This is a genomic window from Microvirga sp. HBU67558 (assembly GCF_018069605.1).
GTDB lineage: Bacteria > Pseudomonadota > Alphaproteobacteria > Rhizobiales > Beijerinckiaceae > Microvirga > Microvirga terrae.
The window spans coordinates 54834-100990 of record NZ_JAGPUP010000554.1 but is presented as its reverse complement, the minus strand read 5'-3'; the positions used below and the strand labels follow the sequence as shown (position 1 = coordinate 100990).

49 protein-coding genes (1 of these 49 only partly in view) are annotated in these 46157 nt (G+C 67.2%); 36 read left to right on the top strand and 13 right to left on the bottom strand.

The window, feature by feature from the left end; translation table 11 throughout:
* Positions 1–140: 140 nt before the first annotated feature.
* Positions 141–872, bottom strand: a complete 732-nt coding sequence (locus KBI52_RS26100) for a sulfate transporter family protein (RefSeq protein ID WP_210812226.1) — start codon at positions 870–872, stop codon at positions 141–143.
* 117 nt (positions 873–989) lie between these two features.
* On the opposite strand from KBI52_RS26100, the gene KBI52_RS26095 reads away from it, so the two are divergent.
* Positions 990–2219: an NAD(P)/FAD-dependent oxidoreductase gene (locus KBI52_RS26095; RefSeq protein ID WP_247654667.1), complete on the top strand. Its 1230-nt coding sequence runs from the start codon at positions 990–992 to the stop codon at positions 2217–2219.
* Positions 2220–2225: 6 nt separating this feature from the next.
* Here KBI52_RS26095 and KBI52_RS26090 read toward each other — a convergent pair whose 3' ends face one another.
* The 3 genes from KBI52_RS26090 to KBI52_RS26080 form a co-directional block, all read right to left on the bottom strand.
* Complete coding sequence (locus tag KBI52_RS26090; protein WP_247654659.1) at positions 2226–2504, bottom strand: hypothetical protein; 279 nt, start codon at positions 2502–2504, stop codon at positions 2226–2228.
* Between the two features lie 20 nt (positions 2505–2524).
* Positions 2525–3244 (bottom strand): Crp/Fnr family transcriptional regulator, encoded by a 720-nt coding sequence (locus KBI52_RS26085; RefSeq protein WP_210812225.1) that lies wholly within the window; start codon positions 3242–3244, stop codon positions 2525–2527.
* Between the two features lie 177 nt (positions 3245–3421).
* Entirely contained in the window at positions 3422–4414 is a 993-nt protein-coding gene (locus KBI52_RS26080; protein ID WP_210812224.1) for a D-glycerate dehydrogenase, read from the bottom strand.
* 276 nt (positions 4415–4690) lie between these two features.
* On the opposite strand from KBI52_RS26080, the gene KBI52_RS26075 reads away from it, so the two are divergent.
* Positions 4691–5227: an SH3 domain-containing protein gene (locus KBI52_RS26075; RefSeq protein ID WP_173948793.1), complete on the top strand. Its 537-nt coding sequence runs from the start codon at positions 4691–4693 to the stop codon at positions 5225–5227.
* A gap of 73 nt (positions 5228–5300) precedes the next feature.
* The gene (locus KBI52_RS26070; RefSeq protein ID WP_173948792.1) at positions 5301–5447 is read left to right on the top strand and encodes a DUF3096 domain-containing protein; all 147 of its coding nucleotides are present in this window, start codon (positions 5301–5303) and stop codon (positions 5445–5447) included.
* Here KBI52_RS26070 and KBI52_RS26065 read toward each other — a convergent pair.
* The 3 genes from KBI52_RS26065 to irrA are packed head-to-tail and all read right to left on the bottom strand — an operon-like array spanning position 5437 to position 7445.
* A complete protein-coding gene (locus tag KBI52_RS26065; RefSeq protein WP_210812223.1) occupies positions 5437–5886 on the bottom strand; it encodes a GNAT family N-acetyltransferase in 450 nt (149 codons plus the stop codon). The genes KBI52_RS26070 and KBI52_RS26065 overlap by 11 nt on opposite strands.
* Before the next feature lie 26 nt (positions 5887–5912).
* A complete protein-coding gene (locus KBI52_RS33170; protein WP_247654658.1) occupies positions 5913–6926 on the bottom strand; it encodes an EamA family transporter in 1014 nt (337 codons plus the stop codon).
* 48 nt (positions 6927–6974) lie between these two features.
* Positions 6975–7445, bottom strand: a complete 471-nt coding sequence (gene irrA, locus KBI52_RS26050) for an iron response transcriptional regulator IrrA (RefSeq protein ID WP_173948791.1) — start codon at positions 7443–7445, stop codon at positions 6975–6977.
* 238 nt (positions 7446–7683) lie between these two features.
* Between irrA and fabA the strand changes: the two genes are divergently transcribed.
* The 14 genes from fabA to KBI52_RS25980 all read left to right on the top strand — a co-directional run bounded on the left by fabA (position 7684) and on the right by KBI52_RS25980 (position 21732).
* Positions 7684–8205, top strand: coding sequence for a 3-hydroxyacyl-[acyl-carrier-protein] dehydratase FabA (gene fabA / locus KBI52_RS26045; RefSeq protein WP_173948790.1), 522 nt, complete (start codon positions 7684–7686; stop codon positions 8203–8205).
* 217 nt (positions 8206–8422) lie between these two features.
* Positions 8423–9646, top strand: coding sequence for a beta-ketoacyl-ACP synthase I (gene fabB, locus KBI52_RS26040; RefSeq protein WP_173948789.1), 1224 nt, complete (start codon positions 8423–8425; stop codon positions 9644–9646).
* A 265-nt stretch (positions 9647–9911) separates the two neighbouring features.
* Entirely contained in the window at positions 9912–10742 is an 831-nt protein-coding gene (gene fabI / locus KBI52_RS26035) for an enoyl-ACP reductase FabI (RefSeq protein ID WP_285892601.1), read from the top strand.
* 366 nt (positions 10743–11108) lie between these two features.
* A complete protein-coding gene (locus KBI52_RS26030; protein ID WP_210812222.1) occupies positions 11109–13685 on the top strand; it encodes an EAL domain-containing protein in 2577 nt (858 codons plus the stop codon).
* A gap of 108 nt (positions 13686–13793) precedes the next feature.
* The gene (locus KBI52_RS26025; protein WP_173948787.1) at positions 13794–14420 is read left to right on the top strand and encodes a thioredoxin domain-containing protein; all 627 of its coding nucleotides are present in this window, start codon (positions 13794–13796) and stop codon (positions 14418–14420) included.
* 201 nt (positions 14421–14621) lie between these two features.
* Entirely contained in the window at positions 14622–16145 is a 1524-nt protein-coding gene (gene murJ, locus KBI52_RS26020; protein WP_210812221.1) for a murein biosynthesis integral membrane protein MurJ, read from the top strand.
* Between the two features lie 201 nt (positions 16146–16346).
* On the top strand, positions 16347–17387 hold the full coding sequence (gene trpS / locus KBI52_RS26015) for a tryptophan--tRNA ligase (RefSeq protein ID WP_173948785.1): 1041 nt from the start codon (positions 16347–16349) through the stop codon (positions 17385–17387).
* Between the two features lie 82 nt (positions 17388–17469).
* Positions 17470–17967: a universal stress protein gene (locus KBI52_RS26010; protein ID WP_173948784.1), complete on the top strand. Its 498-nt coding sequence runs from the start codon at positions 17470–17472 to the stop codon at positions 17965–17967.
* A 174-nt stretch (positions 17968–18141) separates the two neighbouring features.
* Positions 18142–18702, top strand: a complete 561-nt coding sequence (locus KBI52_RS26005) for a NifU family protein (RefSeq protein ID WP_173948783.1) — start codon at positions 18142–18144, stop codon at positions 18700–18702.
* Between the two features lie 68 nt (positions 18703–18770).
* Positions 18771–18959, top strand: coding sequence for a hypothetical protein (locus KBI52_RS26000; protein WP_210812220.1), 189 nt, complete (start codon positions 18771–18773; stop codon positions 18957–18959).
* Between the two features lie 205 nt (positions 18960–19164).
* Positions 19165–19848, top strand: a complete 684-nt coding sequence (gene tsaB / locus KBI52_RS25995; RefSeq protein WP_210812219.1) for a tRNA (adenosine(37)-N6)-threonylcarbamoyltransferase complex dimerization subunit type 1 TsaB — start codon at positions 19165–19167, stop codon at positions 19846–19848.
* Between the two features lie 11 nt (positions 19849–19859).
* Entirely contained in the window at positions 19860–20345 is a 486-nt protein-coding gene (locus KBI52_RS25990; protein WP_173948780.1) for a GNAT family N-acetyltransferase, read from the top strand.
* A 50-nt stretch (positions 20346–20395) separates the two neighbouring features.
* The gene (locus KBI52_RS25985) at positions 20396–20851 is read left to right on the top strand and encodes a Fur family transcriptional regulator (protein WP_210272225.1); all 456 of its coding nucleotides are present in this window, start codon (positions 20396–20398) and stop codon (positions 20849–20851) included.
* Positions 20848–21732, top strand: a complete 885-nt coding sequence (locus KBI52_RS25980; protein ID WP_210812218.1) for a 1-acyl-sn-glycerol-3-phosphate acyltransferase — start codon at positions 20848–20850, stop codon at positions 21730–21732. Before KBI52_RS25985 ends, KBI52_RS25980 begins: the two co-directional genes overlap by 4 nt.
* Here KBI52_RS25980 and gcvA read toward each other — a convergent pair.
* Positions 21624–22556 carry a transcriptional regulator GcvA gene (gene gcvA, locus KBI52_RS25975; RefSeq protein WP_173948778.1) on the bottom strand — a complete coding sequence of 311 codons (933 nt, stop codon included), beginning with the start codon at positions 22554–22556 and terminating at the stop codon, positions 21624–21626. The genes KBI52_RS25980 and gcvA overlap by 109 nt on opposite strands.
* A 121-nt stretch (positions 22557–22677) precedes the next feature.
* Between gcvA and KBI52_RS25970 the strand changes: the two genes are divergently transcribed.
* Positions 22678–22917 (top strand): DUF1127 domain-containing protein, encoded by a 240-nt coding sequence (locus KBI52_RS25970; RefSeq protein ID WP_173948777.1) that lies wholly within the window; start codon positions 22678–22680, stop codon positions 22915–22917.
* Between the two features lie 19 nt (positions 22918–22936).
* Entirely contained in the window at positions 22937–23620 is a 684-nt protein-coding gene (locus KBI52_RS25965; RefSeq protein ID WP_173948776.1) for a glutathione S-transferase family protein, read from the top strand.
* 31 nt (positions 23621–23651) lie between these two features.
* Here KBI52_RS25965 and KBI52_RS25960 read toward each other — a convergent pair whose 3' ends face one another.
* The gene (locus tag KBI52_RS25960; protein WP_173948775.1) at positions 23652–24821 is read right to left on the bottom strand and encodes an MFS transporter; all 1170 of its coding nucleotides are present in this window, start codon (positions 24819–24821) and stop codon (positions 23652–23654) included.
* Between the two features lie 113 nt (positions 24822–24934).
* Here KBI52_RS25960 and KBI52_RS25955 point away from each other — a divergent pair, with 113 nt between their 5' ends.
* From KBI52_RS25955 to KBI52_RS25915, 9 genes are all read left to right on the top strand, one after another.
* Positions 24935–25270 carry a helix-turn-helix transcriptional regulator gene (locus KBI52_RS25955; protein WP_210812217.1) on the top strand — a complete coding sequence of 112 codons (336 nt, stop codon included), beginning with the start codon at positions 24935–24937 and terminating at the stop codon, positions 25268–25270.
* A gap of 108 nt (positions 25271–25378) precedes the next feature.
* Positions 25379–26737 carry a tRNA (N6-isopentenyl adenosine(37)-C2)-methylthiotransferase MiaB gene (gene miaB / locus KBI52_RS25950; protein WP_210812216.1) on the top strand — a complete coding sequence of 453 codons (1359 nt, stop codon included), beginning with the start codon at positions 25379–25381 and terminating at the stop codon, positions 26735–26737.
* 204 nt (positions 26738–26941) lie between these two features.
* A complete protein-coding gene (locus KBI52_RS25945) occupies positions 26942–28039 on the top strand; it encodes a PhoH family protein (protein WP_371823213.1) in 1098 nt (365 codons plus the stop codon).
* A 14-nt stretch (positions 28040–28053) separates the two neighbouring features.
* Positions 28054–28512, top strand: a complete 459-nt coding sequence (gene ybeY, locus KBI52_RS25940; protein WP_173948801.1) for an rRNA maturation RNase YbeY — start codon at positions 28054–28056, stop codon at positions 28510–28512.
* A gap of 20 nt (positions 28513–28532) precedes the next feature.
* Entirely contained in the window at positions 28533–29564 is a 1032-nt protein-coding gene (locus KBI52_RS25935; RefSeq protein WP_173948772.1) for a hemolysin family protein, read from the top strand.
* Between the two features lie 30 nt (positions 29565–29594).
* Positions 29595–31196, top strand: coding sequence for an apolipoprotein N-acyltransferase (gene lnt / locus KBI52_RS25930; protein ID WP_210812215.1), 1602 nt, complete (start codon positions 29595–29597; stop codon positions 31194–31196).
* Positions 31197–31243: 47 nt separating this feature from the next.
* Positions 31244–31657: a helix-turn-helix domain-containing protein gene (locus KBI52_RS25925; protein WP_173948770.1), complete on the top strand. Its 414-nt coding sequence runs from the start codon at positions 31244–31246 to the stop codon at positions 31655–31657.
* Between the two features lie 106 nt (positions 31658–31763).
* On the top strand, positions 31764–32942 hold the full coding sequence (gene metK, locus KBI52_RS25920) for a methionine adenosyltransferase (RefSeq protein ID WP_173948769.1): 1179 nt from the start codon (positions 31764–31766) through the stop codon (positions 32940–32942).
* Between the two features lie 149 nt (positions 32943–33091).
* Positions 33092–33775, top strand: a complete 684-nt coding sequence (locus tag KBI52_RS25915; protein WP_210812214.1) for a tRNA (guanosine(46)-N(7))-methyltransferase TrmB — start codon at positions 33092–33094, stop codon at positions 33773–33775.
* A gap of 3 nt (positions 33776–33778) precedes the next feature.
* Here the strand turns inward: KBI52_RS25915 and KBI52_RS25910 are convergent, their stop codons facing one another.
* From KBI52_RS25910 to KBI52_RS25900, 3 genes are read right to left on the bottom strand one after another with little or no spacing between them, the layout of a single operon-like run.
* Positions 33779–34480, bottom strand: a complete 702-nt coding sequence (locus KBI52_RS25910; RefSeq protein WP_173948767.1) for an ABC transporter ATP-binding protein — start codon at positions 34478–34480, stop codon at positions 33779–33781.
* Positions 34477–35724 (bottom strand): ABC transporter permease, encoded by a 1248-nt coding sequence (locus tag KBI52_RS25905; RefSeq protein ID WP_173948766.1) that lies wholly within the window; start codon positions 35722–35724, stop codon positions 34477–34479. Before KBI52_RS25905 ends, KBI52_RS25910 begins: the two co-directional genes overlap by 4 nt.
* A gap of 1 nt (position 35725) precedes the next feature.
* Positions 35726–36718, bottom strand: a complete 993-nt coding sequence (locus tag KBI52_RS25900) for an efflux RND transporter periplasmic adaptor subunit (protein WP_210812213.1) — start codon at positions 36716–36718, stop codon at positions 35726–35728.
* 305 nt (positions 36719–37023) lie between these two features.
* Here KBI52_RS25900 and rimP point away from each other — a divergent pair, with 305 nt between their 5' ends.
* From rimP to truB, 6 genes are all read left to right on the top strand, one after another.
* Entirely contained in the window at positions 37024–37653 is a 630-nt protein-coding gene (rimP, locus tag KBI52_RS25895) for a ribosome maturation factor RimP (protein ID WP_210812212.1), read from the top strand.
* A gap of 12 nt (positions 37654–37665) precedes the next feature.
* Positions 37666–39285 (top strand): transcription termination factor NusA, encoded by a 1620-nt coding sequence (gene nusA / locus KBI52_RS25890; protein WP_210812211.1) that lies wholly within the window; start codon positions 37666–37668, stop codon positions 39283–39285.
* Positions 39286–39315: 30 nt separating this feature from the next.
* Entirely contained in the window at positions 39316–39987 is a 672-nt protein-coding gene (locus tag KBI52_RS25885) for an RNA-binding protein (RefSeq protein ID WP_173948762.1), read from the top strand.
* Positions 39984–42875 carry a translation initiation factor IF-2 gene (infB, locus tag KBI52_RS25880; protein ID WP_210812210.1) on the top strand — a complete coding sequence of 964 codons (2892 nt, stop codon included), beginning with the start codon at positions 39984–39986 and terminating at the stop codon, positions 42873–42875. Before KBI52_RS25885 ends, infB begins: the two co-directional genes overlap by 4 nt.
* Positions 42876–42980: 105 nt before the next feature.
* Complete coding sequence (rbfA, locus tag KBI52_RS25875; RefSeq protein ID WP_173948760.1) at positions 42981–43406, top strand: 30S ribosome-binding factor RbfA; 426 nt, start codon at positions 42981–42983, stop codon at positions 43404–43406.
* Between the two features lie 6 nt (positions 43407–43412).
* Complete coding sequence (truB, locus tag KBI52_RS25870; protein WP_210812209.1) at positions 43413–44333, top strand: tRNA pseudouridine(55) synthase TruB; 921 nt, start codon at positions 43413–43415, stop codon at positions 44331–44333.
* A gap of 182 nt (positions 44334–44515) precedes the next feature.
* Here truB and KBI52_RS25865 read toward each other — a convergent pair whose 3' ends face one another.
* A complete protein-coding gene (locus KBI52_RS25865; protein WP_210812208.1) occupies positions 44516–45061 on the bottom strand; it encodes a ferritin-like domain-containing protein in 546 nt (181 codons plus the stop codon).
* Positions 45062–45360: 299 nt separating this feature from the next.
* On the opposite strand from KBI52_RS25865, the gene rpsO reads away from it, so the two are divergent.
* Complete coding sequence (rpsO, locus tag KBI52_RS25860) at positions 45361–45630, top strand: 30S ribosomal protein S15 (RefSeq protein WP_173948757.1); 270 nt, start codon at positions 45361–45363, stop codon at positions 45628–45630.
* A gap of 215 nt (positions 45631–45845) precedes the next feature.
* Positions 45846–46157, top strand: partial view of a polyribonucleotide nucleotidyltransferase gene (gene pnp / locus KBI52_RS25855; protein WP_173948756.1) — the beginning only. Its footprint extends 1863 nt past the window's final position; only the first 312 of its 2175 coding nucleotides appear in the window; it begins with the start codon at positions 45846–45848; the stop codon falls past the right edge of the window.

The following is a 46157-nucleotide window of genomic DNA, read 5'->3' as shown; positions in this document are numbered from 1 at the left end:
GCCGGCGCATCGTTCACCGTGGACCCGAAGGGCCGCGTCAGCGAAAACCGGATCCACTTTTCCACACGATGCGCTAGAGCAGCCTCCTGGAGCCGCGCCGAACGATGCGAGGAAGCGAAGGATCGGACGGGTCCGGTCCTTCAGGTGTTCTCGATCGAGGCAGAGTCCGTCCGGCGGACCTGAGTCCACTGCGCCCGCCCGTGCGTGAGCCTCTTGTGCAGGTGGACCATCAGGACCGCGCCGAAAATCGGCGTGATCAGGTTCACCACCGGCACGAGCACCAGGGCCGCCACGACGGCGCCGGCGGCCAGCACGGTGCCCCGGTGCTCGGTGCGCAGGCGCGCCACGTCCTCGGCCGGCCGGAAGCGGCCGGCGGCGAGCTCGAAATATTCCCGGCCCAGCAGATAGGCGTTGGCGATGAAGAACGCCCCGATATTGATGCCCGGGATGAAGAACAGGAGCAGGGCGACGAGGTTCACCAGCAGGGACAGGCCGGCGAAGCGCATGCCGTAGAGAAGGGACGTGCCGAAGGGCAGGGCCTGGCCGGGCGGATCGGCCGGATAATCCTTGCGCTCCACGATCTCGGCCACGTCGTCCAGGAAATACCCCGCCACGATGGCGGAGATCGCCGGCAGCAGATAGATCAGGGCGACGAAGAGACCGAATCCAGCCAGGAAGAATGCGAAGCTGTCGATGATGGGATAGCTGGCGCTCAGGTCGTGGTTCGTGAGGAAGATGTCGAACAGCTTGGTCAGACCGAGCCACACCAGAACGAGCAGCGCCAGCGTCAATCCAATCGACTTCCAGAGAATGCGGCGCAGCGCGGGCGAGAAAACCTCGCGGGCCGCGGCGAAAACCGATTGGATCAGCATCTGTCGTTCGTCTCCTGACAAGGCATCCCTTGATCGGGACAGCGGACCTTACTTATGAACGACGTCGCCGCAAAGCGAGAGGTGGGGGCCATCGTGTCGTCTGAAACGTCGGGGAGCATGCCGGCCGATCCGGATGTGGCGATCGTCGGTGCGGGTAGCGCCGGGATCGCCGCGGCCCGACGCCTGCTGGCCGCGGGCCTGACCGTCACGGTCCTGGAGGCGCGCGACCGCTCCGGCGGGCGCACGGTCACGCGCCCCTTCAGGGGCCACCCGGTCGATCTCGGGGCCCACTGGCTTCACGCAGGACCGATCAATCCGCTGGTGCGGCTAGGATCCCTGCGTGGAGAGCCCCTGCGCCGGGCGCCGGCCAACGGGCACGTCTTCGTGCGCGGCAGGCCGGGCGGCCGGGCCGAGCGCGCGGCTCTCGACCGGGCCTTCGACAGGGCCGACCGGGCCATGACCCAGGCGGCGAAAGCTCGCGAGGATCAGCCGGCGGCGATGTCTCTGCCTCCCCTGGGACCGTACGGCCGGCGAGTGGCGGCCATCCACGGCCTCGTGTCGGGCCGGCCCCTCGACGAGGTCAGCCTGCACGACTTCCCGAGCATGGAATATGCGGACAACCTGTTCATTGCCGGCGGACTGGGCGCCTATCTGCGCCGCCTCGGCCACGACCTCCCGGTGCGGCTCGCCACCGCCGTCCATGCGATCGACTGGTCGGGACAGGGAGTGAGAATCGACAGTTCGGCGGGAACGCTCCGGGCCAAGGCGGCCATCGTCACGGCACCCATGGCGGTGCTGCAGCAGGGCGCGATCCGGTTCGCGCCGACGCTTCCCGACAGGGTCCGGGAAGCCGTCCACGGCTTCACGCAGGGTGTCTACGAACATGTGATCCTGCATTGGCCCGATGCGCCCTTTCGCGGTGCGGACAGGCTGGCGAGCCTGACGGGAACCCGTCGGCAGCCGCCGGGCCTCCTCACCCGAATCGACGGCACGCCGTTCCATTTCTTCGAGCTCGATCAGCCCACGGCCGCCGCCTTCGACCGGCGCGATCCCCATGGGCCGTTCCGCTATGCGCGCGAGGTGCTGGCCGAGCATTTCGGCCATCGGGCGATCCGGAATCTTGCCGCCGTGCATGTGACGGCCTGGCGGCACGATTCCTGGTCGCGCGCCTCCTGGGCCGTGGTGCCGCCGGGTCTCTACGCCATCCGCGACATCCTGAAGGCACCCGTCGGGGGCCGGATCTGGTTCGCCGGCGAGGCGCTCTCGCGCGCCCAGTGGGGCACGGCCGGGGGAGCCTGGGACGAGGGCGAGCGAGCGGCCGGGGAGGTCATCGCGCAGCTGCGCTGAGCCGGGTCAAGGCTCAGCCAATGCCGAATCCAGGCGTGTGCGCACCCAGGTCACGGCCTCGTCGAGAGAGGCCAGGACCGGGGGCGTCACGCTGAGCAGAGCGCTGCAAGGGCCGAAGCCGGCCTCCAGAAACCAACCTCCGGCCCGTTCCTTCCCGCCGACGGTCTCCTCCGGGGTCACCCAGCTGAAAACCGCCACCAGTTGCCCGTCCGCGAGGACGAGCTGTCCCTCGTGACTGCCGCCATCCGCCATGACGGGCATCGGCTGGAGAGTGATGTCATTCATCGTTCGCCCACCGGTCAGGATCATCGATCTTCGTTCTGAAGGCTGAGATAGGTCGAGGTAAACTCGCCGACCTTCTTGAGCCGGTCCCAATCGAGAATGGTCAACGCGTCACCCTGGAAACGGATCAGGCCTTCCTTGCGCAATTCCTGCAGCACGCGGTTCACGTGAACGGTCGAAAGGCCGAGCGTATCGCCGAGTTCCGCCTGGGTGACGGGGAGCTGGATCGTATCGCCGTCGGCCCGGCCGATGACCTTCAGGCGCAGGTACAGCTCGCAGATCAGATGCGCCATGTGGGCGGTGGCGGAGAGGCGCCCCATGGCGGTCAGCCATTCCCGGTGGATGGCGCCATCGATCAACGTATTGAGCCAGAGCAGCCTCGTGAGATGCGGATGCTCGTCGGTGATTTTCTCGAGGGTCGCATGAGGAACGAGGGCGATGCGGCAATTGGTGAGCGCCACGACCCCATGGTCCATCGTTTTCAGAAGGAAGCTGTGCAGGTCGATGAAGTCGCCCGCGACATGAAGCGCCGAAATCTGCCGGCGGCCGTTCGAGACGATCTTGTAGCGGGCCGCGAAGCCCTCCAGGAGCAGCGAGCTTTCCGCCGGGCGGTCGCCCTCCCGCAGGACGTCGTCGTCGGCCTCGACCACGCGAATGCGCGCAATGGCGTTCTCGAGGACTTTCTTCTCGTCGTCGGAGAGCCGGTCGTATGTCTCGAGCTTCAGAATGAGGGGATTGGTCATCAAGGCCATGCGGATAGGAACATCCCTGTTCTGGCCAATCTCCTTTCTCAGCCGCACTCACATATGTTTATGCTCACGGTGGATTTTGGTCGCACCGGTTCCGAGCCTACATCATCCGATCCGGGACAGAGGCTGGAACCGTCGCCTGGGTCGCGCGGGAGAACCTTCCGGCTCCCGTCAGAGCATGCTGGGCAGGACCCGGTCCGGCGGCTTGTGGCCGTCGACGAAGGCCCGGATGTTGACGATGACCTTCTCGCCCATGGCCACGCGGCCTTCGTGGGTGGCGGAGCCCATATGCGGCAGCAGCACCACCTTGCCCTGTTTGGCGAGCCTCACGAGCCGCGGATTGACGGCCGGCTCCTCCTCGAACACGTCGAGACCCGCTCCCGCAATGGCGCCGGCCTCGATGAGCTTGGTGAGCGCGCCCTCGTCGATGATCTCGCCCCGGGCGGTGTTCACCAGGATGGCGTCGGGCCGCATGAGCTTGAGGCGCCGGGCCGAGAGCAGGTGGTAGGTGGCCGGCGTATGCGGGCAGTTGACCGACACGATGTCCATGCGGGCCAGCATCTGGTCGAGGGATTCCCAGTAGGTCGCCTCGAGCTCGGCCTCGATCCTCGGCGGCACGTGGCGGCGGTTGTGATAATGGATCGACAGCCCGAACGCCTTGGCCCGCCGGGCCAGGGCCTGGCCGATGCGCCCCATGCCGACGATGCCGAGGCGCTTTCCCGTGATGCGCCGGCCGAGCATCCAGGTGGGCGACCAGCCGGCCCAGTTCCCGTCCGGAATCACCCGGGCCCCCTCCGGGATGCGGCGGGCGACCGCCAGGATCAGCGCCATGGTCATGTCGGCCGTGTCCTCGGTGAGGACGCCGGGCGTGTTGGTGACGGTGACGCCCTTGGCCACGGCGGCCGACACGTCGATGTTGTCGACCCCGTTGCCGAAATTGGCGATGAGCTTCAGGTTGGGGCCTGCCTGCTCCAGCACCGCGGCGTCGATCTCGTCCGTGATGGTCGGCACGAGCACGTCGGCGGTTTTCACCGCGTCGGCGAGCTCTTGCGCCGAGAGGGCCCTGTCCTCGAGGTTGAGGCGCGTGTCGAACAATTCGCGCAGGCGCGTCTCGATCACGTCGGGCAGGCGGCGGGTGACAACGACGACCGGTCTCTTTTTCATCGGCTTCAAGCGTCCCCAGCACGAGTGCCTGATCAGCCGAAGTGTGAGCGGTTCGGCGTTAAGATCAGGTACAATTCAATAAGTGAGAGCGTGATCGAACGCAAAACCGGTGGCCACTTTTGCTGATCACGCTCTAAAACCCGCGAAGTTTAAAGAGTTTCACGCTCTCTTAACTCTGCTTCGGCGATCAAAGGTGACGACCCGCCGCGTGGCGGCATCCGTCAAGCTTCTCTACCAGAGCCTCAACCCAAGACAAAGCCACTATCCGGGGGAACCATGCGCAAGATCGTCCTTGCCCTTGCTCTTGTCGGCCTGAGCGCCGCTTCGGCCCTCGGGCAGCAACAGCCGCCGGGCGGGCGTCTGGGCACGGGCCTGCCGGTGCCGCGCTATGTCAGCCTCAAGACCGACCGGGTGAACCTGCGCGAGGGGCCGTCCAAGGACCACAGGACCGCCTGGGTGTTCCAGCGGGCCGGCCTGCCGGTGGAGATCATCGCCGAGTACGAGACCTGGCGGCGCATCCGCGATTCGGAAGGCACGGAAGGATGGGTTCTCCACTCGCTCCTGTCGGGGCGGCGCACCGCGCTGGTGATGCCGTGGGCGAAGGGCAACCAGCCGCCGATCAGCCTGTTCGACAGGTCTGACGACAAGGGCAACCTGGTGGCTCATCTGCAGCCGAGCGTGATCACCAACATCAAGGGCTGCGACGGCAGGTGGTGCCACGTCACCATCGTGATGGACGGCGCCCGCGACGTGGACGGGTTCATCCAGCAGGAGAAGCTCTGGGGCGTCTATCCGAACGAGACCGTGGAATAGGCTCTTTGCGATTTATCAAGCTTTAGGACGCTAGAAGGAAACATCGTTTCCTTTAGCCCGAAAGCCTGCCTCGATGAGTCTCAACCTGAGTTTCAAGCTGCTGCCGATCCTGGCGCTCGTCCTCGGCATCGCGTCGATCGTCGCGCCACGCTTCCTCAATGTCTTCGTGGCGATCTTCCTGATCGCCTACGCGCTCGTGGGCTTCGGCTTCATCCGCTGACCGCATCGAACCGGTAGCGGTAGGAATTCGTCTCGCGCGTCTCGAAGCCCAGCCGCCGGTAGAGGCGGTTCGCGGCCTCGCGGGCGGGACGCGACGTGAGGTCGACGGTCTTGGCCTCCCGGCGACGGGCCTGATCCAGCGCAGAACGGACGAGGGCCTCGCCGATACCCCGGCCCCGGTAGCGCTCGTCCACCACCACGTCGTCGATGAAGGCCCGGGCGCCGGTCGGGGCCAGGAACCATCCGAGCGTCAGCATCCCGGCCACGTGCCCGTCGCAGCGGGCCAGGATGAGCAGGCAGGAGGACGAGGCAAGGATCGCGTCGAGATCCTCCCGGCCGAAGGCCTTCGGCGCTGAGGTCAGCTGGGCAAGCAGCCGGTTGACGGCCTCGACCAGTTCGTCCGTCCCGGCGGAAACGATCTCGATCTGCAACGCGCTCATCCCTGCACGCTCCTCCTTGAGCGAGTCTATTCCAGACGCAGGCGTCGGAGAAGCCTCGCCCCGAAGACGTTCACCGCCAGGCCCATGACGATCACGGCCCCGCCGACGGCCTCGATCGGGTGCATGGCTTCCCCAAGGATGAGAGCCGACCCCAGAATGCCCGCGACGGGCACGAACAGGGCGAAGGGCGTCACCGTGGCGGCCGGGTGGCGGGACAGGAGATAGGCCCAGATGCCGAAGGCGAAGATGGTGGTCGGATAGGCGAGATAGGCCACCGCCGCCAGGGTGCCGCCGTCGATCTGCGCCAGCGCCGCGAGGACCCGGTCGGGCCCGTCGAGCCAGAGCGACAGGCCGAACAGCGGCAACGGCGCCACGAGACTCGACCAGACGATGAGCCCCAGAGCACCGGACCCAAAAGTGGAAGGCACCTTCGGGATCCATCGGGTGCTCTTCTTCCTTGCTGGCGCCTCGTTCGGCGCGGACCCGGAGGGCCGCGTCGGCGAAAACCGGGTCCCCTTTTCCGCACGATGCGCTGGCATGTCGACCCGGCTGGCCCGCTTCGACACGATGTTGGCCACGCCCCAGGAGGCGGCGGCGATCACGGTCATCAGGAACGGGACGGCGCCCCCGCCGGTCATGCGCGGCCAGGCGATGAGCACGAGCCCGAGGCTCGCCACGACTCCGCCGATCACCTGATGCGGGCCGGGCCGTTCGCCCATGACGAGGGCCGCGAAGAGGATCGTGAAGAAAACCTGCGCCTGCATGACCACGGAGGCGAGGCTCGCCGGCATGCCGATGGCGAGCGCCGCGAACAGCAGCCCGAATTGGGCGACGCCGAGGAAGAACCCGTAGGCGACGACGTTGCGCCAGTCGGTCCTGGGCCGCGGGACGAAGAAGACGGCCGGGAGGGCCGCGAAGAGGAAGCGGAGCGCCGCGAGCAGCAGGGGCGGCGTTGTGCCGACCCCGAGCTTGATGACGACGAAGCTCAGACCCCAGATGGCCGTGACGACAAGGGCGGCGAGGCTATGGCTGAGCGGCATGTGTCAAGACCGGGAGCCGCTCACTGGGTGTCAGGCGGTGCGGGACCTTCAGGCGCCCTTGCGGCGCAGGCGAACGATCACCTCGACGCCGGCCACTTCCATGCCGTCCGGCGGTGCCGGCAGGTCAGCGACGCTGAGGCCGGAGGACGGCATGTCGACGAGTTCGCCCTCGTCCTCCAGGAAGAAGTGGTGATGCTCGGTCGGGTTGGTGTCGAAATAGGCCTTGGCGCCGTCGACGGCGAGCTGGCGCAGCAGGCCGGCTTCCGTGAACTGGTGCAGGGTGTTGTAGACGGTCGCCAGCGAGACCGGGACGCGGGCGCGGGACGCCTCGTCGAAGAGCATTTCCGCCGTGATGTGCCGGTCGCCCTTGCCGAACAGGAGCCAGCCCAGCGAAACGCGCTGCCGGGTCGGACGCAAGCCGACGCGACGCAGCTTGTCCCGCAATTCGGACACGGGGCACCCCTTCCGGGAGGCCGGAGCGGTGGTGGACTCGATATAGGCGGACAAAGGATCGGTCATCTGCGGAACTGAATGAGGGATGGGCGCTTCTAACATCACAATCATAAGAAAGCGAGAGGGTTACTGCAAGGCTGCCCTGCGATGACGGCTGAAACGCTCCTCGTACACGACCGAAGAATCCCGGCTCGGGTCCCTTGGATGGATGGCCAAGCCTGTGCTACCAGAGCCGGCAATCAGGTCTCGGGAATCCCCCGAGGCTGCCTTTTGTGACGACGCGATGAAAGGATCGGCATCCGGCATGGCCCGCCAGTCCAGCTTTACCTATGAAGAGCTTCTCGCCTGCGGGCGCGGAGAATTGTTCGGCCCCGGCAACGCGCAGCTGCCGCTTCCGCCCATGCTCATGTTCGACCGGATCACCTCGATCGGCGAGGATGGCGGCGCCTACGGCAAGGGCCACGTGCTGGCGGAGCTCGACGTGCGGCCGGATCTCTGGTTCTTCCCCTGCCATTTCGCCGGGGACCCCGTGATGCCGGGCTGCCTGGGGCTTGACGCCCTCTGGCAGATGACGGGCTTCTTCCTCGGCTGGGGCGGCTCCTCCGGACGGGGCCGGGCGCTGGGCGTCGGCGAGGTGAAGTTCAGCGATCAGGTACTGCCCACCGTCAAGAAGGTCGTCTACGGGGTCGATCTCAAGCGCGTCTTCCGCTCGAAGCTGGTGCTCGGCATCGCGGACGGCTGGCTGGAGGCCGACGGGCGCCGGATCTACGAGGCCAAGGACATGCGCGTCGGCCTCTTCCAGGCCGATGCGGCTGCGGGCGGCTAGGCCTTTTGGCACTGACTGAAGGGCAACCAACGTCCCATCGTATTGACAAAGCGTATTCTTTTTTAAAGAACCGGCCCTGCCGTGCCACGGCAGGGCCTTCGAGCTTGGGACCACGCTTTCATCCCATTCGCATGGCTCAGTGTTGAGAATGCGCATCCTCGGCCTTACGTGTGGAATCGTTAAGGCTGGCAGTGAAGATCCTTTGAAGAGGTAGGCTATGAGGCGGGTCGTCGTCACCGGAATGGGCATCGTGTCGTCCATCGGCAACAACACGCAGGAGGTCCTCGCCTCCCTGCGTGAAGCGAAGTCCGGGATCAGCAAGGCCGAGGATTACACGAAATACGGCTTCCGCTGCCAGGTTCACGGGGCGCCCAGCCTCAACCCCGAGGAGATCGTCGACCGGCGCGCCATGCGCTTCCATGCCAGGGGCACGGCCTGGAACCACGTGGCCATGGACCAGGCGATCCGCGACGCCGGCCTCGAGGAGGGTGAGATCTCCAACGAGCGCACCGGCATCATCATGGGCTCGGGCGGTCCTTCCACCCGCATCATCATGGAAGCCGCCGACATCACCCGCGAGAAGGGCCCCAAGCGCATCGGCCCCTTCGCGGTCCCGAAGGCTATGTCGTCCACCGCGTCGGCCACGCTGGCGACCTGGTTCAAGATCAAGGGCGTGAACTATTCGATCTCATCCGCCTGCGCGACCTCGAACCACTGCGTCGGCAACGCCTACGAGATGATCCAGTACGGCAAGCAGGACGTGATGTTCGCCGGCGGCTGCGAGGATCTCGACTGGACCATGTCGAACCTCTTCGACGCCATGGGGGCCATGTCGACCAAGTACAACGACACCCCGTCCCGCGCCTCCCGGGCCTATGACGCCAACCGCGACGGCTTCGTTATCGCCGGCGGGGCGGGCGTGCTGGTGCTGGAGGAGCTCGAGCACGCCAAGGCGCGCGGCGCGCGAATCTACGGCGAGATCGTCGGCTACGGCATGACCTCGGACGGCTACGACATGGTGGCGCCGTCCGGCGAGGGCGCGATCCGCTGCATGCGCATGGCCCTTAAGGACGTCCACACCCCGGTCGACTACATCAACCCGCACGCCACCTCGACCCCCGTGGGCGACCAGAAGGAGATCGAGGCGATCCGCACCGTCTTCGGCACTGGCGACAAGTGCCCGCCGATCTCCGCGACGAAATCGCTCACCGGCCATTCGCTCGGCGCCACCGGCGTCCAGGAGGCGATCTACTCGCTTCTCATGATGAACAACCGCTTCATCTGCGAGAGCGCTCATATCGACGAGCTCGATCCGGAATTCGCCGACATGAACATCGTCCGCGAGCGGATCGACGACGCCAAGGTCGACACGGTCCTGTCGAACTCCTTCGGCTTCGGCGGCACCAATGCCACACTCGTCTTCAGCCGCTACAACGGGTAGCGCATCGTGCGGAAAAGTGGATCCGGTTTTCCGCGAAAGACAATGCGCTCTTCAATAGCGAGCATCGGGTGGATCCCAAAAGTGGATTCCACTTTTGGGTCCGATGCTCTACCGTCATAAACCTGAGACAGCTCCATGCGATGCCCCGACCGACCCAAGGGGACCTCGCATGGACACGCTGACTCATACCGACATTCCGGCTCGCGATGCACACTTTCATAACAATTGGCGTCGCACCATGGAGCCGATGCATAGGGGGACCCAAGTGACCGGTCTGATGCAAGGAAAGCGCGGCCTCATCATGGGCGTCGCCAACGACCATTCCATCGCCTGGGGCATCGCCAAGACCCTGGCCCAGCATGGGGCGGAGCTCGCCTTCACCTACCAGGGCGAGGCCCTGGGCAAGCGGGTCGCTCCCCTGGCGCAGTCGCTCGGCTCCAGCCTCGTCGTTCCCTGCGACGTGGAGGACATCGCCTCCGTCGATGCGGTGTTCGAGACCCTGGACCGGCAGTGGGAGAACCTCGACTTCGTCGTCCATGCGATCGGGTTCTCCGACAAGTCGCAGCTCAAGGGCTCCTATGTGGACGTCACCACCCGCGAGAACTTCTCGCGCACCATGGTGATCTCCTGCTTCTCCTTCACGGAAATCGCCCAGCGCGCCGCCAAGAGGATGAAGAACGGCGGATCGCTCCTGACCCTGACCTATGGCGGCTCCACCCGGGTCATGCCCAACTACAACGTCATGGGCGTGGCCAAGGCGGCCCTTGAAGCCTCCATGCGCTACATCGCGTCCGATCTCGGCCCCCAGGGCATCCGCTGCAACGCGATTTCGGCCGGTCCCGTGCGCACGCTTGCCGGCGCGGGCATCTCGGACGCCCGCCTCATGTTCACCTACCAGAAGGCCCACGCTCCCTTGCGCCGGACGGTAACCATCGAGGATATCGGCGGCTCGGCCCTGTACCTGCTCTCGGATCTCTCCAACGGCGTGACCGGCGAGATCCACTACGTGGATTCCGGCTACAACATCATCTCGATGCCGCGCCCCGAGGTGCTCAAGGCCCAGGATGCCGCGGGCGTGACCGGGGAAGAGGGCTGAGGCTCTCGAGCGCATCGTGCGGACCCAGAGGGCCGCGTCAGCGAAAAGTGGATCCGGTTTTCCGCCGCAAGCGATGCGCCCGCTAAGAGTGGAGCATCGCTTGTGGCGGAAGGGCTCCCGTTGGCCCTCCCGCCTCCGGCGCCCCTGCCCTCGGACGTCCTCTTAACCTTACCTGTAAAGCATCGGTCGAAACCGGCTCCTCCAGCCCGCTGGAGAGGACGGCTCGCGCCATTCGGCCTGATGGACAGGGCTCACAATATAGGCCAAGAATTTATTCGATATTTGCGGCATCCTGGTTGCCCTATGCATTGGAATGAAGACGTCGGACTCGCCTCGGCACTTGAGACATCTCGGGAAGATTTGCTCATGACGCAGAGGAATAACCCGAGCATCGACGATAATTTGTATCAATATGCCTTCGCCCTGAGCCGGCAGATTCCCTGGCTGGCGGATCGGGACGGGAAGGTCATTCAGGTCGGGCCCGGCTGGGCCGAGTGGATCGGCCTGCCGCCCGAGCAGCTGATCGACAATGGTTGGGTGAAGCTGGTCCACCCGGACGACCTGCCCCGCCTGCTGCAGTCCAGGCGCGAGAGTCTCGCCAGCGGATCGCCCTATCAATGCGAGTATCGGATCAGGACGGCCGACGGCACCTACCGCTGGTGCCGCTCCAGTTCGGCGGCCCAGCGCGACGACACCGGGGCGATCGCCTTCTGGTACGGCACCACGGAAGACATCCACAACCGGAAGGAGGCGGAGCTGGCCCTCCAGGGTCACGCCCGTGTACTGGAGATGGTTGCCGCCGGCCAGGCGCTCGGCGACATCCTGGCCGCACTCTGCCGGCTGGCGGAAGCGCAGCTTCCCGGCGCGAGATGCTCGGTCCTGCTTCACGATCCGGAGCATGGGCGGCTTCGGCATGGCGCCGCCCCCGGCCTGCCGGCCGTCTACAACGCCGCCGTCGACGGCTTGAGGATCGGTCCGGCGGCGGGATCCTGCGGAACGGCCGCTCACACCCGCAGCAGCGTCATCGTGACCGATATCGCGTCGGATCCCCTCTGGGCCCCCTGGCGCGAGCTCGCCCTGTCCCACCACCTCCGCGCCTGCTGGTCGAAGCCGATCGTCTCCCGATCCGGCGACGTGCTCGGCACGTTCGCCTCCTACTACGACGAGCCCCGCACCCCGACCTGCGACGAGATGGAGCGCATGGAAGCCGTGCTGCATCTGGCCGCGCTGGCCCTGGAGCGGCGGCGGGACGACGCGGCCCTGCGTGAAAGCGAGGAACATCACCGCCACTCCGTGGAGCTCAACCCTCAGATTTCCTGGACGGCCGACCCGCAGGGCCATCTCCTCGACGTCTCCTCGCGCTGGTGCGATCGCACCGGCATGGGCATGGGCGACGCGCTCGGATCCGGCTGGACCCGGTCGCTTCATCCGGACGACCTGCCCGTCACCCTGGATCGATGGTCCCGTTCCTTGGCGACGGGCCAGGACCTCGACGTGGATTATCGCCTGCGCATGGCGGACGGGACCTATCGCTGGTTCCGCTCCCGGGCGGCGGCGCGGCGCGCCGGGGACGGGGCCGTGATCCGCTGGTACGGGACGGTGGAGGACATCCACGACCGCAAGCTCACGGAGGAAACCCTCCGCTGGGCCGCCCACCACGACGATCTCACGGGCCTCGCAAACCGCAGGCTGTTCCGCGAGCGCCTGCAAGAGGCGCTCGACGGGACCTCCGGTTCGCCCCGGGCGACAGGCCTGCTGGTGATGGACCTCGACCACCTCAAGCAGATCAACGACCGGTTCGGTCACGATGCCGGGGACGCTCTCCTGAAGGAATTCTCCCAGCGCCTGCGCAGCGTCGCAGGCTCCGCGGACACGATCGCCCGACTGGGCGGCGACGAGTTCGCCGTCATCCTGCCCGAGATCGCCGGAGAGGGCGACGTGACCCGCGTGGCCGCGGCCATCCTGGCCCGCATGCAGGAGCCGCTGAAGCGGAATGGCAAGCTGCTGGACTGCCGCACCAGCATCGGAGGCGCGGTCTCGGTCGGCACCGGCATGAGCCCGGAAGAACTCCAGAAGCAGGCCGATCTGGCGCTCTACCGCAGCAAGACCTCCGGACGAGGCTCGTTCAGGATGTTCGTCGCGACCATGCGCGAGGAGTCGCAGCGGACCGCCTCGGCCCTCGACGTGGCGGCGCGGGCGGTGGCGTCGGACTGGATCGTGCCGTTCTATCAGCCGAAGGTGATGCTGGCCACGGGTGCGCTGAGCGGGTTCGAGGCGCTCCTGCGCTGGCATCATCCGGACAGTGGAATCCAGTCCCCGGAAAAGATCGCGGCCGCCTTCAACGACACCGAGCTCGGTACCGCCATCGGCGAGCGCATGCGCTCACGCATCTTCAGGGACATCCGCGGCTGGCTCGATTCGGGCCTCGACGTCGGCCGCATCGCCATCAACGTGTCGGCCGCCGAGTTCCGGCGTGACAACTATGCCGAGCGCGTGCTCGACGACCTGAGACGCATGGAGGTGCCGGCCCGCTGCCTCGAGGTGGAGGTGACCGAGAGCGTCTTTCTCGATTCCGGCGCCGAATACGTGGAGCGCGCCCTGCGCGCCCTGTGCGGGGAGGGTGTGACGATCGCGCTCGACGATTTCGGCACCGGCTACGCATCGCTGTCGCACCTCAAGCGCTTCCCGGTCGATGCGATCAAGATCGACCGGACCTTCGTGGGCGGCCTGGAGACCGATGCGGACGATGCCGCCATCGTCCGGGCGCTCCTGAGCCTCGGCCGCAATCTCGGCATCGAGGTGGTAGCCGAGGGCGTCGAGACCGCCTTCCAGGCCACCCTCCTGCAGCGCATGAGCTGCGATCTCGTGCAGGGCTATCATTTCGGCCGCCCCATGCCGGCCCGGAACGTGCCGTCCTTCGTCACCTCGTGGGCGGGGGTGTGAGGAGCGTCACGGGCGCCCCGCTTCACGTCCGCGCGAGAAAACGAACCTTGGCCTTGCCAGCGCCATGATCAACCGGCACGAGAGGCTCTCCCTACGTGAGTTCCGTTCATGATCCTGTCCCGCCGCGTCGTTCTCGCCGGCCTTGCCCTGTCCGGCACGAAAGCTCCCGCCCTCGCGCAAGCCGCCCCGGAGCCGCAGCTGATCCCGGTAGAGCTGATCGAAAACGCCCTGAGCCTGCCCTCGGCCGTGCGCCTCGGCCACCCGCATGGCGACGTGATCATGGTGGAGTATTTCGACTACAACTGCCCCTGGTGCAAACGCTCGGCGCAGGCGCTGCCCGATCTGCTCAAGGCCGAACCCGAGCTCTCCTACGTGCTGGTGAACTTCGCCGTGCTTAGCCCGCAATCGGTCGCCGCCACCCGGGCGGCCCTGGCCTATCTGCGGCTCTACGGACCCGAACGCTATCTGCCGCTGCATCTGGCCTTGTTCTCCTTGCGCGGCACGGTCGACGGACCGCGCGCATTGGCGGCGGCCGAGCGCCTCGGCGGCGACACGAAGCGCATGACGGAGCTTGCCGACAGCGAGACGACCACCGGCTGGATGAAGGACGCCTTCGCGACCGGCAACGATCTCGGGCTCGTCGCGACCCCGTCGTTCCTGATCGGCACGGAGGCCTATATCGGCGGCATGAGCCTGGAGCAGAAGCGCGACGCGATCGCCCGGGCGAGAGGGTAACGCACGATGCTTCCTCCATGTCACGTCATCACCAGCCTTGGGCCGGTGATCCCGATGGGTTGAAACGCCGCGCCTGTCCGTCTCGGGATGGCCGGCACAGGGCCGGCCATGACGGAGAGGTCGCACCGGGCTGCACCCCTCCTTCCCAACCGGCCGCAGGGAATGTTGCGGCCCGTGGGATGACCCGCTAAGCCCCGGGGCATGTCGCTCATCCGCTCCTCGCTCCTGGTCGGCCTCGGCTCCGTGGCCTCGCGCGTCCTCGGCTTCGTCCGGGACATGCTGTTCGCCCAGGCCCTGGGCGCCGGGCCCGTGGCGGATGCGTTCCTCGCAGCCTTCCGCCTGCCCAACCTCGTCCGCCGCACCGTCGGCGAGGGCGGGCTCAACGCGGCCCTGATCCCGGCCCTCGGGCGCCTGGAGCCGGACGAAGCCGCCGTCACGGCCGGCGACGTGCTGGGCGTGTTCGGGCTGGCGCTCGTCGGGCTCACGGCCCTCGTGGAGCTCGGCGCGGGCGCGCTGGCCCTCCTGCTCGCGCCGGGGCTGCACGACGATGGCGGAACCCTGGCCCTGGTGGCGCTCTATACCCGCCTGGCCTTCCCGATCGTGCCCTGCGCGGCGCTCGCGTCCATCGGGGCCGCCATCCTGAACCTGCACGCACGCTTCGTCGCGACGGCCCTCGCGCCGCTCGCCGTCAACGGCAGCCTGATCCTGACGCTCGTGGCCCTGGAGGCCGGTTCGTCCCTTCCGCTCTCGCAGAAGGCCGCCTGGCTCGCCGGGGCATCGAGCCTCGCGGGCCTGATCCAGCTCGCCCTCGTGGCGGCGGCCCTGCAGAGCGGCCGTGTCCGGCTCGTGCGCCTGCGCAGGCCGCGCTGGTCGCCGCTGCTGAAGAGCCTCCTGCTCGCCGGCTTTCCCGTGCTCGCGGCGAGCGGGGCCGTGCAGCTCTTCCTCCTGGCCGCCACCCAGATCGCCTCGTTCTGGCCCTCGGGCGTCTCCTGGCTCTACTACGCCGAGCGGGTCATGCAGCTGCCGCTCGGGCTGATGGCGGCCCTTGGGTCGAGCCTGCTCCTGCCGGAACTGGCCCGCCGCCATCGGGCCGGCGAGATCCAGGCCGTCGTGGCGGCGCAGAACCGGGCGATCGAAGTCTCCCTGATGCTCGCCCTGCCGGCGAGCGCCGCCCTGATCATCCTGGCCGGTCCTATGAGCCGCGTGCTGTTCGAGCGCGGCGCGTTCGGATCCTCCGACGCGGAGGGCACCGCCGTCGTGCTCATGGCCCTGAGCGTCGGCCTGCCCTTCGCCACCGCCGCCAAGGTGCTGAGCCAAACCCTGTTCGCCCGCGGCTCCCTGAAGGCCGCCGTCGCGGCGGCGGGCTTCGGCCTCGCCGTCACGGTCGTGGCCGCCCTGGCGCTCGCCTGGCCGTTCGGCCCGGCCGGGATCGCCCTGGGGGTCAGCATCGGCTGCCTGGGCCATGCGGCCGCCGTGGCCTTAGGCCTTCGCCAGTTCGGCCTCTGGTCGCCCGACCGGGCCCTGGCGGCGCGGGTGATGCGGATCGCCGTGGCGGTCGCCGCGATGGGCCTCGCGCTCGCGGCCGCCATGCGTGTCCTGCCGCAGATCGGCACCCTGTCCCTCACGGCGCTGTGCCTGGCAGGCCTCGCGGTCTACGGCCTTGCCGCCGTGGCGACCGGCGCCCTGACCCGCGACGACTGGGCCGCGCTCACGAAACAATCGTGAGAGCCGGAAAAATCACGAGAACCCGAAAAAATCACGAGAACCCTTGCATCGTGGCACGGCCCTGTCATAAGGCGCGCCTCGATGGAGCGATCGGAGGCGGAAGACCTTCGGACCGCTCCATGACAAACGGTCAGACCATATCTGGGGCGGTTGACTGTCAGGCCTGAAACCTGCACCTGCCCTCAGTCGGAGTTCAAGTCGATGGCGCAGTTCAAGGAGCTGGTGTTCTCGGGCGTTCAGCCCACCGGCAATCTCCATCTCGGGAATTACCTCGGCGCCATCAAGCGCTTCGTCGCCATGCAGGAGAACTTCGACTGCATCTATTGCGTCGTCGACATGCACGCGATCACCGTGCCGCAGAACCCGGCCGACCTCACCCGCCAGATCCGCGAGGTGACCGCCGCGTTCCTGGCCGCCGGCATCAACCCTGAGCGCCACATCGTGTTCAACCAGTCCCAGGTGCCGCAGCACGCGGAGCTCGCCTGGGTGTTCAACTGCGTGGCCCGCCTCGGCTGGCTCAACCGCATGACCCAGTTCAAGGACAAGGCGGGCAAGGACCGGGAGAACGCCTCGGTCGGCCTCTACGCCTATCCGGACCTGATGGCGGCCGACATCCTGGTCTACCGGGCCACCCACGTGCCGGTGGGCGAGGACCAGAAGCAGCATCTGGAACTGACCCGCGACATCGCCCAGAAGTTCAACAACGACTGGGCGGAATCGATTGCCGCGAACGGTTTCGGCGATGCCTTCTTCCCGCTGACCGAGCCGATGATCCAGGGTCCCGCCACCCGCGTCATGTCCCTGCGCGACGGCTCCAAGAAGATGTCGAAATCCGACCCGTCCGATTACTCGCGCATCAACCTGACCGACGATGCCGACACCATCGCCCAGAAGGTGCGCAAGGCGAAGACCGATCCCGAGCCTCTGCCGAGCGAGGTCGAGGGCCTGAAGGCCCGCCCCGAAGCCGAGAACCTCGTGGCGATCTATGCGGCCCTCATGGACACGACGCCGGACGAGGTGCTGCGCCAGCACGGCGGCTCGCAGTTCTCCGGCTTCAAGGCCGCCCTCGTGGACGTGGCGGTGACGAAGCTGTCGCCCGTGGCTGACGAGATGCGCCGCCTCATGGGCGATCCCGGCCATATCGATGCGGTGCTGGCGGACGGTTCGGCCCGGGCCCGGGCCATCGCGTCCGTGACCATGGACGCCGTCAAGGACATCGTCGGCTTCGTGCGCGCGCGCTGATGGTCGGGCTTGCTGCTGATGGTCGGGCTTGCTCTTGCCGTGACGGCAGGGCAGCATCGGTGCTGATGCAGGAGAGCTGGCAGTGAGCGGCAAACGTCGGTCCTACGAATCGGGCCACCGCCCGAAATTCATGGTGGTGGTCGACCAGACTCCGGAATGCGCCCGGGCGGTCCATTTCGCCTCGCGGCGAACGGCCCGCACCGGCGCCAGCATGATCATGCTGGCCGTCGTGGATCCGCCCGACAATTTCGAATGGCTCGGCGTCGGCGAGGCGATGATCGAGGAGGCGAGCGAGGAGGCGCAGAAATGGCTCGATGCCGCCGCCCGCGAGGCCCGCAGCGCCGCCGGCGTCGATCCCGAGCAGGTGATCCGGGTCGGCGTTCGGGCCGACGAGATCATGAAGCTCATCAACGAGGATGAGGACATCTCCTTCCTGGTGCTGGCCGCGGGCAGCGCCAAGGAGGGGCCGGGCCCCCTGGTCTCGACTCTTGCCGGCCGCTCGGCGGCCTCCTTTCCGGTTCCGATCGTGATCGTGCCCGGCAGCTTGACCGATGAGGAGATCGACGCGCTGGCGGGCTGACCTTCGCCCGCTGCCGCGCGCGGCCGGATCCTGCAGCCCGGACATGCCGCTCGGACACCCATTCCCCCTTGGAATCCACCGCGATCCATTCCACATTGGAAGTGGAACCTGTTAGAACGATTCTAACACCCCTACTCGGCCGGCCTTGAACCGGCGCAGAGGACGAAAGAAGCGATGTTCATCCAGACCGAAGCGACCCCCAATCCCGCCACCCTGAAGTTCCTGCCCGGCCGCGTCGTGATGCCGGAAGGCACGTTCGAGGCGAAGACGCCCGAGCAGGGCGAGATCTCGCCCCTCGCCGAGCGGCTCTTTTCCGTCCCGGGCGTGACCGGCGTGTTCTTCGGCTATGACTTCGTCACCGTCACAAAGGCGGACGGCGAGTGGCAGCACCTGAAGCCGGCGATCCTCGGTGCGATCATGGAGCATTTCATGACCGGCGCGCCGCTCTTCGCCAACGGCTATGGCGCCACGGACGAGGACGGCGAGGAATTCTTCGACGATGCCGATGCGGCCACGGTCGAGACCATCAAGGAGCTGCTCGAAACCCGCATCCGCCCGGCGGTGGCGGGCGACGGCGGCGACATCACCTTCCGCGGCTTCAAGGACGGCACCGTGTACCTCGTCATGAAGGGCGCCTGCTCGGGCTGCCCGTCCTCGACCGCCACCCTGCGCCACGGCATCCAGAACCTGCTGCGCCACTTCCTGCCGGACGTGCGCGAGGTGCAGGCCGTCTGATCGGACCTTCGGAATTCAGCTCTCGAAGCGCGGCTGCCCTGGCCGCGCTTTTTCTTTGAAGCCTCCCGTTGCCCGCCCTGCCCGATTCCGCTCTCGACCGGCTCTTCCGCCACGCCCGCACCCATCGCTGGTGGCAGGACCGTTCGATCCCGGACGAGACCCTGCGTGCGGTCGCCGATCTCGCGAAGCTCGGCCCGACGAGCGCCAATTCCTCGCCCGGCCGCTCCGTCTTCGAGGAGTTCTGCGCCATCGCGTGATGCGCAACGGCGATAAACTGGCAAGAAACCGGGTTCCCTCCTCTCCGACTCATGCTCTAAAGCATCGGACCCAAAAGTGGACTTGCACTTTTGGGATGAATCCGATGCTTTCTTCTTGAACGAGAGCATCGGTCAACACGGAAAACCGGATCCACTTTTCCGTCCGATGCTCTAAAGAATGGCGCAGACCTGACGGAGACGAAAGTTGCGCGTCCTTGCTATCGATACCGCCCTCGGCGCCTGCTCGGCCTGCATCGTGGAAGCCGGGCAACTCGTGCCGCTGGCCGCCGAGACCATCCCCATGGACCGCGGCCATGCCGAGGCCCTGATGCCGCTGCTCGACCGGCTCTCGGCCCAGGTCGAGGGCGGCTTCGAAAGCTTGGACCGGGTCGCCGTCACGGTCGGGCCCGGCAGCTATACGGGCCTTCGGGTCGGCATCGCGGCCGCCCGCGGCATCGGCCTGGCGGCCGGCATTCCCGCCGTGGGGGTCGCGACCCTGTCGGCCTTCCTGGCGCCCCTGATGGTGGGCGACCGGCGCGGGCTCTTCACCGCGGCGATCGACGCCAAGCACGGCCACATCTACATCCAGGCGATCGCCCCGGGCGGGCGTACGATCATCCCGCCGGGCCTCATGACCTACCGCGATGCGATCCGGCTGCTCGGATCCGGCCCGATCCTGGTCGCCGGTTCCGCATCGGCCATGCTGGCGGCCGAAGCCCGCGCCCAGGGAGTCGAGGCGCATATCAACGACATCGCGGGCTTTCCCGACATCGCCTGGGTGGCCCGCCTCGGCGCGCTGGCCGACCCGAACCAGGCCCTGCCCAAGCCCCTCTACCTGCGCGAGCCCGACGCCAAGCCGCAGGACGGGGCCCGTATCGCGAGACAGTGAGAATTCTCGCGATGAGCATTCTCGACCGCTTCATCCATCCACCGGCCCCGCGCATCGAACCCGTCGGGACCGAGGCGGCCGCCCGTCTGGCGGCGATCCACGCCTCGGCCTTCGCCCGCGGCTGGAGCACGCTCGATTTCGAGCGCCTGCTCGGTGAGCGCGGAGTCGTGGCGGACGGCCTCTTCCTCGGGCGCACGGCCAAACCGGTGGGCTTCACCCTGTCGCGGATCGTGCTCGACGAGGCGGAGATCATCACGGTGGCGATCGCCGCGGAGGCGCGCGGCAAGGGCCACGCCCGCCCGCTCCTCTCCCGCCACCTCGACGAGCTCGCGCGCCGGGGCGTGGCCCGCGTGCATCTGGAGGTCGAGGACGGCAACGCGCCGGCCCTGGCCGCCTACCGTCGCCTGGGCTTTCGAGACATCGGACGGCGGGACGGCTATTATCAGAAGGCCGATGGAACGAGGGTGGCCGCGCTCACCATGGCCCTGGACCTATAGCCCGCTTCGCGTCCCTCGCTTATAAGCCTCCGCAAGGAGTCACTCGAGCCTTGGTCACACGCAACAGCACATCCGCCAAAACGCGCCGGTCGGACGCCATCGAGCGTGCCTGCCGCGACAAGGGCCTGCGGATGACCGGCCAGCGCCGGATCATCGCGCAGATCCTCGATTCGGCCGCCGACCACCCGGACGTGGTGGAGCTGCACCGGCGCGCCGCCGAGGTGGACGACCGCATCTCCCTGTCCACGGTCTACCGTACGGTGAAACTCTTCGAGACGGAGGGCATTCTCGAGCGGCTCGATTTCCGCGACGGACGCTCGCGCTACGAGCAGGCCGCGCGGGAGCACCACGATCACCTCATCAATCTCGAGACCGGCGACGTGATCGAGTTCCGCTCGGAGGAGATCGAGGCGCTGCAGAACGAGATCGCCAAGCGGCTCGGCTACAGGGTCGTCTATCACCGGCTCGAGCTCTATGCGGTGCCGCTCGACAAGGACGATGCGTGACGAAACCCGGCGTCGTCTTCAGGCTCCTGCTGCTCGGCCTGTGCAGCCTCGTGCTCGTACCCTGGCAGATGCTGGCTCTGCGCTTCGGATGGTCGTCGATGCTGCACCGGCTGCCGGTGTGGTTTCACCGGGCACTGTTGAAGATCTTCAACGTGCGCGTCATCGAGCGGGGAACGCCGCCGACCGATGCGCCGACCATCGTCCTGTCGAACCACGTCTCCTGGCTCGACATTCCAGTGATCGGATCGCTCCATCCCCTCTCCTTCATCGCCAAATCCGAGATCGAAGGCTGGCCCGTGGTCGGCCTGTTCGCGCGGCTTCAGCGCTCGGTCTTCATCGACCGCCAGCGCCGCAAGGCCACCGCCGAGGTGAACGACGCGCTCGCCCACCGCCTGGTGAAGGGCGAGGTGATCGTCCTGTTCGCGGAGGGCACCACGAGCGACGGCAACCGTCTCCTGCCCTTCCGCTCGTCCCTGGTGGGCGCCGCCCAGACGGCCCTCATGCACGACAGCGTCGAGCGGGTGTTCCTCCAGCCGCTCGCCATCGCCTATACCGGCCGCAACGGCCTGCCGGTGACCCGGCGCGAGCGCCCGTTCATCGCCTGGTACGGCGACATGGATCTCGCGCCCCACCTCAAGCTGTTCGTCCAGGGCGTCCCGCTCGACGTGGTGGTCACCTGGGGCGAGCCGATCCCGTTCAACGGCAACCGCAAGCAGGCGACCGCCTCCGCCGAGGCCGAGGTACGCCGTGCCTTGAAGGGGCTTGAGGCCGTTCACCCCCGCGTCGCCTCCACGCCGGACGCTTTCGCCTCCTCCATCAGCCAGGCCCGGAAGGCCGCCAGAGCCGGACGGTCGGCGGTGGCCTCGGGGCAGACCACGTAATATTGGTAGGCCCCCTTCACCTGCTGCGGGAAGGGCTGAACCAGGCGCCCGGCCTGCAGATAGTCGCCGATCAGCACGTTGGTGGCGAGGGCCACACCCTGACCGGACGCGGCGGCCTGCAGGCAGAGATAGGTGTGGGTGAAGCGCGGGCCGCGGGAGGTGTCGACGCCCGTGACGCCGAGAGCCGCGAGCCAACGGTCCCAGGTGGTGTAGTCCGGCACCGCTCCGACGGCCTCGTGAATGAGGGTATGACGGCGCAGGTCCGCGGGCTCCCGCAAGGGCCGCTCCGGATCGCCCAGAAGGCCCGCGCTGCACACCGCGAAGAAATATTCGTCCATCAGCAGGTCGGTGCGCAGGCCCGGATAGGCGCCTTGGCCGAAGCGGATCGCGATATCCACGTCCTCCCGGGCAAAATCGGTGAGCTGCATCGAGACCGAGACCCGGACGTCGAAATCCGGATACCGAGCCTGGAAGGATCCGAGCCGGGGGATGAGCCAGTTCGACGCGAGGCTCGGCATCGCGCTGACCGTGATGACATGGGAGGCTTCCGGGCGCAGGGCCTGGGCGGTGGCATGGTCGAGCCGATCGAGGATGTCCGACAGGGAAGTGGCATAGGCCTCGCCCAGGGGTGTCAGCGCCACGCCGCGGCTCGGATGACGGACGAAGAGGGGACGCCCGAGCCACGCTTCGAGCGCCTTCACCTGCTGGCCCACGGCGCTCGCCGTCACGGCGATCTCGTCGCCCGCCTTCTCGAAATTCAGGTGGCGGGACGCAGCCTCGAAGGCGCGCAGGGCGTTCAGGGGTGGCAGGCGTCGGCGGGACATGGCGGATCCAGGGATTTTGCCCAAGTTTTGCTTGGGCGACGCGCAAGAAGTTCTCGTTTGCCTATAACCTATCATGGGAGCACATTTCTCTTCAATGCAACGCCATTGAAGGAGACCCGCCATGGCGATCGGACATGCCACAGTAAATCTTGGGTTTCACAGCCTTGGCCGTGAGCACAAGGGTGCCCTGCTTCAGCTTCTGCTCAAGGTTGAGGCCTGGCTCGACGCACGCAGGAACTCCAGGGTCCTGTACCGGATGGACGACCGGGAGCTTGCCGATATCGGGTTGTCGCGGGCCGATGTGGAAGGCTTGAATGTCGATCGCTGGCAGGATCACCTGCCGGCCGCGTTCAGCCGATGACATCCCGAAAGGCACCCCGATGAAGATCTATTCCGGCCCCGTGAGCCTCTTCTCCCGCAAGGTCGAGATCGCTCTTCACGAGAAGGGGCTCGCGTTCGAGCAGATCCTGGTGCCGTTCACGCAGACCGCCGGCTACAGCCCGAAGAATCCGCACGTCCTCGCGGTCAATCCCAAGGGACAGGTCCCGGTGTTCGTGGACGGGGATCTGTCCCTCTACGATTCGACGGTGATCCTCGAATACCTGGAGGACGCCCACCCGGATCCGGCACTCTATCCGGCGTCTCCGGCAGAACGGGCCCGGTGCCGGCTCTTCGACGTGTTCGGCGACGAGGTCATGCTGGCCCCGTTGCGCTTCCTGATGCACCGGACCGAGCCGAAACCCGACGATCTCGAGCGCTGGAACGCCAAGGAAGCGAAGGCCCGGGAGGCCGAGGCGGCCCTGGCCGGCCATTTCGCCGAAATCGACCGGGCGCTCCAGGGCCGGGACTATCTCTGCGACGCCTTTTCGGCCGCCGACATCGCGGTGTTCATGCCCGTCTTCTGGACCCGCCGCCTCGGCGGCCCGTCCCTGAAGGGTCACGAGGCCCTGGCCGGCTGGTATGGACGGCTCGGCGCCCGCCCGGCCTTCGCGAAGGTCGTGTCCGAGATCCTGGCCGCCGATGCCGCATTGTCGGCCCCGGTCGAGGGCGCCTTCGGCGATTGAGGGAGACAGGCGGCCCTCAATCTCCTGCCGGTCAGGCCGCCGGAAGTCCGGCCGGCCGTAACCGTCCCGCACGGACCAGGACGAGCGCCGTGACCAGGAAGAGAGCGGCCACCCAGCCGAGATCACCCACGGTCGCATAGCGCAGCACCAGCCCCCCGATGAACGAGCCGAGCGCCACGCCGAAATACAGGGCCGAGCCGTTGAGCGAGAGGGCCAGCGGGGCGCTGCCCGGCGCGATCGCCAGGATCCGGCTCGCCTGGGCGGGCGGAAAGGACCACGACATGACGCCCCAGGGAAAGAGGGCGCCGAGGAAGGCCGGCCCCGCCCACCCGTCCGGCAAATGCCCGAGGAGCGTGAAGAACAGCATCATGCCCGTGTTGAGAACGATGGCGATCGTCACCATGCGCTGCGCGCCCCAGCGGTCGGCCATCTGCCCGCCGAGATAGTTCCCCAGGGCGGCGCCGCTGCCATAGACCAGCAGCACGGTGGGCAGCAGGGACCGGACGAGCCCGGCGGCCTGCAGGGTCATGGGTGCGATATAGGTGAAGATCATGAAGCCCGCCGTCATGTAGAGCAGCGTCGTCGCCAGGGCGGTACGGATTCCGGGCTGCGACAGGACCGCGAACCGGCTCCGGAGCGACATCCTCGTGCCGCGCAATCCGCCCGGCAGCATGAGGCGGATCGCCAGGGCGGCGATCACCCCGGCCAGGGCGATGCTCGCATAGGTGCCCCGCCAGCCGGCCCAGCCGGCGACGAACGCGCCCAGAGGCGCCCCGAACGCCACGGCGAGGGATGTTCCGCCGACCACGATGGCGATCGCCCGCGCCCGATGGTCGGCGTGGGAGATCGCGACCGCGGTCGCCTGGGCGGTCGCGGCGTAGAGCCCGGCCGCGCAGGCGATCACGATCCGGGCGACGAGGAGAACCGCATAGGTATGGGCGAAGGCGGCGCTCAGGGCGCCGGCGGCGAAGACCACGGCGCTCGCCGTGAGGATCGTGCGCCGGTCCCGGTCGGCGGTGAGCGCCGTCAGGACCGGCGAGGCGGTCGCATAGACCAGCGCGAAGGCTACCACGAGATATCCGGCTTCGATCAGGGTCACGCCGGTATCTTCGGAGATCTGCGGGAGGAGCGACGCGATGACGAATCCCTCCGCCCCGATGGCGAAGGTGCCGAGAGCCAGCCAGAAGAGGCGCTTGTTCATGGTCCACCCGGTTTGTTCAACGATTATTGAACAATTGAACCTTTGATCTCCACGTGTCAAGGACTAGTTCAAGAGATGTTGAACTACGAGCAAAAACCCTTATGTTGAACCGCATGACGTCCCTTCCCCATCCCCATGCCGATCAGATCGAGCTGGCCCACGTCCTGTCGGCCCTCGGCGACGAGACGCGTCTCGCCATCATCGGGCTTCTGGCCCATGGCGAGCAGGATGCGATGACCTGCAGCCAGTTCCTGCATCTCGGCTCCAAGACGGGGTTGAGCTATCATCTGGCCAAGCTGCGCGAAGCCGGGCTCGTCAGGGTCCGGCCCGAGGGCACGAAGCGCATGATCAGCCTGCGGCGGGCCGACCTCGACTATCGCTTCCCGGGCTTCCTCGACTCGATCATCGCTTGCCAGGCCGGTCGGCCCAAGCCGGGACCGGAGGCTTAACGGGAGGGCCGCAATCGGTGTTGTCTCTGTCACAGCGGCAACTCTCTTCTCTTGCCGGCCCAAAGCGCTTAAAGACGGGGCTCCACCCTTTCACCACAGGCCGACCTCGTGAAAAAAGTCTTCGTCAAATCCTATGGCTGCCAGATGAACGTCTATGACGCCGAGCGCATGGCCGACATGCTGACCTCCGAGGGCTACAGCGAAACCGCCGCCATGGAAGAGGCGGACCTCGTCATCCTCAACACCTGCCACATCCGCGAAAAGGCCGCCGAGAAGGTCTATTCCGAGCTCGGCCGCGTGCGCGAGATGAAGAAGGAGCGGGAGGCGCTCGGCCAGGAGACCAAGATCGTGGTGGCCGGCTGCGTGGCTCAGGCCGAGGGCCAGGAGATCCTGCGCCGCGCGCCTGCCGTCGACGTGGTGGTGGGTCCGCAGAACTATCACAACCTGCCGCGGCTTTTGAAGAAGCCGCGGTCCGAGCGCGTGGTCGACACGGAATTCCCGATCGAGGACAAGTTCGACCACCTGCCCAAGCCGTCGAGGGCGGCGATCCGGAACCGGGGCGTGTCGGCGTTCCTCACCATCCAGGAGGGCTGCGACAAGTTCTGCACCTTCTGCGTGGTGCCCTATACCCGTGGGACGGAGGTGTCGCGGCCGGTGGCCAAGATCCTGGACGAGGCCCTGCGGCTGGCCGATGCGGGCGTGCGCGAGCTCACGCTGATCGGGCAGAACGTGAACGCCTATCACGGCGAGGGCCCGGACGGCTCCGTCTGGTCGCTCGGCCGCCTGCTGCACCGTCTGGCCGAGGTGCCGGGAATCGCACGCCTGCGCTACACCACGAGCCATCCGCGCGACATGGACGACGAGCTGATCGCCGCCCATCGCGACCTTTCCGCCGTGATGCCCTACCTGCACCTGCCGGTGCAGTCCGGCTCCGACCGCATCCTCGACGCGATGAACCGCCGGCACACCGGCGACGAGTACCGCCGCCTGATCGCGCGCATCCGCGAGGCGCAGCCCGAACTCGCCCTCTCGTCCGACTTCATCGTCGGCTTCCCGGGCGAGACGGATGCGGAGTTCGAGGAGACCATGCGGCTCGTGGCGGATGTGGGCTTCGCCAGCTCCTTCTCGTTCAAGTACAGCCCCCGCCCCGGCACGCCGGCGGCCGAAATCGACGCGCAGGTTCCCGAGCCCGTGAAGGCCGAGCGTCTGGCGCGGCTGCAGAATCTGCTGGAAATGCAGCGACAGGCCTTCAACCACGGAACCGTAGGCCAGACCCTCGACGTTCTCTTGGAGAAGCCGGGTCGTCATCCGGGCCAGATGGCGGGCAAGTCGCCCTATCTGCAGGCCGTGCAGATCGAGACCGACCGTCACGCCGTCGGAGAGATCGTGACGGTGCGGATCACGCGGGCCGGCTCGAACAGCCTGTTCGGGGACTGGGTCGGTCCCGGCAGCCAGGCCGCCGCCTAGAGTATCGGCCCCAAGAGTGGACCCACTTGTGGGATCGGATCCGATGCTTCTTATCTTGGCTGGCGCATCGTTCTGCGCGGAAAACCAGGGCCACTTTTCGCTAGCGCGGCCCGCTGGGCCCGCACGATGCGCTAGTCTCCGGCCGCGTGAGACCCCATATTCGTTCGCCGCACGTCTTGCAGCGAAACTTCAGAGGAGAGGCATTTGAGCCCAGCGGACAATGTGACCGCACGAGCCCAAAAGGGGCGGAACGCCAGCAGCTTGCATCCCGGCGTCGTCGAAGAGGCCGAGATCGTCCTCACCTTCGACGACAATCGCCTCGCCAGCCTCGTTTTCGGACAATACGACCAGAACCTCGCCCATCTGGAGCGGCGCCTGAACGTGACCGCCATCGCCAACGGCAACCGGGTCACCGTGAAGGGCACGCCGGAAGCCTCCGAGATGGCCCGCCGGGTCCTGGAAGGGCTCTACGAGCGCGCCCGCCAGGGCGGAGCGCTCGGGCCCGGCGACGTGGATGGTGCCGTTGAGGAAAGCACGCTGCAGGGCAGCCTCTTCCCGGCCGCCGAGGAGCCGCCGGTCCCGGGGCTCACGGCCTTCGACCAGATCTCCACGCGCCGGCGCGGACCGGTCCGCGCCCGCAACGCCTCCCAGAACACCTATATCAAGGCGCTCAAGACGAACGAGCTCGTCTTCGCCGAAGGCCCGGCCGGCACCGGCAAGACCTGGCTGGCCGTCGGGTATGCGGTGTCGCTGCTCGAAGCCGGTCAGGTCGACCGCCTGATCATCTCCCGCCCGGCCGTCGAGGCCGGCGAGCGGCTCGGCTTCCTGCCCGGAGACATGCGCGAGAAAGTCGATCCCTATCTCCGGCCGATCTACGACGCCCTCTACGATTTCATGGAGGCCCGGCACGTGGACCGGGGCCTGCAGACCGGCATGATCGAGATCGCCCCCTTGGCCTTCATGCGCGGGCGCACCCTCACCAACGCCCTGGTGCTGCTCGACGAGGCGCAGAACACCACGTCGATGCAGATGAAGATGTTCCTGACCCGCCTCGGCGAGGGCTCGCGGATGATCATCACGGGCGACCCGACCCAGATCGACCTGCCGCCGGGTCAGAAATCCGGCTTGGTCGAGGCGGTGCGCATCCTGAACGGCGTCGAGGGGATCGCCCGCGTCACCTTCAAGGAGGCCGACGTGGTGCGCCATGACCTGGTACGCCGCATCGTGACGGCCTACGACAAGGCCGCCCGCGAGGCGCCGCCGGAGCCGCCGCGCCCGGATTACCGGGACCGCCGGCCGTGATCACCCTCGACATCATGATCGAGGCGGGAGATTGGGACCGCCTCGCGGACGCGGAGGCCCTCGCCCAGAAGGCCGCGGAGGCCGCCCTCGCGGTGACCTATGAAGCGGATGGCGCATTCGAGGCGAGCGTCATGCTCGCCGACGATGCCCAGATCCGGGACCTGAACCGCACCTGGCGGGGCAAGGACAAGCCTACCAACGTGCTCTCTTTCCCGGCGCCCGAGCAGCCGGGCGCCACAGGCCCTCGCCATTTGGGCGATATTGCTCTAGCCTACGAGACGCTGGTGCGCGAATCCGAGGAGGAATCCAAGGAGCTCGCGCATCATTTTGCCCATTTGATCGTCCATGGAGTACTGCATCTCCTCGGCTACGACCACGAGGTCGAGGCGGAGGCGGAGATCATGGAAGCTCTTGAGGTCAAGGCGCTCGCCACCCTCGGCATCGCCGATCCCTATCGCGACATGGCAGCATGAACGGCTGACAACCCAAAGCAATGAACGAAGATCGAAGTCGTAGCGACCGACCTGTCCGAACCCTCACCGAGACAGACGACACACGCGACCACTGGTACGACCGGGTTCTGACCCGTCTCGGCCTGAAACCCCGCGAATCCATCCGCCACGATCTTGAGGACGTCCTCGCGGAAACCGTCGAGGACACGGATTTCTCGCCCCAGGAGCGGGCGATGCTCAAGAACGTGCTCTCCTTCCACCGCATCCGCGTGGAGGACGTGATGGTGCCGCGCGCCGACATCGTGGCGGTGGCGGCGGACACCAATCTCGGCGAGTTGCTCAGCCTGTTCCGCACGGCCGGCCATTCCCGGCTGCCTGTCTACGGCGAGACCCTGGACGACCCCAAGGGGATGGTTCACATCCGCGACTTCCTCGATTTCATCGCCATGCGGGCCGATGGCGGGGCTGTGGCCGGATCCGGACACGAGGCCCCCCTGCCGAGCCTCGGCGAGATCGACCTGTCGATGGCGCTCTCCTCCGCCAACATCCTCCGTCCGGTCCTGTTCGTGCCGCGCTCCATGCCGGCGATCGACCTGCTGGTGCGCATGCAGGCGACCCGGACACACATGGCCCTCGTGATCGACGAATACGGCGGGACCGATGGCCTCGTGTCGATCGAGGATCTGGTCGAGATGGTGGTGGGCGACATCGAGGACGAGCACGACGAGGATTCGACCCTCACCATCGTGCCGGCGGCCGACGGCACCTACATCGCCGATGCCCGCGCCAGCCTCGACGAGGTCAAGGAGGTTCTGGGGCTCGACCTCACCGAGGAGGAAGGCGCCGAGGACATCGATACGATCGGCGGCTTCATCGTCACCCTGGCCGGCCGCGTCCCGTCCCGCAGCGAGGTGATCGAGGGACCGTCGGGCCTGGAATTCGAGGTTCTCGACGCCGATCCGCGGCGTGTGAAACGCCTTCGCGTCCATCGCCGCACCCCGGCCTCGACCGAGGTGGAGATCAGCGAAGGAAAACCGGTCGCGCCGCGTCCTGAAAGCGCTGCCGCGGAATGAGGCTCCTGGCCAAATGAGGCTCCTGGCCAAATGAGGCTCTTGGCGAAGCGCGTCAGCCTCCTGCGAGGCTGGCGCCGCTGGCTCACGGCTTTTGCGGCCGGAGCCGCCGGCGCCCTGGCCATGCCGCCCTTTGGGTTTCTGCCCGCTCTTGTCCTCTCCCTGGTCCCCGCGATCTGGCTCCTGGACGGCACGGCCAGGAACGGTCCGTCTCGCGGGGCCGCTTTCCGATCCGCCGGCCTCCTCGGCTGGTTCTGGGGCTTCGGCTATTTCGTCGCCGGGTTGTGGTGGCTCGGCGCTGCCTTTCTTGTGGAGGCGGACCAGTTCGCCTGGGCCATGCCGTTCGGCGTGCTTGGGCTGCCTGCCCTGCTGGCCTTCTTTCCCGCCTTCGGCTTCGTCCTCGCCCGCCTGCTCTGGCTGCCGGATGCCGGGCGCATCCTCGCCTTTGCCTTCGGGCTGACGGTCAGCGAATGGCTGCGGGGCCATCTCTTCACCGGGTTTCCCTGGAACAACCCCGGGATGGCGCTCGGCCAGAACCTGTGGCTGATGCAGTCTGCCGCACTGATCGGCCTCTACGGCCTGACCTTCCTGAGCCTCCTGATCGGTGCGGCGCCGGCCGTGCTGCTCACCGGCACCACGGGGCGGGCCCGCTGGACCACTCCTGCGATCGCGGCCTGTCTCCTCGCCGGCCTTGCGCTCTTCGGCATGTGGCGCGTCCCGTCGGAGGCTTCGCCCGTCGTCGAGGCCGTGCATCTGCGCATCATGCAGCCCAACCTGCCGCAGGATGCCAAGTTCAACCCGCGCAATCGGGACGCCATCATGCGGCGCTACCTGAATCTGAGCGCGAGCCCGCGCCGCGACGGCAGCCCGGCGGCGCCGACCCATATCGTCTGGCCGGAATCGGCGTTCCCCTTCCTGCTCCACCGCGATGCCGGCTCGCTCGCGCAGATCGCCACCCTGCTCGGGCCGGGCTCCGTCCTGATCACGGGCGCCGCCCGTATGGATGCTCCCCTGCCGGGTGAGGCCGCGGGCAAGTTCTACAATGCCATCCAGGTGATCGACGAGAAGGGCACGATCCTCGGCACCTACGACAAGGTGCATCTGGTCCCGTTCGGGGAGTATGTGCCGAAAATTCTCGAGGCCTTGATCCGGGCCGCAGGACTGCGCCAGTTCGTGCACATCCCCGGTGGATTCGAGCCGAGCGGGACGCGCACAACCTTGTCCATTCCGGGCCTCCCGCCGGTGGCTGCGACGATCTGCTACGAGGCGATTTTTCCAGGCGAGATCCTGGCCGCGGGTCCGCGTCCCGACCTGATCGTGAATGTCACGAACGACGCGTGGTTCGGGCAGACGCCGGGGCCCTATCAGCATTTCGCCCAGGCCCGTCTGCGGGCGGTCGAGGAAGGCCTTCCTCTGGTCAGGGCCGCCAATACGGGAATTTCGGCCGTCGTCGATTCTTTCGGCCGTGTCACGGCCGATCTTCAACTGGGGATTGAGGGAATTTTGGATGCCGATCTGCCGGTTGCAGGCCCTCCTACTCTTTATAGGAAGTGGGGCATGTTTTCTTTGACGGCCACGCTTTCGATCTGCTTAATCATCCTGATTGCACGTCGCAGGCACCCGCCATTCCCATAAAAAAATGCTTCGATGCTGCGTCAGTTTCGGCAAGGGGACAGGCCATAATGAAGAAGTCGACGGGCTCGATCGATAAGGAAATCGGAAGCAGAGTGCGGATGCGCCGTGTCTCCATCGGGATGAGCCAGGAGAAGCTTGGCGATATGCTTGGCCTGACCTTTCAGCAGGTTCAGAAATACGAAAAGGGCATGAACCGGATCAGCGTGGCCCGCCTCGTCGAAATCGCCAAGATCCTCAATGTCGAGATCGAGTTCTTTTTTGACGGGATCAGGGGCGGAAAGCCCGAAGGCGGCTTCGCCGAAAGCGGTTCGCCTCCCTACGTGGCCGACATGATGTCGACCCCCGAAGGCCTGCAGCTCGTCCGAACCTTTGCCAGCATCAAGAGCCCCAGGGTTCGCAAAAGCATCGTTCAGCTCGTCAGTTCGCTGGCCTCGCAGGAGGAGGTTGAGCGTTCGTCATAAAGAACACGTTCGCTTGACCTTTCCCTCAGCCTGCGGCATGAGCATGTTTCTGAGCCTGTCCATTGTTACAGGTTAACCAATTTTCATTGCCTGAAGGAATCCCATCGTGCGGCGTTCGAGCTATCTTTTCACGAGCGAGTCGGTCTCCGAGGGGCATCCGGACAAGGTCTGCGACCGGATTTCCGATGCCGTTGTCGACGCCTATCTGGCCGCCGAGCCGGAAGCCCGAGTGGCCTGCGAGACCTTGGCCACCACCAACCGCGTCGTCATCGCCGGCGAGGTCCGCGGCCCTGAATCCATCACCAAGGACACGGTGATCGAGCTCGCCCGGAACGCCATCAAGGACATCGGCTACGAGCAGGACGGATTCCACTGGAAGACCGCCGACGTGTCGGTCTATCTCCATGCCCAGTCGGCCCACATCGCCCAGGGCGTCGACGCCGCCGGCAGCAAGGATGAGGGCGCAGGCGACCAGGGCATCATGTTCGGGTATGCCTGCAACGAGACGCCCGAGCTGATGCCGGCGCCGATCTATTACGCCCACAAGATCCTCGAGAACCTGACTGCGGCCCGCAAGGGCAAGGTCGGCGACGCGGCCAAGCTCGGCCCCGACGCCAAGAGCCAGGTCACGCTGCGCTACGAGAACGGCAAGCCCGTCGCGGCAACCCAGATCGTCCTGTCGACCCAGCACCTGGACGAGAGCCTCTCCTCGGACGACGTGCGCACGATTGTCGAGCCCTATATCCGTCAGACCCTGCCCGCGGGCTGGATCTCGCCCGACACGATCTGGCACGTGAACCCCACGGGCAAGTTCGTCATCGGCGGACCCGACGGCGATTGCGGCCTCACCGGCCGCAAGATCATCGTGGACACCTACGGCGGCGCAGCCCCGCACGGCGGCGGCGCCTTCTCCGGCAAGGATCCGACCAAGGTGGACCGCTCGGCCGCCTACGCGGCGCGCTATCTCGCCAAGAACGTGGTTGCCGCGGGTCTCGCCGAGAACTGCACCCTGCAGCTCTCCTACGCCATCGGCGTGGCCAAGCCCCTGTCGATCTACGTGGACCTCCACGGCACCGGCACGGTGGACGAGGGCAAGCTGGAGGCGATCCTCATGGACGCCATGGATCTGTCGCCCCGCGGCATCCGCACGCATCTCGGCCTCAACAAGCCGATCTATGCCCGCACCTCCGCCTACGGCCATTTCGGCCGCAAGCCGGATGCGGACGGCGGCTTCTCCTGGGAGCGCACGGATCTGGCCGACCGCCTCAAGGCGGCGTTCCGCTAAGATCCGCCTGGCGGGCCGGACGCATCCGGCCCCTGAGCCTCACGATACGAGCCGGTTCCCTCTCGGGTGAATCGGCTCTCATTGCATTCCCGGCACGACACGCGCCTGTTTCTCAGCCCGATCGTACCGTCCCCAGGAGCATTGGTCCCATGAGCGAAGCCGCCGATCGGGCCGGCGCCTTTTTCGGGCGACGCAAGGGCAAGAAGCTTCGCGCCGGCCAGGACGAACTGGTTCAGACCTTGTTACCCGCGATCCGCGTCGCCCCGGGCAGACCTCTGTCGGACCAGTTTCCCAACCGGGACGCGCGGGAAACCTGGCTCGAGATCGGGTTCGGCGGCGGCGAGCATCTCGCCGCGCAGGCCCGCGCGCACCGCGACGTCAATGTCGTCGGGTGCGAGCCCTTCGTGAACGGCATGGCGAAGCTTCTCGCGGTGGTCGAGCACGAGCGCCTCGACAATGTCCGCGTCTGGGACGACGATGTCACCGACCTCCTGCCGACCCTGCCCGACGCCTCCTTCGACCGGGTCTACATTCTCTATCCCGACCCCTGGCCCAAGCGCCGGCAGCGCAAGCGCCGCCTCGTGTCCGACGAGACCCTCGAGAGTCTCGCGCGGGTGATGAAGCCCGGCGCCGAGCTGCGTTTCGCCAGCGACATCGACGATTACATCGGCTGGGTGCTGGCCCGAGCCCTGCGGTCCCGGCATTTCCGCTGGACGGCCACCCGGGCCGACGACTGGCGCCGGCCCTACGACGGCTGGCCGGGCACCCGCTACGAGGCCAAGGCCATCCGCGAGGGCCGGGTGCCGAGCTATCTCACCTTCGTGCGGGTCTGATCGTCAGGCGGGTGACGCAGCCGCGCGCTCGTCGCTCATCACCGTGCCGTCGACGAGATGGAGGCGGCGATCAGCCCGGGCGGCGAACTCCATGTCGTGGGTGACCGCAACAACGGTCTTTCCGCCCTTGTGCACGAGGCCCCGCAGGATCTGGAACACCTGCTCCGAGTTCTTGCTGTCTAGACTGCCGGTCGGCTCGTCGGCCAACACCACATGGGGATCGTTGGCGAGCGCCCGCGCCACCGCCACCCTCTGGCGCTGGCCGCCCGAGAGCTGATCCGGCCTCTTGTCGAGATGGCCGGCGAGCCCGAGCTCCTCCAGCAGGGCCGCGGCGCGGTCGTGCATGGCGGCCGCCGACAGCCGGCCCGCCTTGCGCATCGGCAGCTCCACGTTCCGCAGGATCGTGAATTCCGGCAGCAGGAAGTGGAACTGGAACACGAAACCCAGCATCTCGAGCCTCAGGCGGGCGAGGGCCCGGTCGTCCAGGGTGGAGGTGTCCCGCCCGTCGATCCTCAAGGTGCCGCTCGTCGGGCGGTCGAGAAGGCCCAGCAGGTAGAGCAGCGACGACTTGCCGGAGCCCGACGGGCCCGTGATGGCGATGAACTCACGCTCGCCCACCGTCAGCGACACGTCGCGCACCAGCGTCACCGGCACGGTGGCGGGCAGGACGCGGGTGAGGTGGTCGGCCTCGATTCGCCAAGTCATGTGGCGCCCCGGATGATGTCGACCGGATTGAGCCGCGCGGCCTGACGCGCCGGGAGATAGCCGGCCACGCCGGCGGACACGAGGGCGAAGGCCGAGGCGATCGCGTAGTGCCAGACGCTCCAGAAGAGGGGCAGGCGCGTCATTTCGCGGCCGACCCCGGCGCCCGAAAGCTTGAACTCCACCTGCGACAGGGCGAGGCAGAGGAGAAGGCCGATGGCCCAGCCGACGACGGAACCGGCGAGCCCGAGCGCCAACCCCTCGATCAGGAACAGCCGGCGCATGTTGGCCTGGGTGAAGCCGAGGGACTTCAGGATCGCGATGTCGCGCGCCTTCTCGTGCGTGATGGTCGAGATGATGTTGAAGATCCCGAACCCGGCCACCAGCAGGATCGCGCCCACCACCGTGTACATGACCACGTTGCGCACCACCAGCGCCTCGAGAAGCGATTCGTTCGCCTCCTGCCAGGGCACCGCCTTGTAGCCGAGCTCGGCCTCCGCCTGGCGGGCGACCCGGGGGGCGGCCGCCGGATCGTCGAGGCGCAGGCGAATGTCGTTGATGGCGTTGGGGCGCTCGCTCAGGATCTGGGCGTTCTTGAGAAGCACGTAGGCTTCGCCCTCGTCGCGGGCGTTGGTGCCCGTGTGGAACTGCCCGACGATCCGGAAGCCGCGCGACTGGCCGGTCGGAGCGACGACCTGGATCGTGGTGCCCGTGGAGGCGCCGAGCCTCTGCGCCAGGCGGTCGCCCACGACAATGTTGTTGCCGCCGGACCGAAGCGTGTCGAAACTGCCCGACAGGAAGTCCCCTGCGACGGACGAGACTTCAGCCTCGCCTTCCGGCTCGATGCCGATCACGGTCACGCCCACGTCGCGCCCGGCGTAACGGACCACGCCCTGCGTGCGCAGGGCCTGCGCCATGCGTCCGGGCACCCAGGCCCTCAGGGAAGCCGTGGCCGCGGCCGGATTGAGAATGCCGCGCCGGTCCTCCTTCGGCCGCAAGCCCTCGAACTGGGCCGCGGCGAACAGATCCTCCGCGGGCTGCCGCCGGGGCGAACGGTGCTCGTCGGTGATCTGAACGTGCGGCATGGTGTCCACGAGCTGGGCGACGAAATCCTTTTCGGTGCCCTGCATCAGGGCCGCCATGGCGATGGAGAAGCCGACCCCGAGAGCGACGCCCAGGATCGCCACGATCGTCTGGCGTCCGCGCCCGGCGATGTGGGTCAGGGCCAGTTCCAGGATGAGGCGCATGTCACCCCTGCCTTTCCCGAACCTTCGTCCCGTCGGCAAGCTCGTCCGGGAACGGGGCGATCACCCGGTCCGTGTCGGAGAGGCCCTGCCGGATCTGCGAGTTGCTGGCTCCCCGGATGCCGACTGTCACGTCGCGCCTGCGGGCCACAGCGCCGTCGAGCACGAACAGGGCGCCGCCGCGCAGGGCGTTGGTCGGGACGAGAAGAGCGCCGGGCTCGATCCGCACGATCGCGTTCACCTCCACGGTCATACCGATGCGCAAGGGCGTGTCCTGCGGCAGGGCCAGGTGGACGCGATAGGTCTTGGCGATGGGATCGCCCTTCGGAGTGACCGAATCGACCTTCGCGTCCAGGACCTGGTCCGGAAAGGCGTCCGCCTTGAGGACGGCGCGCTGGCCGACCGCCACGCGCGGGATGTCCTCCTCGTTCACGTCGGCCTCCACCTGCAGGGGCTTGGGCTCACCGACCCAGAACAGGATCGTCCCGGGCTCGGCCGCCTCTCCCACCTCGCCGTCCTGGCGCAGGACGACGCCGCTCATGGGAGCCCGCAGGACATAGGATTCGAGCCGGGTCTCCTGGCCGGCGATCAGGGCCTGGATCTGGCCGAGCTCGCTGCGGGCCCGGTCGAGAGCCTGATCGCTGGCGACCCGTCGTTCCACCAGGGCGGCGATCCGGTCGTAATCGGCCATGGTCAGCTTCTGCCGCGCCTTCAGCTCCGCCAGGGTGGCCTCCGGCTGGCGGCTGTCGAGGCGGGCCAGAACCGCTCCGCGCTCCACCGACTCGCCCTCGCAATTGCACAGCTCGACGATCCGCTCGCGCAGGAGAGGCGCCACCTTGGCCCAGGTGCGCGGCTCCACGACCCCAGTGGCATAGACGATCTCGGCGGCGTCGCCACGCTTCGGCGACACCGTGGTGACCTCCTGCGGGCGGCTGAGGCGCCAAGAGGCCGCCGCAGCGGCCAGCAGCGCGAGCCCGAGGAGAAGAACGCGGGACATCGTCAAGGCATGATGCTCCGAAGGAGACCCTTGCCTATTATAGCTCAGGCCCGGCCGCGACAGCGCAGCTTTCTCGACCCGGCTGCGGCTCGCCTTCCGTCGCGGAGCACCGGCAGGACCTCGGGCGGTTGCGGACCAGACGGCGGGCGCATGACGGGACGATCGAGAGAACTCTTGCATTTTTCGACGTGAATCGGTATATCTCTCACGTCAGCTCTGGTTGCAGCGTCAAGCTGCTGGTCGAGAGTGGGCCCCCCGGGGTCCGCTCTTTTTTATTGCTTGGACCCCGGGGCGTGCGGAGAGCCATGACAAACGAACGCGACAACCGACTGATCACCGAGAACGGCGTCGCCGCCCGGGTGGCGGCCATCGTCGAGCCGGTGATCGAGGATCTGGGCTTCAATCTCGTGCGGGTGCGGGTCAGCGGCCAGAACGGATGCACCGTCCAGATCATGGCCGAGAGGCCGGACGGCACCATGTCGGTGGCCGATTGCGAGACCGTGAGCCGGGCGATTTCGCCGGTTCTCGATCTCGAGGATCCAATCACCACGGCCTATCATCTGGAGATCTCCTCGCCGGGGATCGACCGCCCGCTCGTGCGCGTCAGCGATTTCGAGCGCTGGAGCGGCTACGAGGCCAAGGTGGAGATGGCCGTGCCGGTCGCCGGCCGCAAGCGCTACCGCGGCCTCCTCCGGGGGGTGGAGGACGGGATGCTCGTGATCGAGCTGCCGGACGTAAAGGAAGGTCTCGATCCGATCGCCCGGGTGCCCCTGACGGATCTCGGCGAGGCTCACCTCGTTCTCACCGACGAGCTGATCCGTGAATCGCTGCGCCGCGGAACGGCGCCGACCACGGACGATCTTGATGAAGACACGGATGTGGTCGATGCGCCCGACGAGACGCCGGACCCGTCCGATCAGACAAAACCGAACTAAGGAGCGACCTCGATGGCTATCAGCGCCAACAGGCTTGAACTCTTGCAGATCGCCGATGCGGTCGCGCGCGAGAAGGTGATCGACAAGCAGATCGTGCTCGACGCCATGGCGGATGCCATCGCCAAGGCGGCCCGGTCCCGCTACGGGGCCGAGACCGACATCCACGCGGAGATCAACCCGAAGACCGGCGAGCTGCGCCTCGCCCGCCACCTCCTGGTGGTCGACGACGGCGCGGTGGAGAACGATTCCCGCGAGATCACCCTGGCCGAGGCCCGCACCCGCCACAATCCGGCCGCCCAGGTGGGCGACGTGATCGCCGACACCCTGCCGCCCTTCGATTTCGGCCGCATCGCCGCCCAGTCGGCCAAGCAGGTGATCGTGCAGAAGGTGCGCGACGCCGAGCGCGACCGGCAGTACCAGGAATACAAGGACCGCATCGGCGAGGTCGTGAACGGCGCGGTCAAGCGCGTCGAATACGGCAACGTGATCGTCGATCTCGGCCGCGGCGAGGCGATCATCCGCCGCGACGAGCTCATCCCGCGAGAGACCTTCCGCCCGGGCGACCGCATCCGCGCCTATCTCTTCGACGTTCGCCGCGAAGCCCGCGGGCCGCAGATCTTCCTGTCGCGCACCCATCCGCAGTTCATGGCGAAGCTCTTCGCCTCCGAGGTGCCAGAGATCTACGACGGCATCGTGTCGGTGCAGGCGGTGGCCCGCGATCCCGGCTCCCGGGCCAAGATCGCCGTGACCTCGCGCGACAGCTCCATCGACCCGGTCGGCGCCTGCGTGGGCATGCGGGGCTCCCGCGTCCAGGCGGTGGTGGGCGAGCTGCAGGGCGAGAAGATCGACATCATCCCCTGGTCCCAGGACCAGGCGACCTTCATCGTCAACGCGCTCCAGCCTGCGGAAGTGGTCAAGGTGGTGCTCGACGAGGAGGCCGACCGCATCGAGGTGGTGGTGCCCGACGATCAGCTCTCGCTGGCCATCGGCCGCCGCGGCCAGAACGTGCGCCTCGCCTCGCAGCTCACCGGCTGGGACATCGACATTCTCACCGAAGCCGAGGAATCCGAGCGGCGCCAGAAGGAATTCGCCGAGCGCACCGAGCTGTTCATGAACGCTCTCGACGTGGACGAGGTCGTGGGCCAGCTGCTGGCCTCCGAGGGCTTCCGCTCCGTCGAGGAGATCGCCTACGTGGATGCCGGCGAGGTGGCCTCCATCGAGGGCTTCGACGAGGATACGGCCGCCGAGATCCAGAGCCGCGCGCAGGAATACCTCGCCCGCATCGAGGCCGAGAACGACGCCCGCCGCCAGGAACTGGGCGTCTCGGACGACCTGAAGGAGATCGACGGCGTCACAACTGCCATGATGGTGGCTCTGGGCGAGAACGACATCAAGAATGTCGAGGACCTGGCCGGCTGCGCCACCGACGATCTCGTCGGCTGGACGGAAGGCCGCGGCCCGGAGGCGACCCGCTACAAGGGTGCGCTCGACGGCTTCGACCTGTCCCGTGCGGACGCCGAGAACATGATCATGGCCGCCCGCGTGAAGGCCGGCTGGATCGAGCAGCCGGAAGAGACGGTGGAGACCGAGGGATCGGCCGAAGAGGCCGAGACCGAGGCTCAGCCGTCTTAACTGGGCCATGGTAAAGCGAGGTCAGCACCCGTGCCGCGGCATGAACCGGAGCGCACCTGCATCATCACCCGCGAGGCGAAAGGCCCCGCGGAGCTGATCCGCTTTGTCCTCGGGCCCGACCATCAGGTCGTCCCCGACCTCCGGCACAAGCTGCCGGGCCGCGGCGTCTGGGTCACGGCCCGGTTCGACATGGTGGAAGAAGCGGCCAAACGTCGCCTCTTCTCCCGGGCCTTCAAGGCCGAGGCCAAGGCCGCGGAGACCCTGGCCCTGGACATCGAGCGCATGCTCCGGGACGATCTGCGCCAGGGTCTGGCCCTCGCCAACAAGGCCGGCGCGGTGATCACCGGCTTCCACAAGGTCGAGTCGGCGATCACGGATAAGCCCATCGTTGCCCTTATTCATGCCGCAGAGGCGGCCGAAGATGGGCGAAGAAAATTGGCGAACCAGTTGCGAAAACGCCTCGGCGACGCAATATCTCACTTTCCGGTCATCCAAGAATTGTCGATCGACGAATTGGATTTGGCATTAGGCCGGTCACATGTGATACATGCTGCCCTCGTCGCGGGCGCTGGGAGCGACGGCTTTCTGAACCGCTGGCACCGTTACCGCTCCTATCGCGGCACCGATGCCGATCAAACTGGCCTCGAGAACGAGACCGGCGAACCCACGATTTTGAAACCCGCAGGAACTGAGGCGGAATGACTGATACGAAAAACCAGGGCGACAAGACTCTCCACGTGTCGTCCAAGACGCTTTCTCTGAAGCGACCCGTCGAACAGGGCGTGGTGCGCCAAAGCTTCTCCCATGGCCGGTCCAAGTCGGTCGTGGTGGAGACGGTCAAGCGTCGCCCTGCTGTCGGCCCCAGCCCCGGGGTCAAGGAAGACAGGCCCGCGCCTCAACAGGCCGCGGCCCCCGCGAGCGCGCCCAAGCCCGCCGCTGCCGCTCCAAAGCCGGCCGCTCCGGCCCCGAAGCCGGCTGCCCCGGCCCAGGGCGGCCGTCCGCAGCGCAGCGCCCCGAACACTCCCCGGTCCGGCGGCATGGTGCTGCAGACGCTCTCCGAGCAGGAGCGCGATGCGCGCATGAACGCGCTGGTCGACGCCCGCCGTCGCGACGAGGAAGACCGCAAGCGCCAGGCCGAAGAGGTAGCCCGCCGCGCCGAGCGCGAGGCTGCGGAAGCCAAGGAGCGTGAAGCGGCCGAAGCCCGCAAGCGCGAGGAGGACGAGCGCCGCCGTCAGGATGACGAGCGCAAGCGCCGCGCCGAGGACGAGGCGCGCCGTCGCCTGGGCGAAGAAGCTCCGCGCCCGTCGTCCGCACCGGCTCCTGCCGGTGCCAGCCGCGCGCCCGGCTCCGACCGGCCCCGGTCCGATGGACCCCGCCCTGCCGGCCGTTTCGATGGCCCGCGTACCGGTGGCCCGCGCTCGGATGGTCCCCGTCCCGGCGGCTTCGGCGGCCCGCGCAGCGGTGGCGGCACCATGGGTGGTCGTCCGCCGAGCCTGAACCATATGGCGCGCCCTGCCGCGCCGGTCGCGCCCGATCCGGAGACGGCAAAGCCGAACGTTCGCACGACCCCGCCCGTGGCTGCCCGCGCGGCCGTGGCGGATGACGAGGAAGGCGCCCGCACCATCCGCCGTCCCGGCATCGCCGCCAAGCCGGCGGCTCTGCCGAAGACGCCCAAGGTCGCTCCCGGCGAGGAAAAGCGCCGCGGCCGCCTGACTCTGGCCAATGCGACCTCGGGCGAGGACGAGCGTACCCGCTCGCTCGCCGCGTTCCGTCGCCGCAACCAGCGCCTCATGGGCCACCGTCAGGTGGAACAGAAGGAAAAGATCGCCCGCGAGGTGATCATTCCCGAGACGATCACGATCCAGGAACTGGCGAACCGCATGTCGGAACGCGCCGTGGACGTGATCAAGATGCTGATGAAGCAAGGCCAGATGCACAAGATCACGGACGTGATCGATTCCGACTCAGCTCAGCTGATCGCGGAAGAGCTCGGCCATACGGTGAAGCGCGTTGCGGAATCGGACGTCGAGGAAGGCCTCTTCGACACGCCGGACACGGACGAGAACCTCTCGATCCGCCCGCCGGTGGTGACCATCATGGGCCACGTCGACCACGGCAAGACTTCGCTGCTCGACGCGATCCGCAAGACCAACGTGGTGTCCGGCGAGGCCGGCGGCATCACCCAGCATATCGGCGCCTATCAGGTGACCTCGCCGCTCGGCGGCAAGATCACGTTCATCGATACGCCGGGCCACGCGGCCTTCACGGCCATGCGTGCCCGCGGCGCCAAGGTGACGGACATCGTGGTGCTGGTGGTGGCGGCCGATGACGGCGTCATGCCGCAGACCGTCGAGGCGATCAACCACGCCCAGGCGGCCGGCGTGCCGCTGATCGTGGCGATCAACAAGGTGGACAAGCCCGACGCCAACCCGCAGCGGGTCCGGACCGAGCTGCTGCAGCACTCGATCGTGGTCGAGTCGATGGGCGGCGAGACCCTCGAGTTCGAGGTCTCGGCCAAGACTGGCCAGGGTCTCGAGACCCTGCTCGAAGGCCTCCAGCTCCAGGCCGAAATCCTCGAGCTCAAGGCCAACGCCGAACGGTCGGCGGAAGGCACTGTCATCGAGGCGAAGCTCGATCGCGGCCGCGGTCCCGTGGCGACCGTGCTGGTGCAGCGCGGCACGCTCCACACGGGCGACATCGTCGTGGCCGGCGCCGAGTGGGGCCGTGTGCGCGCCCTGATCAACGATCTCGGCGCCACCGTGAAGGAGGCCGGTCCCTCGGTTCCCGTCGAGGTTCTGGGCTTCAACGGCACGCCCGAGGCCGGCGACCGCGTCGCGGTGGTCGAGTCCGAAGCCCGTGCCCGCGAGGTCACCGAATACCGGACGCGCCAGAAGCGCGAGCGTCAGGCCGCCCGCATGGGCTCGGCCGGACGGACTCTCGTCGACATGATGCGCGACCTCAAGGCCGGAGCGGGCCGCAAGGAGTTCCCGCTCGTGGTCCGGGCGGACGTGCAGGGCTCGGCGGAGGCCATCGTCGGTGCGCTCGAGAAGGTCGGCAACGAGGAAGTGGCAGCCCGGATCGTCCAGGCGGGCGTCGGCGGCATCTCCGAGTCCGACGTCACCCTGGCGGAAGCCTCGGGGGCCATCATCCTGGCCTTCAACGTGCGCGCCCACAAGGAAGCCCGCGAGGCCGCCGAACGTGCCGGCATCGAGATCCGCTACTACAACATCATCTACGACCTCGTGGATGACGTGAAGGCGGCGATGTCCGGACTCCTGGCTCCGACCCTGCGCGAAGAGCGTCTCGGCGAGGCCCAGGTCCTCGAGGTGTTCAACGTGTCGAAGGTCGGCAAGATCGCCGGCTGCCGCGTCCTCGACGGCGTGGTCCAGCGCGGCGCCCATGTCCGCCTGATCCGCGACAACGTGGTAATCCACGAGGGCAGGCTCTCGCAGCTCAAGCGCTTCAAGGACGACGCCCGCGAGGTCACGTCGGGCCAGGAATGCGGCATGTCCTTCGAGAACTATCAGGACATGCGCGCCGGCGACCTCATCGAGTGCTACCGCGTGGAAGAGGTGAAGCGGACGCTGTAAGAAGCGCCCGACTTCGCTCCATCATCGCCCATCAATCCTCATGGCCGGGTCGCTCCCGGCCATGATCCCTTTTGACCGATCCGGTCCAATCCCGGAGAAGCACCCATGGCCAAACGTTTCGAACAATCCAGCGGACCCTCGCAGCGCCAGCAGCGCGTCGCCGAGTTGATCCGCCACGCCCTCGCCGAGGTCCTCTCGCGCGGGGACCTGCAGGATGACGTGCTGACGAGGAACGTCATCACCATCCCGGAAGTGCGCATGTCGCCCGACCTGAAGCTCGCGACCGCCTACGTCATGCCGCTCGGCGGGCGCGACGAGGACGCCGTGCTCAAGGCCCTCGACAAGAACAAGAAGCTGTTGCGCCAGGAGGTGGCCCGCCGGGTCAACCTGAAATTCGCGCCCGATCTGCGCTTCCGCCGCGACGAGAGCTTCGACGAGGCCGCCCGCATCGACGCGCTGCTGCGGTCCGAGCGCGTAGCCCGCGACACGGTCAAGCCCGAGCCTGACCCTTCCGACGACAGCAGCGAGTAAGAAGCGATGAGCGAAGAACGCCCGCAGCGGAGGCCGCACGGCGACCGCCCGAAGAAGCGCGACGTCAACGGATGGATCATCCTGGACAAGGGCGTCGGCATGACCTCGACCCATGCGGTCGCGGTGGTCAAACGCGGCCTGTCGGCCAAGAAGGCCGGGCATGCCGGCACCCTCGATCCCCTCGCGTCGGGCATCCTGCCGATCGCGCTCGGCGAAGCGACCAAGACCGTTCCCTTCGTCATGGATGGGCGCAAATCCTACGTGTTCACCGTGGCCTGGGGGGCGGAGACCACCACGGACGACACTGAGGGCGAGGTGGTCGAGCAGACCGACCGGCTGCCGGAACCGGCCATGATCGAAGAATACCTGCCCCGCTTCACCGGTCAGGTGCAGCAGGTGCCGCCCCGCTTTTCCGCCATCAAGATCCAGGGCGAGCGCGCCTATGATCTCGCCCGCGACGGCGAGACGGTGGAACTGCAGCCGCGCACGGTCGAGATCGACCGGCTCGCGCTGATCCACCACGCGGGCAACCGCTCGATCATCGAGGCCGATTGCGGCAAGGGCACCTATGTGCGCGCCATCGCGCGCGATCTCGGCCGTGCCCTGGGCTGCCTCGGCCATATCGCGGCACTCAGGCGCACGCGCGTCGGTCCTTTCACCGAGGACGACGCCGTCACCGTGGACGACGTTGCGACCGATCCGGCGGCCCTTCGGCCGGTGGAGATCGCCCTGAGCGAAATTCCCGCGATCCCCGTGAGTCGGGATATGGCCGGCCGCCTCATGCGCGGCCAGTCGATCATCCTGCGCGGCCGCGACGCGCCCCTGTCCGGCAAGGTCTACGCCACCTGCAACGGCGTCCTGATCGCGGTGGGCGACGTGGAACGGGGCGAGTTCGTCCCGCACCGGGTGTTCAACCTGGGCGGCTGAAACCCTTCGTCCCAGGGGCTGAGGGCGGAACTCTGGTCCGTCATCACCGGCCCTGTGCCGGCGATCCCGATCGTTCGAAGCGCAGCGCCTTTCCCGTATCGAGATGGCCGGGACAAGCCCGGCCATGACATGGCAAACGCGTCACCGCTGGCGGCAACAGCCCGGTATGAGCAGGTCTTCTCTTACCGATCCGCCTTCTGACCCTGAGCCGAGCGCGTCAGGAACTTCCGGGTGATCGGCTCGATCATGTCGTAGACGGCCTGGGCGGTCTTTTCCTCTTCGCCCAGGGTCTCCTGGAGGCCCGGGATGAATTTCTGGTTCCCGGAGGCTTCGGCCATGACGATCAAGGACTTGTAGGACGCGATCTCGAAATTCTCGAAGGCGTGGTTGGCGAAGGTGTTCTTCAAGACCTCGTCGGCCATCGGCATGTGGCCGGCGGCGGCCAGGTTGGCCATGAACTGGGTGGCCATGTCCTTCAGGATCGAGCGGTCGGCCCCAAAGGTGTGCAGCATCTCGTCGAGGCGGCGGATCTGACCTTCCGTCTCGGTGATGTGTCGGCGCAGCAGGTCGGACATCTCCGGATAGTTCTCGAACCGCTCGACCTGCCGCTCCATGAGTTGGATGGCCTGCTTCTCGAGGGCATGGGCGTTTTCCAGGCCGGTGATGAAGATGTTCCGGATGTCTTCCGAGGACGTGAGGTCGGCCATGCCGGTCGTACTGGCAGTCATGATGTCAGCTTCCTATATTGGGCGTGTCTGGGTCACCAACCGTGACCCGGGGCACTTGTTCCGCCAGGGACCGGCCCAAACGGCGCATCCTATTGCTCCGCTTGGGAAAAATGATTTTCCTGGCACTCGGGCGCATTTCGTGTATGGTGCGCCATCTTTTCGGTAGCTTCAGTCTCCGAAAGACGCGTCCGAGTTCGGACCGCGCTGGACGACATCCCGGCCCGGCCCTTCCGGACGAACCCGACCCGAGGCCCTGAAGGCCCAAGGTCTCCTGACATGCCAACCTGAAAGGACTGACGATGTCGATTACGGCTGAGCGCAAGAACGCGCTTGTCAAGGAATTCGCCCAGAAGGCTGGCGATACCGGCTCCCCCGAGGTGCAGGTCGCCATTCTCACCGAGCGGATCAACAACCTGACCGGTCACTTCAAGAGCCACACGAAGGACAACCACTCCCGTCGTGGACTTTTGAAGATGGTCTCGGCACGCCGTTCGCTTCTCGACTATCTGAAGAAGAAGGACGAGAGCCGCTACCGCACGCTGATCGAGAAGCTCGGCATCCGCCGCTAAGCTTTTCTTGAAAACGTCCGTCCGGAGCCCGGCTCCGGACGGTTTCTCCAACACTGCGCGGCTTCACGGCCCGGTGTTTCTTAAGGAGGCGGCAGACACGATGACCATGGCAGGATCGCAAGGGGCTTGTGAGGCGGGCTACCCCGCCGGCGCGAGCCTCTCGCCGTCTTGCTCATGGCATCGAGCCCCCGCCCCGCTGTCATGAAAGACACGCCATGTTCGATACTCAACGCGAAGAACTGATCTGGGCCGGGCGCAAGCTCGTGCTCGAAACGGGCAAGATGGCCCGCCAGGCCGACGGCGCCGTCGTCGCCACCTACGGTGAAACCACCGTTCTCGCCACCGTCGTGTCGGCCAAGGAGCCGAAGCCAGGCTTCGATTTCTTCCCGCTCACGGTGAACTACCAGGAGCGCACCTATGCGGCCGGCCGCATCCCGGGCGGCTACTTCAAGCGCGAAGGCCGTCCGACCGAGAAGGAGACCCTGGTCTCCCGCCTCATCGACCGTCCGATCCGCCCCCTGTTCGTC

Bases quoted from the DNA above. Each gene is read 5' to 3' on its own strand.
- KBI52_RS26100 (WP_210812226.1), bottom strand. From the start codon at position 872: ATGCTGATCCAATCGGTTTTCGCCGCGGCCCGCGAGGTTTTCTCGCCC.
- KBI52_RS26095 (WP_247654667.1), top strand. From the start codon at position 990: ATGCCGGCCGATCCGGATGTGGCGATCGTCGGTGCGGGTAGCGCCGGG.
- KBI52_RS26090 (WP_247654659.1), bottom strand. From the start codon at position 2,504: ATGAATGACATCACTCTCCAGCCGATGCCCGTCATGGCGGATGGCGGC.
- KBI52_RS26085 (WP_210812225.1), bottom strand. From the start codon at position 3,244: ATGACCAATCCCCTCATTCTGAAGCTCGAGACATACGACCGGCTCTCC.
- KBI52_RS26080 (WP_210812224.1), bottom strand. From the start codon at position 4,414: ATGAAAAAGAGACCGGTCGTCGTTGTCACCCGCCGCCTGCCCGACGTG.
- KBI52_RS26075 (WP_173948793.1), top strand. From the start codon at position 4,691: ATGCGCAAGATCGTCCTTGCCCTTGCTCTTGTCGGCCTGAGCGCCGCT.
- KBI52_RS26070 (WP_173948792.1), top strand. From the start codon at position 5,301: ATGAGTCTCAACCTGAGTTTCAAGCTGCTGCCGATCCTGGCGCTCGTC.
- KBI52_RS26065 (WP_210812223.1), bottom strand. From the start codon at position 5,886: ATGAGCGCGTTGCAGATCGAGATCGTTTCCGCCGGGACGGACGAACTG.
- KBI52_RS33170 (WP_247654658.1), bottom strand. From the start codon at position 6,926: ATGCCGCTCAGCCATAGCCTCGCCGCCCTTGTCGTCACGGCCATCTGG.
- irrA (WP_173948791.1), bottom strand. From the start codon at position 7,445: ATGACCGATCCTTTGTCCGCCTATATCGAGTCCACCACCGCTCCGGCC.
- fabA (WP_173948790.1), top strand. From the start codon at position 7,684: ATGGCCCGCCAGTCCAGCTTTACCTATGAAGAGCTTCTCGCCTGCGGG.
- fabB (WP_173948789.1), top strand. From the start codon at position 8,423: ATGAGGCGGGTCGTCGTCACCGGAATGGGCATCGTGTCGTCCATCGGC.
- KBI52_RS26030 (WP_210812222.1), top strand. From the start codon at position 11,109: ATGACGCAGAGGAATAACCCGAGCATCGACGATAATTTGTATCAATAT.
- KBI52_RS26025 (WP_173948787.1), top strand. From the start codon at position 13,794: ATGATCCTGTCCCGCCGCGTCGTTCTCGCCGGCCTTGCCCTGTCCGGC.
- murJ (WP_210812221.1), top strand. From the start codon at position 14,622: ATGTCGCTCATCCGCTCCTCGCTCCTGGTCGGCCTCGGCTCCGTGGCC.
- trpS (WP_173948785.1), top strand. From the start codon at position 16,347: ATGGCGCAGTTCAAGGAGCTGGTGTTCTCGGGCGTTCAGCCCACCGGC.
- KBI52_RS26005 (WP_173948783.1), top strand. From the start codon at position 18,142: ATGTTCATCCAGACCGAAGCGACCCCCAATCCCGCCACCCTGAAGTTC.
- KBI52_RS25990 (WP_173948780.1), top strand. From the start codon at position 19,860: ATGAGCATTCTCGACCGCTTCATCCATCCACCGGCCCCGCGCATCGAA.
- gcvA (WP_173948778.1), bottom strand. From the start codon at position 22,556: ATGTCCCGCCGACGCCTGCCACCCCTGAACGCCCTGCGCGCCTTCGAG.
- KBI52_RS25970 (WP_173948777.1), top strand. From the start codon at position 22,678: ATGGCGATCGGACATGCCACAGTAAATCTTGGGTTTCACAGCCTTGGC.
- KBI52_RS25965 (WP_173948776.1), top strand. From the start codon at position 22,937: ATGAAGATCTATTCCGGCCCCGTGAGCCTCTTCTCCCGCAAGGTCGAG.
- KBI52_RS25960 (WP_173948775.1), bottom strand. From the start codon at position 24,821: ATGAACAAGCGCCTCTTCTGGCTGGCTCTCGGCACCTTCGCCATCGGG.
- KBI52_RS25955 (WP_210812217.1), top strand. From the start codon at position 24,935: ATGACGTCCCTTCCCCATCCCCATGCCGATCAGATCGAGCTGGCCCAC.
- ybeY (WP_173948801.1), top strand. From the start codon at position 28,054: ATGATCGAGGCGGGAGATTGGGACCGCCTCGCGGACGCGGAGGCCCTC.
- KBI52_RS25935 (WP_173948772.1), top strand. From the start codon at position 28,533: ATGAACGAAGATCGAAGTCGTAGCGACCGACCTGTCCGAACCCTCACC.
- lnt (WP_210812215.1), top strand. From the start codon at position 29,595: ATGAGGCTCTTGGCGAAGCGCGTCAGCCTCCTGCGAGGCTGGCGCCGC.
- KBI52_RS25925 (WP_173948770.1), top strand. From the start codon at position 31,244: ATGAAGAAGTCGACGGGCTCGATCGATAAGGAAATCGGAAGCAGAGTG.
- KBI52_RS25915 (WP_210812214.1), top strand. From the start codon at position 33,092: ATGAGCGAAGCCGCCGATCGGGCCGGCGCCTTTTTCGGGCGACGCAAG.
- KBI52_RS25910 (WP_173948767.1), bottom strand. From the start codon at position 34,480: ATGACTTGGCGAATCGAGGCCGACCACCTCACCCGCGTCCTGCCCGCC.
- KBI52_RS25905 (WP_173948766.1), bottom strand. From the start codon at position 35,724: ATGCGCCTCATCCTGGAACTGGCCCTGACCCACATCGCCGGGCGCGGA.
- KBI52_RS25900 (WP_210812213.1), bottom strand. From the start codon at position 36,718: ATGTCCCGCGTTCTTCTCCTCGGGCTCGCGCTGCTGGCCGCTGCGGCG.
- rimP (WP_210812212.1), top strand. From the start codon at position 37,024: ATGACAAACGAACGCGACAACCGACTGATCACCGAGAACGGCGTCGCC.
- nusA (WP_210812211.1), top strand. From the start codon at position 37,666: ATGGCTATCAGCGCCAACAGGCTTGAACTCTTGCAGATCGCCGATGCG.
- infB (WP_210812210.1), top strand. From the start codon at position 39,984: ATGACTGATACGAAAAACCAGGGCGACAAGACTCTCCACGTGTCGTCC.
- rbfA (WP_173948760.1), top strand. From the start codon at position 42,981: ATGGCCAAACGTTTCGAACAATCCAGCGGACCCTCGCAGCGCCAGCAG.
- truB (WP_210812209.1), top strand. From the start codon at position 43,413: ATGAGCGAAGAACGCCCGCAGCGGAGGCCGCACGGCGACCGCCCGAAG.
- KBI52_RS25865 (WP_210812208.1), bottom strand. From the start codon at position 45,061: ATGACTGCCAGTACGACCGGCATGGCCGACCTCACGTCCTCGGAAGAC.
- rpsO (WP_173948757.1), top strand. From the start codon at position 45,361: ATGTCGATTACGGCTGAGCGCAAGAACGCGCTTGTCAAGGAATTCGCC.